We start from the raw sequence: 42,598 nt of genomic DNA on the forward strand, positions 1-42,598 counted from the left end.
CGGCGGCCTCGTCACCGACAAGCCGGACAGCCCGCACCGGCTGATCCCGCAGACCAGGGCCGCCTATCTGATCGCGATCGCCGCCAATGACGACGCCCGCGCGCCGACCGACAAGGACGTGCTGCGCACCGCCTTCGCCGATGCCGGGCGGCCCGCCGAGGTCGAGGTCTATGCCGGCACGATGCACGGCTGGTGCCCGCCTGACAGCCATGTGTACGATGCGGCGCAGGCCGATCGGGCCTGGGGCCGGATGCTGGCGCTGTTCGACCGGGCGCTGGTCTGATGCTCACGCTCTACACCAACCCGATGTCGCGCGGTCGGATCGCGCGCTGGATGCTCGAGGAGGTCGGCGCGCCGTACGATGTGGTGATGCTCGGCTATGCCGACAGCATGAAGGCGCCCGATTATCTCGCGATCAACCCGATGGGCAAGGTGCCCGCCATCGTCCATGACGGCAAGGTGGTGACCGAGGGCGCCGCGATCTGCGTCTATCTGGCCGAGACTTTTCCCGAGGCGGGCCTGGCGCCCACTGCCGACGAGCGCGCGGATTATTATCGTTGGCTGTTTTTCGCCGCGGGTCCGATCGAGGCGGCGGTGACGAACCGGTCGCTCGGGGTCGTGCCGACCGAGCAGCAGCAGCGGATGGCGGGTTACGGCACGTATGACCGAATGGTCGACGTGTTCGAGCAGGCGGTGAGCGCGCGCGATTACATCGCCGGCGCGCGTTTCACCGCGGCCGACGTCTATGTGGGGGCGCAGGCGATCTGGGGGATGCAGTTCGGCAGCTTGCCAAAGCGCGAGGCGCTGGTCGCCTATGCCGATCGGCTGACGGCGCGGCCGGCTTATGCGCGAGCCGCGGCGATGGACGATGCCTTGATGCCGGCGGCGGTCTGATCGCCGTCCGGCCTGGCCGCCAATCCCGCGGGTGCGGGGCGAGCGGCGGGGCGGATCACGCCGCCCATTGCGCCAGCCAGTCCGCCAGCGCCTGGGGCGACAGCGAACGCGCATCGGCGAGCGCGGTTTCGTGGCCGGCATTGACCAGCCGGTTGGTACGCGGATCGACGATCAGCACCGCGGGCACGCCCTTCAGCCGGCCGGTGATGCCGTAGGCGGCGGGCACCTGGCCGTTCTTGTCGAACCGGCCGATATCCACCGTGACCACCTCATAATGTTTCGCCACGAACGCACGCAGCTCGGGCAACTCCATCGTTCCCGCCAGCAGCCGGCAGTCGAGGCACCAATTGCCGCCGAGATCGATCAGCAGACGCTTGTGCCCCCGCAGCGCGCGCGCCTTGGCGGCGGCGACGGCGGCATCGGCGTTCGCGCCCTCGTTATACGGCAACGGGAGCGGCTTGCTCAGCTGCTCGAAATTCTGAGCGGCGACATGCGGAGCGGCCACGGTGCGCGCGTCCGCCGCGGAAACGGCAAGCGCGGCGGCGGCGAGGCCGAGGGTCAGGGCGCGGATCATCGGGATTCTCCTGAAAAGGTCGGGGCCGTCGCGATCATTCACCAGCCCGTGTCGCCGATGGCAAGATCAACCGCCTATCACGGCACGCAGGAATTCTGGGATGGGGCCGTTCCAACCCTCGTCCGGGCCATCGTCGCGGGTGTCGTTGCGGTTCGTGCGGCGCGACGGATCCTTGCGCGGCTGTTCGACGTGTGGCTCCGCCTGGGTGGGGCGATCGCTGCGCGAAGGACGCGCGGCGCGGGCGCGCTCGGCGCGTGGCTCGGGTGCTGGCGCGGCCTCGGCCTGGAATGCCTCGGTCTGCGGTGCCTTGCTCTCGCGACGGGGGCTGCTGCGTTCGCGGCGGGGGGCGCGGACTTCCTCGGCCGGGGCCGCGGCGTCGGCGGTCTTCGGCGTTTCGAGCCGCTGGATCGTCTGGCCGGTCAGCTTCTCGATATTCTGGATGTTCTCGGCATCCTCGGGCGTGACGAAGGTATAGGCGGTGCCGGTGGCGCCCGCGCGGCCGGTGCGGCCGATGCGGTGGACATAATCGTCCGGATGCCACGGCGCGTCATAGTTGAAGACGGTGCTCACGCCCTTGATGTCCAGCCCGCGCGCGGCGACGTCGGAGGCGACGAGCACGTTCACGGCGCCGGTCTTGAACAATTCCAGTTCGGCGAGCCGCTCGCGCTGTTCCATGTCGCCATGGATCTCGCCCGATTTCAGGCCGGCCTGTTTCAGCACCTTATTCAGCTCGCGCACCGTCGTCTTGCGGTTGCAGAAGATGATCGCGTTGGTCACCTCGTCCTGCGCCAGGATGCGGCGCAGCGTCTCGCGCTTGGCGGATTGCGAGGCGACGGGGACGAGATACTGGGTGATGTTGGTGTTGGTGGAGGCGGGGCGCGCCACCTCGATCCGCTTCGGATTGTCGAGGAACTTGTCGGCCAGCTTCTTGATCGGTGCCGGCATCGTCGCCGAAAACAGCAAGGTCTGGCGCTGCTTGGGCAGCTTGGTGCAGATCTCCTCGATATCGGGGATGAACCCCATGTCGAGCATCCGGTCCGCCTCGTCGATCACCAGAAGCGAGCAGCCGTTGAGCAGGATCTTGCCACGCCCGAACAGGTCCATCAGCCGCCCGGGCGTCGCGATCAGCACGTCGACGCCCTTTTCGAGCGCGGCGAGCTGGTCGCCCATCGACACGCCGCCGATCAGCAGCGCCATCGAAAGCTTGTGGTTCTTGCCGTATTTCTCGAAATTCTCGGCCACCTGCGCGGCGAGTTCCCGCGTCGGCTCGAGGATCAGGCTGCGCGGCATCCGTGCGCGGCTGCGGCCATGCGCCAGAATGTCGATCATCGGCAGCACGAAGCTCGCGGTCTTGCCGGTGCCCGTCTGCGCGATGCCGATGATGTCCTTCATCATCAGCACCGGCGGGATCGCGGCCGCCTGGATCGGCGTCGGCTCCGTATAGCCGGAATCGTTCACCGCCTTCAGCAGTTCGTCGGAAAGGCCGAGATCGGCAAAGGTCATGCAAGCATCCGAGGCAATGGGCCGGGAAGGCCACGCGGCAGGAGCACATGCGCATCCGCCAACCGCCGTCGGCTCGCGGATTTGGGGCGAAATGTCAAGGAAAGAGGACGGGGATGCCGCTCAGCGCTTCGCTTTCAGCAGCTTGAAGCTGTCGATTCCGCAGCTTGCGCCCGATCGCACGCGGATGCTGTCACGATCGGCGCACACCTGCCCGTCGATACCGGGCTTGATGTAGAAGCCGGGATAGTAATCGAGTGGCCGGCAATCGCGGTCGAGCTTCGCGCGCATCCGGCGGCCGTCGTCGAGCATGATGTCCACGATCCCCGGCCCCGAGATCATCGCGCCCGCGAAATGGCCGGGTATCAGGCATTTCGGCCCCTTCTTCTCCTTCCAGGCGGCGAGTGGGACGGGGGTGTAGGGCGCCCCCGCATCGACGCGCGGCACCCGGATGATGATCCGTTCGTGGATGGTCATCTGCTGGATGCGGAGGCCGGGCTGGGGCGGCGGCTGCGGCATGCGCGAATCCGCGGCCGTGATGGCGGCGAGCAGCGCAAGCAAAGAGGGAATCGCGGACTGCGGCATGTCGATACCCGCTGGTTAGGCGAAATCATTGAACGTCCGATGAATTGGGCGTAGCGCCCGCGTCATGAACCGGGATCAGGCCGCCATGATCGAGGATCTCGCGCCTCGGCTGTCGCCCCGGTCGATCGTCACCGATCCGGACGCGATCGCACCCTGGCTGGTCGACTGGCGCAAGCGTTTCCGCGGTGCCGCGCCCGCCTTGCTCGCGCCGGAATCGACCGCGGAGGTGGCGGCGATCGTCGCGGCGGCGGCGCATCACGGCGTGGCGCTGGTGCCGCAGGGTGGCAACAGTTCGATGGTGGGCGGCGCGACCCCGCCTCCCGACGGATTGGCGCTGATCCTGTCGCTGCGCCGGATGAACCGCATCCGCCGCCTCGATCCGGCAAGCGGCCTGGCGGTGGCGGAAGCGGGCGTGATCCTGTCGGACCTGAACGATGCCGCGCTGGCGGCGGGGCGCCGTTTCCCGCTCACGCTCGGCGCGCGGGGAACCGCGACGATCGGTGGCCTCGTCTCGACCAATGCGGGCGGAACGCAGGTGCTGCGCTTCGGTACGATGCGCGGGTTGGTGGCCGGCGTGGAGGCGGTGCTGCCCGATGGATCGGTGCACGACGGGCTGGCGGCGCTGCGCAAGGACAATCGCGGCTATGACCTCACGCAGCTGCTGGTGGGGGCGGAGGGGACGCTGGGCATCGTCACCGCCGCCACGCTGCGGATCGTGCCCGCGGTCGCGGCGCGCGCCGTCGGTTGGGCCGGCGTCGCCAGTCCGCATGCCGCACTCGCCTTGCTGCGCCGGCTGGAGGCGCGGACCGACACGCTGGAAAGTTTCGAGTTGTTGCCCGAGGAATCGCTGCGCGCGGCGCTGGCGCATCTGTCGGCGCAGCCGCCGCTCGCGGGGCGCCATCCCTGGCACGTGCTGATCGAGGCGACCGCGGGCGAGGGGCAGGGCGATCCCGCCCAGCTGCTCGAGACGCTGCTGGGCGAGGCGCTGGAGGCCGGCAATGCCGCCGACGCGATCGTTGCGGCGAGCGAGGCGCAGGCGCAGGCCTTCTGGCGGCTGCGCGATTCGCTGTCGGATGCGGAGCGCGCGCAGGGGCCCGCCGTCCAGCACGACATTTCCGTACCGGTGGAGGCGATGCCCGATTTCATGATCGATGCCGCCACCGCGTGCGATGCCCGTTTTCCCGGCACGCATGCCAGCGGCTTCGGTCACCTGGGCGACGGCAACGTGCACTTCCACGTCCGCGCGCCGGCCGGCGTCGATCCCGTCCGCTGGTATGCCGAGGATGCGCCGGGCATCACCCGCTTCGTGCACGATCTCGTCGTGGCGGCGGGCGGATCGATCTCCGCCGAACACGGCATCGGGCAGATGAAGCTGGGGGAACTCGCGCGGCTGTCGTCGCCGGCGCGGATGGCCGCGTTGCGCGCGGTGAAGGCCGCGTTCGATCCGCAGGGCCTCCTCAATCCGGGCAAGCTCGTCGCGCCCGTGCTTGCACGGGCCGCGCCTACGCCATAGAGCGCCCTCCCAATCGGCGGGAGCGAACACCGTCGGCAACCCGATTGGAGATCCCATGGCCAGCGCCGCTCAGCTTCCGCTTTTCTACAACGGCCTGGAGCCGCTTTCGAGCGAAACCCATGCCGACTGGCGCATCCGCGCCCAGCCGACCGCGCCCTTCCTGGTCGGCCAGCACGCGGTGCCGATCACGACCGACGAGTTCCAGCTCGTCCAGCGGCACATGCCGATCGTGTTTTCGGTGGGCGACGATGCCATCCCGCTCGCGCTGATGGGGCTGAACGAGGGCGTCAACGTCTTCGTCGACGACGAGGGCAAGCTGTCCGAGGAAAATCTCTACATCCCCGCCTATATCCGGCGCTATCCCTATATGCTCGCACGCCTGCGCCCCGATGCGCAGGAACTGTCGCTGTGCTTCGATCCGACCACCGACACGATCGGCGCGTTCGAGGACGGCCAGCCGCTGTTCGAGGATGGCCAGCCGAGCCAGGTGACCAAGGATATCCTCGCCTTCAACGAAACCTTCGAACAGGCCGGCGCGCGCACGCAGAACTTCATGAAGGAGCTGCGCGATCTGGACCTGCTGATGGAGGGCGAGGTGACGATCCAGCCCGACGGTGCGGCACAGCCCTTCCTCTATCGCGGGTTCCAGATGGTGAACGAGGAAAAGCTGATGGCGCTGCGCGGCGATCAGCTCCGCAAGATCACCCAGTCGGGGCTGCTGCCCCTCGTCTATGCGCATCTCTTCTCGCTGGCGCTGATGCGCGAGATCTTCGCGCGCCAGACGATGCTCGGCAAGCAGCCGCAGCCGCAACTGTCGTTCTGATGCGGCTTTCCTGAAAAAAGCGACAGGCCCCCATTTTCGGGTTGAACCCCGAAAAAGGGGGCCTATATCTTACTCGTACGGCGACGTGTCCCCCCCCTTTCGCGCCGCCGTATGACGCGCTTTCAGCGTGTCTCCTCCCTGAACCTTGGCCGCCTCGCGCTTCATGCGCGGGGCGGTTTTTTTAAGTCCTACGATCTTTCGCGGTCCGCAAGCGCAGGGGGCTGAAGGGCGCGCTATTCCGCCGCCTGGGCGAGCGGCGCCAGGGCCTCGTCCTCCAGCGCGGCGATGATCCGGGCCAGCAGCGCGACGGTGGCCGGCAGACCGGGGCCGGGCTGGTCGAGTCGCGCGCCCAGATAGGACGACCGGTCGATCTCCAGTTGCACCGCATGGATGCCGTCTGCGGGCCGGCCGTGCATGTCGAGGATATGCGCGCCGGCATAGGGGCTGTTGAGCGCGGCGGGGGTCTCGGCGTTCGCCGCCTCCGCCTCGATCCGGGCGACGAAGCGCGACGCCGCCGACCGGCCGAAGCGATCGCCGATGACGATCCGCGGGGGGCTCGCCCCTCCCAGCGGCGGCATCGAATGCACGTCGAGCAGCACCGCCACGCCGAACCGCGTGTGCGCCGCCGCCAGCGTCCGCGTGAGCGCGGCGTGATAGGGGCGGTGATCCTCCGCGATGCGCGCCGCGATCTCGGCTTCGGTGAACCGCCGGCGCCACAATTCCGCGGTGCCGCTCGCGCGGCGCGGCACCAGGCCCAGGCCGCTGCGCAGCTTGGGCGAGGCGATCGGCAGCGCGGTCGGCCGCGCGCCCTCGTCCACGCGCGGATCGCGTTCGTCCTCGCTGCGGTTGAGATCGATCCAGGCGCGGGGTGCGGTCTGCACCAGCATCGTCCGCAACCCCCGCGCTGCGCTCGCGACCCGATCCACGAAGCGATCCTCCAGCGGCAACAGCGCCGCCAGGGGCACGCGCAACGCCGATCGCAACGCCTGCGGGTAATCGCGCCCGGCATGCGGCACGGACAGGATGACGGGGCTCGCAGGGGGCCAGGGGCCGAAATGCGCGAACGATGCCATCCGGCATCAGGCTAGGCGCACGTGCGGGCCGCTGCAATGTCCCCGGGGCGCGTTCATGCCGCATATCGCCCGACAAGTGCGCCCGATGCGCGTTTTCGAACAGACTTTTAACACCCTGCGCGGTATCGACCGGGCTTCATCCAAGGGGCGATCCATGTACCGAATCCTGCTGGCCGAGGACGACCAGGTCATGCGCGAATATCTGACGCGCGCGCTGGAGCGATCGGGCTATGCCGTCCGCGCGGTGGACCGTGGCACCGCGGCGATCCCGCTGCTCGAAGCCGAGACCTTCGACCTGCTTCTCACCGATATCGTGATGCCCGAGATGGACGGAATCGAACTGGCGCAGCGTGCGGGCGAGATGCGCCCGAACCTGCGCGTCATGTTCATCACCGGGTTCGCCGCGGTGACGCTGAAGGCGGGACGCGCGATGCCCAACGCCCGCGTCCTCTCCAAACCCTTCCACCTGCGCGACCTCGTCATGGAGGTGGACCGGCTGTTTGAGCCCGGTTCGGCGACGAGCCGCAACTGAACCGCTTGCGCTGGCGAGAAACCCCCGCTAGACGCCGCCTCCTTACGGGCGTGTAGCTCAGTGGTAGAGCACTGTGTTGACATCGCAGGGGTCGCAAGTTCAATCCTTGCCACGCCCACCAAAAGCCCCGCCATCTCACTGGGATGGCGGGGCTTTTCCTTATCTGGCGATGCTTTGGGCCGGGCCGCGTGACCGCTACCGACCGCGCCTGCGGGGTCAGCCGGACTGCGGGGCCAGCGTCGGTAATTTCGCGCAGGCGTCTGCGATCGCTTTGCGTACCGCGTTCAGGTAGCCGCGATTGTCCTCCGCGCCCGCCGCTTCGATCATCGGGTTGTAATCGGTGGGCACCACGCCTTGGCCATCCAGCACGGCGAACCAGCTCGCGTCGCGGAACAGGTCGTCGCTCGACAGCATGATCCGTCCCGATCGCCGGAACTGATCGATCCGGTAGGCGAGCGTCTCCGGGATCGGCATCGCGCGGCAATAGCGCCACAGCGGTTCGTCGCGCCCGGTGGTCTGCCGGTAATGCAGGATCAGGAAATCGCGGATGTCGCGCATCTCCTGCGCGAGCACGCGGTCATATTGCTCGGCCAGCAGCGCATCGTCGCCGTTTCGCGGGAAGAGCGCGAGCAGCTTGGCGATGCCGCTCTGGATCAGGTGGATGCTGGTCGATTCGAGCGGCTCGAGGAACCCGCTAGACAGACCGATCGCCACGACATTCTTCACCCAGGCGCGGCGGCGGCGGCCGGGCGTGAAACGGATCAACCGCGGATCGGCGAGCGGCGGCGTGGGCAGCGCCGCCAGCAGCGACGCCCGCGCGGCGTCCTCGTCCTGGAAACGGCTGGCGAAGACATAGCCGTTGCCGGTACGGTGCTGGAGCGGAATGCGCCAGCGCCACCCGGCCTCCGCTGCGGTCGCGCGGGTATAGGGGATCACCGCGGCCTCGGCCGCGCCGGGCGCCGCCCAGGCGCGGTCGCAGGGCAGCCATTGCGACCAGTCGTCATAACCGGCGCCCAGCGTCTCCTCGATCAGCAGCCCGCGAAAACCCGAGCAGTCGATGAACAGGTCGCCGGCGATCCGCGCACCGGCCTCGGTCGTCAGCGCGGTGATGCAACCGGTTTCGGGATGCTGCTCGACCGTGGCGACCTTGCCCTCGATCCGCGTCACCCCGCGCGCCTCGGCGTGGCGGCGCAGGTAACGCGCGTAGAGACCGGCATCGAAATGATAGGCGTAACCCAGGGTCGACAGCAGCGAACGCGGATCGGCGACGGGCTTGGCGAAGCGGGCGGTCCGCGCCGCACGGGCGGTGAGCGACACGTCTTCGGTGGCGATGTCGAGCCCGTCTAGCCGCCCGCGGATCAGCCGGTGAAGGAACATCACGCCGTCGCCCGGCGGCCCGAAGGTGCCGAACGGGTGGAAATAGGCGCTGCCTAGGCCGTTCCAGCCGGCGAATTCGATGCCGAGCTTGTAGGTCGCCTTGGTCTCGCGGAGGAACTCCGCCTCGTCCAGCCCGACGATCTGGTTGAACCAGTGGATCGTCGGGATCGTCGCTTCGCCGACGCCCACGGTGCCGATCGCGTCGGACTCCACGAGCGTCACGCGGCGCCCCGATCCTTCGAGCGCGCGCACCAGCGCCGCGGCCGTCATCCATCCGGCGGTGCCGCCGCCCAGGATGACGACCTCGCGGACGCCGGCCGTGCTCACGTTCCCGGGCAATCCGCCGTGGGATCGGCGGCCGGCGCCCGCAGCGCGAGATAGACGGTGCTCCAGAGCTGCGCCGCGTTCGATTCGTCCGCATCCTGCCCACTCGCGCCGAACGGGGCGATGCGGTAGCGCCCGGCGTCGAACCGCCACGACCAGAGTTCGGAACTCTGAACGCTGCGCGTCGCCGCGATCGCGCGCCAGAGACAGGCCTGCGTGGTGCGCAGTGCGGTGCGCGTTTCCGGGGCGAGATCGTTGCGCGCGAGCTGACGCGCCAGCCCGGCGGCGGCAAGCGCCTGATGCCACGACCAGATCACCGTGCCGTGATAGGCGTCGGGCCCGAACTTCGCCTGGAGCGCCGGGTTCGCGAATACGGGGTTGGCGACGAGCAGCCCGGCGCCGGTGAGCAGCCCGGCGGGAAAGGGGCGCCGGAGCGTGGCGGCAGCGGTGTCGAGCGCGGCCGCATCGGGACGGCCGAACAGGAGCGCGAAACCTTCGTCCGAATGCTCGATCGGGATGGGCCGGCCGGCGGCGTCGAGCGCGATCGCGTTGAAACGGACGGGCTGCCCGTTCAGCGCGCGCAGTGCGTCCGCTGCGGGCACGCCGGCCTTGGCGGCATAGGCCGCAACCGCCTGCCGTGCCTGATCGGCGGGGATGGTCACCGCGAACATCGGGGCGGCCTGTGCGCGCCAGGCGGCGGCACGCGCGGCCAGGCCGGCGAACACCGGTCGGTCGGCGGGCGAGACATAGGGTGCGAGCAGCCCCGCCTCGTACAGCGCGGCCGCGGCATCGAGCGCCGCGGGGGCGAGGATCGCGTTGACGTCATAGGGATATCGGCCGCCGCCCAGTCCGTCGTTGCTGTCGCGCCATTCCCCCGCATCCATGCCGGGCTTGAGCCCGATCAGGTTGGCGGCGACGGGTGCCCCGGCAAACGCGGCGGTGCGCGTCGCGACGAAGCGCAGGTTGCGCACCAGCGCGGTCCCGGCACCGGACTCGCGCAGGAACGCGGCCGCCCGCTGCCGTCCGCGCGGATCGTCGAGCAGCCATGCGCGCGCGACTGGCGCGAGGAGGAAGTCGCCGTCGATCATCCGGTAATCGTACACGGGCTTGGCCGAGGTGGGCTCGCCGCGCTTGCGGTGATCGAGAATGGCGAACTCGCCGATATCCTCTTCATGCGCGACCTGGCCCGTGGGCGACAGCCGCTCGAGAACGGAGCGCAGCCCCGTCTCGACTGCCGCCGGTTGCAGCGCGGGCATCAGCAGCCGGACCGACATCAGCGTGTCGCGACCGAAATAGGTGTCGAACCGCCAGGATCCCGCCAGGAACTTCTCGCGGTAGCTGAGGAAGGCGAGCGCCCGGCGCGCGGCCGGATCGGCGTTGGCGGCGGGGCCGAGCAGATCGGCTTCGGCGAGGGGCGTCAGCGGCGTCTCGCCGGTGAGCGCGGTGATCTCCAGGCCGATACGGCCATCCGCCGCCGCTTCGATCGCACCGCCGACGATACGGCCATGCAGTATCTTGACGACGAGGCGATAGCCCGCCGCGCCATCGAGCCGGTCGCGCGACCAGCGGATCGTGTCCGCGCCCGTCATCGGATCGGTCAGCACCTCGGCGGGCGCGGTGCCGAGCGCCTGGTAATCGCGCAGCACGCGGATGCTGGAGAGCACCGCCTGTTTGGGGACGAGCCGGGCGGCGGCGATGTCGGCGCGGAACGTCACGCCGTTCAGCGGCCGGCCGCGCGCGTCGCGTTCGCTTACGGGCCGGGCGGGCGCGGGCATCGTCCAGGCGGGTGCACCGCGCACCCCGTCAAACCAGAGCCCCACGCCGCTGTTCCCCGCGGGAAAGGCGACGATCACACGCGGATGATCGCCGGACCGCAGCACGACATGCGCCGCGACATCGCCCGACCGGACGAAGCTGTTGAGGTTCAGCCCCTCCTGAAACGCGAACGGCGCGGCGGCCGGCACCGCGGCCGGTGCCACCACGCAGAGCAGGAGAGCCGACAATCCCCCGCAAACGATATGGGCGCGCATCGATTCTCCTCGGCGGACAGGGTCTGGCGACGGACGGTGACCGGGTTCGATCCGGCCACCGTCCGGGTTTTACAGCTTGATGGTCGCGCTGACGACCGCGTTGCGGCCATAGATTGCACGGCCGTAGAAATAGCCGCCGACGATCGACTGCGTCTGCCCCTGGCGCGGATTGCCCTCGGTAAAGCCCTTGGCGTCGGTCAGATTGTCGACGCTGACGTTGATCCCGACGCGCGAGGTCAGGTTGAAGTTCGCCCCCACCGAGAACACGCTATAGGCGGGCAGCGCGATGCCGTTGCCCGAATCGGCGAAGATCTTGCCGATATATTTCCAGCGGCCATAGATCTCGCCCAGCCCGTTCGGCAGGATGAACGATGGCGTCACCGTCAGCAGCTTCTTGGGCGTGCGCTCGGGCGTGTTGCCGTCATAGGTGCCGGCGATCGGCGCGTCGAACACCAGATTGGTGAGCTTCGGGTCCTGATACACGCCGATCACGTTCAGGCTGAAGAACGATACCGGCTTGATATCGGCATCGACCTGTACGCCGTTCGTCCGGCTGTTCGCCACCGCGTTGGTCTGGATCGCGGGGTTGGTGGGGTTGATGAACTGGTACGACAGATCGTTGATCTCGGTGCGGAAGCCGATGACCGAGGCGTTGAGCAGCGCCGAATTGTAGCGCACGCCGCCCTCGTACAGCGTGAGTGCGGTCGGCTTGTGAGTCCCGCCGGTGTCGCCGCCATTGGTCTGGAAGCCATAGGCGCCGCGGACATAGACCGAGAAGTGGCGCGTCAGCGTGTAGTTGATGCCGCCGGTATAGGCGAGCTTGTTGTAGCTGGCTGCCTGGTAGCTGTAGGTGCCGGCGAAGGTGCTGCCCACGTCGCGCACGATGCCGGGCGTGCCCATAGGCACCGCGGCGTTCACCAGCGCGGTGTCGCCGATGTGCACGCCGACATGCTCATGCTCGTAGCGTGCGCCGAAATCGATGTGCAGATTGTCGCCGACGCGAAGCTCGTCGTTGAAATAGCCGGCGATCGAGTTCACCTCGTCGTGGAACAGCCCCTGGCCCCAATTGCCGTAATTGACGACGCCGTTGTTCGTCAGAGAACCCAGCACCTGGTTCTGGCCGTTCAGCGCGACCAGGTCATAGACGTGCGAGTTGTTCGTCACGTCGTTGATGACGGTGGCGGTCGCCGACTGATCGTTGTTGCGGCGGACATTGTAGTACATCGCGCCGACGGTCAGCGAATTGTTGATCGCGCCGCTGGTGACGTCCCATTTGCCGCCGACATTGGCGCCGAAGTCCTTGGTCGAGAGATATTGGTGGTTGAGCACGGTCTGCTGGAGCAGGCCGTTGCCGTTCAGCCCGTTGAGCGTTCCGGTTGCGCTCGCCGGGATCACGGCCCCGGTGCGGATGTCGCGCAGGCCATATTGGGTGGCACCGGGGAAGACCGCCGCCGCCGCTGAGAAATAGGGCACGCCGCCGACCGACACCGACGCCAGCGGCGAGGTGTTGGGGTTGAGATAATTGACCGCCGATGTCAGCCCTGCCGTGCCGGCACCCGATCCGGGGAAGATGCCGTTGAAATCATAGGAGCCGTCGAGATAGCGCAGGTGCGCGAACAGGCTGACCGCCTGCGACACCGGCTTGTCGATGTCGATCCGATAGGTGTTCGCCTTTACCTTGATGCCCAGATTGGAGCTGAAGGTGCGGAGCGCGTTTCCGGTGGCAGGGCTGTCGGGCACGAGAAATTGCGAGAAGTAACGGCCGCCGACGTCGCCCGTCTTCAGGTCCAGTCCGCGGATGCTGTTGATGTCGCCGTTGCCGCCCACCTGGAACGGCATGTCGGCATAATAAGGATTGCTCTGGTCGATGCGCTTGTAGGTCAGTCGGATCGTACCGCCGTCATCGAACTTCTTTTCGAGAATCGCCTTGAAGTTGTAGCCGTTGAACGAGAACGGCGTCCTGCGAACGCCCTTTTGCGACTGGATGTACCCGCCCACGCTGAACGCCAGGCTGTCGGTGATCGGCGCGGAGAAATAGCCGTCGGCGCGCAGGTCGCCATAGGTCGCGCCGGTGAAGCGGGCCGAGGCAACCGCCTTGTCGTAGCTGGGTTTCAGCGAGATGAAGTTGATCGTCGCGCCGGCGCCGTTGGGGGCGAGCACGCCCGACGTGCCGCCCTCGACCGCTTCGAGACGGGCGGTCGTGATGTCCTGCTGGAAGTAGAAGTCCGCGCCGCCGCCGCCGTAGAGGATCGGCATGCCGTCCTCCTCGAGCGTGATGAAGGTCTGCGCGCCGCCGCGCAGGCCGCGGACCGAATAATTGTTCGAGATCGGGCCCGCGGTCGCCTCGACGAAGATGCCCGGCACCAGTTCGAGCGTCTCCGCCGTCGAGCGTGGCGCCTTGCGCAGGATGTCCGCGGCGGTGGCGAGCGTGACGTTGGACGAGCTGTCGAACAGCGTGCGCTTGCCCGAGGTGTTGCCGGTGACGATGATGTCGTTCTGCGGCGACGCGTCGTCGGTGGCCGAGGACGTCGCGGGCTGGGTGGCGTTCACCTCGCCGGCGCCCTGCTGCCCGGCCGGATCGACGGGCGTGGTCTGCGCGAACGCCGCGGAGCCGACGAGTGCGCCGCCCAGCAGCAGCGATGCCTTGAGCGCGGCGGTCATGCGGCGCACCGGCGCTGCAGCCTCGGCCCGTGCCACGCAAAGATCGTGTAATTTCCTCATCGTCGTCCTCCCTTTGGCGTGTCTCTACAGCACGGTTGATCGCGCAATATCGATTTGTGAAACCGATTTCAATACGCCTCGCAGGCGCTGCTTGCCGGTGCGGAGAGCGATCCGTAGAACATGCGTCATGGAACTTCCGCAAACGCCGCCACGGCCAGGGAAAACGCCGGCCGGCGAGGCACTGACGATGGACGATATCGCGCGCCTGGCGAACGTCTCCAAGCCGACCGTTTCGCGCGTGCTGAACGACAGCCCGCTCGTTTCCGCCAAGACGCGCGATCACGTGCTGCAGATCGCGCGTGCCAATGGCTATGCGGTCAACCGCAATGCGCAGCGGCTTCGTCAGGCGCGGGCGCATTCGATCGCAGTGGTGCTCGATTTCGGATCGCATCGGTCGGGCGCGATCGGCGATCCGTTCGTGTTCGAACTGCTGGCGGGCATATCGGAGGCGCTGTCGGTCCGGCGGCAGGACCTGCTGCTGTCTCCGCCGGGTTTGGTGGAGGTGGCCGATTTCGTGGACCTGTACCGCTCGCGCGCGGCCGATGGCTTCATCCTCCTCGGGCAGGGCGCGCGCGGCGCGCTGCTGCGCGATCTCGCGCGGGCGGCGATTCCCTTCGTGGTCTGGGGCGCGGTGGAGCCGAACACCCCCTATTGCGCGGTCGGCAGCGACAATCTGCTGGGCGGCCGCCTCGCCGGAGAGCGGTTTCGTGCGATGGGCAAGCGGCGCTGGCTATTCGTCGGCAACACCGACCATCCGGAAATCGCCCTGCGTGCGGCGGGGCTGCGCGCGGCGGCGGAGGGTGCCGACGGCATCGTCATCGACGAGCTGCGGCTCGATTCGATGGCCTATTCGCTCACCTACGAACGCGCCGTGCATCACATCGCCCATCATCCCCGGCCGGACGCGGTGTTCACCTTTTCGGACACCGCGGCGATGGCGGTCATCAGCGCGTTCCGCGAGGCCGGCCACCTGACCCCCGACGATTACGCGCTGGTGGGCTATAACAATATTCCCCCGTCCGCGCATTTCACCCCGGCGATCACCACGATCGAGCAGCAGACCGACATCGCCGGTGCGATCCTGGTGGAAAAGCTGATGCAGATGGTCGACCGCGCGACGGCCCGATCGGCGGTGCTGCCGACCCGGATGATCGTCCGCGAGACCTGAACGCCTGGGTCGCGCGATCGTCCGCAACTGATCCGATCAGCGGGCCGGCCGGCCGCGCACGAAGAAGTTGGCGGTCAGCCGGCCGTCGCGCGGGTTTGTGCTGAACCGCATGTCCGCCGGGATGATACCCGAATGAAGCAGGCTGCCGCGATAGACGACCAGGCGATTGGGCACCGCCTCCACGAACCCGATCTGTTCGAACCACGCGTTCGAGCCGGCGACATAGCCCTGCGCCGCTTCCGCATCCTGCGCCGCCCTCGCGACGAATTGCGCGACATTGCTCGCCGACACGCGTTCGATCCCGGTGGCGCGCTGTCGGTAGAAGCCCGTACCCGACCCCTCCGTGCCACCGACATAGTGGAGCAATGCCAGATAATCCGGATCGACCGAATCGAAATGCGGGGATCGCTGCATCGGGATCAGGCTGTCCGGCGGCGCCGTCACCAGCGAGAAGCTCGCGTCGAGCAGGTCGAATCCGTTCAGGCCGAAGGCGGCGTTGATCGCTGGCACGACGGTGCGCAGGGTGCGCTGCGCATAAGCGACGGCATCGCGGTCGCCGGGCGTGATCGTGCGGCGCAAGCCCGGATAGGCGACCCCGCGCGCCGGCGGAAACGGCGCGAGCGCGGCGGCGGTCTCCACCACCGCCGGGATCGACTCGTCCACTCCGTCGAGCACGAGCACGCCATGGCCGCCCGTGCCGATGGCGTGCTGCGTCGCCTGGACCATGCTTGCCGCTCTCCCTCGTTCGTGCATGTCTTTACAGAGGCGCGGGCAGCCTGCCTATTCGCCGCCTGCCGCGCGTTGCTGTGCGGCGCGTTCCGTCAGCGTCTTCAGCGTTTCGTCGAACCGGCCTTCGCGTTCGGCCTGGCGCAGGAACTGGACCTCGTCGACCAGGATCTCGCGCGGGGTCGGCTGCTGCGCGAACTGCGCCGCGACCGCGTCGGCAAAGGCCTGCAGCGGCATATAGCCGGGGCGTCGCGCCTGACCCGGCGTCAGGTCCGTCTGAACGCCGGGCGGCGCCACCTCGATCACCTCCACCTTGCCCGCGAGTTGCGTGCGCAAGGACACGGTATAGGAATGCACCGCCGCCTTGCTGGCCGAATAGGTCGGCGCGGCGACCAGCGGGACATGGGCGAGGCCCGAGGTGACGGTGACGATCGCGGCGTCGGGCTGCTGCGTCAGATGACCGATCAGCGCGTCGGTCAGCCGGATCGGCCCCAGGATGTTGATCGCCAGCGTCGCCTCGGCGTCGGCGAGATCGCGCGGCGCGGTCAGGTCTTCGAACTTCATGATGCCGGCATTGTTGAACAGCACGTTGAGCGCCGGGAAATCGGCGACGATCTGCTTCGCGAACGCCGTGACGGCCGCGGCATCCTCGACGTCCAGGGTGACCGGGTGGATGCGATCGCGCCCCGCCGCCGCGCGATCGAGTGCATCCCGGCGGCGCCCGGCGATGATGACGGTGTCGCCCCGATCATGGAAGCGGTGGGCGAGGGCTTCGCCGATGCCGCTGCCGCCGCCCGTCATCAGGATGGTGTTGCCGCTGGTCTTCATGGGATGTGCTCCAGGCTGGAAGAGGATCGTCCGCGTCAATGATCGCGGCGCCGGATCGTTCATCGGCGTGGACGTTCACGCCGTGGCGCGTCGACCCGGCAGGCGGAACCGTCGGCGCGGGGCGCGAACCGGCGCGGGGGCGAGCGCGGGCTGGAACAGGCGCACGATCAGGTCGCCGGGCGCCGGCGCGTCGTCGTGCTCGGGGCTGAACAGCGAAAAGGCGCCGGTGGCGCTGACCAGCGCGACGGGCCAACTCGGCTCCCGCGATGCCTTGATCGGCACGCCCTCCGCAACCGGCTCGACGACGAAGGCCGCGCCTTCCTGCATCAGGTCCGACAGTCGCTGGTGGCCCAGATCGGCGTCGACCGCGATCTTGCCGCGCCATTCGCGCGAGGCGGCGTTGCGGCCGGAGCTTTCGTCCGGTGCGGTCTGATAGACGCGCTCGCGGCCGAACTCGCTGGCGAAACGGGTGCAGACCAGTCCGTTATACGCGTCGTCGGGCGTGGCCGCGAGCAGATGCTCGTAGTCGCGCAGATCGACCACCTCCTCGCCCAGCACCGACAGCACCTCGACCCGCATCGTCTGCAGCCCCGCCAGCCGCGCGGCCTTGAGCGCGAGGGCGGAGCGGTCGAGCATCAGCACGGGAACGCCCGCGCCGCGCAACGCCTCGCCGAGCGCCACCGTGAAGGCGGAGGCGCCGACGATCAGCAGCCCGCTGCGCCCGCCCGAGGCGAGGCCCAGGCGGCGTGCCAGCGGCGCGAGCGTGAGGCCGTGCAGCACCACCGTCGATGCGATCACCGCGAAGACGAGCGGCAGCACCAGCCGGGCATCGGGATAACCGGCATTGGCCAGTCTTTCCCCCGCGACGCCCGCGATCGCGGCGGCGACCACGCCGCGCGGCCCGATCCAGCCGACCAGCAGCCGTTCGGCCCAGGTCACCTTCGCCCCGATCGTCGCAAGACCGATCGCCAGCGGCCGCGCGACGAACAGGATCGCCAGCGTCGTCGCCGCGATCGGCCAGCTCAGCATCGTCACGGTCTGCCGGTCGATATTGGCGGTCAGCAGGATGAACAGGCCGGAGACGAGGAAGACGGTGAGCGATTCCTTGAAGCGGCGCAGTTCCTGCAGGCCGGTGACGTCGATATTGGCCAGCACCACGCCGAACAGCGTCGCGCCGACCAGGCCCGTCTCGGGCTGCACCGCTTCGCCGGCCGCGTACACGCCGAGCGCGCCGGCCAGCAGGATCGGCGTTTTCAGATATTCCGGCGCCAGGTCGCGGCGGAACAGCGTGCGGATGCCGAACGGCACGATCAGCCCCAGGGTCGCCGCCACGCCACCGCCCACCAGCGTGCGCCACGTCAGCCGCAGCAGCGCGTCCCCCGTGCTCATCGTCGTCGACAGCGTCAGGAAGCTCAGCACCAGCAGCGTGACGGTGGCGCCGATCGGATCGTTCACGATCGCCTCCCATTTCAGGAAGGACGCCGGCCTAGGTTCGAGCTTGGCCTGCCGCAGCAGCGGCATGATGACGGTCGGTCCGGTGACGACGAGGATGGCACCCACCAGGATCGCCACGGGCCAGCTCAGCCCCGCGACGAAATGCGTCGCGAGCGTCCCGAACACCCAGTTGAGCGGCAAAGCGACCGCGACCAGGCGGAGGACGCCCGAGCCGGCCGAGCGAAGCTCGCGCAGGTTGAGGTTCAGCCCGCCTTCGAAGACAATGATCGCCACCGCCATGCCGATCGCCGGGCGCATGACCTCGCCCAATGCCACGGATGGCTTCACCACGCCCGCGATCGGACCCGCGATCGCGCCGATCACCAAGAGCGGGATGATCGCCGGCAGCCTCAGCCGCCAGCCGAGCCACTGGCCGAACACGCCGGCGACCGCCACGCCGACGATCAGGAGCAGGATCGTGTCTTCCATGCGGGGCGGCCTTCAGATTCGCGTGCGGCAACAAGGCCATGGCCGATGGCTGTAGCGGTTCACCCGGTCGGCGCCAGCCGCGCGATCCTGTTTCCACGGTTATCGCGTGGCGTATCCGATCCTTCGCGCGGCAGATGCGCGCGCACGGCATCGTTGAAATGTTCGGCCGCCACGCCGATCAGCGTTCCCGCGAGCACGTCACCGACATAATGCGTGCCCCGCGGCACCTGGGCGGCGGCGACGGCCATGGCCGCGGTCCGTGCGGCCATGGCATGCTGCGGATAGCTTCGCGCAAAGGCTTGCGCGACGGCGATCGCGCCCGCGCTGTGGCCGGAGGGGAACGCCGTTTCCTCATGATCGTCGCTGTCGCCTGTCCGGACGGCGGGATCGTCGCCGCTGTCGGGCCGGGTGCGGTCGATCACGGCCTTGACGCCGCTCTTGCCCCAGGTGGCCATGGTGTGTGCGGCCAGCATCTTCACGCCGGTCCTGAAAAGACGGCCGTCGCGCCGGATGGCGCCGGCCGTCATGGTGGCGGCGCAGATCAGCCGCATCTGCGGTTGGTCGCCGATGTCACTGACCGCACCGATCACGCGCATCGGCCACGTGTCCCGCTGACGGTTCAAGCGATCGGAAATTTCGCCGTCCGCCTGCGCGAGTCGGGAGAGCAACTGTGTTGGTGTCATCTGGCAGGAACCGCCGAGGCGGCGCGTTGGGTCCCTGCATGATCGCGCGATGTCAGGCCGATGGCCGACCAGCATATGCCGGCTCCGATCGGCGCGACGCTCCTGTCGACAGTGGCTAATCGATCGGGGCGATGCCCGCCTCCGCGAGAATTTCCGGTGCACGGGTGCCGAGTTCGAATTGGCAACGCCGTCCCTGGCCCGGCATCGTCTTCATGCGTTCCAGTCCTGCGACCGGGAGGGTCGAGCACGGCACCGCGGGCAGATAGATCGCTCGACCGCACCAGGCGCATTCATTCGAGCCCAGCGCGCTGGGCTCCGTCGCCCATGGAAGATGCACGTCCTCTCCGACCCCGGCGTCCAACAGATGCATCAAGCGTCCCTCCCTTTATGAAAGGGCAACAGCGAGACGGCCATTTCCGTTCCGCCGAATGCGACTGGACCGTCCGTCATGTGGCCGCCCTGCAAGGCGACCTGGCGCTTTCAGGCGACCGGCGAACGGGCGTGTACGTGCCCCATCCGACAACGCGATCACAAAGAAGCGGGGCGGCATCGCTGCCGCCCCGGTCGATCAATAGCCGCGATCATTGTGCTTGGCGCGGTAGATGTGCCGGCTCGCGCGGTTCTCGCGCTGCTGGATACGGGCCCGATCGTAGCGCGTGAGGCGCCCACCGTCGCGATAGCGCATATGCGCTTCCTGCCGGTCGATCGAACGCTGCTGATGTTCGACGCGCGCGGCCTCGCGCGGGGTCAGCGTTCCGTTGCGGATGCCGCGATCGATGCGATGCTGCTGGTCATAGTGACGTTGATCGACCGACTGGGCCTGTGCGGCGCCCGTCATCAGACCAAGTCCCAGCATCGCGGCGGCAACTCGAGTGGCAATCTTCATGTCGTCTCTCCTTAGAAGGAACGTGATAGGGCCGCGAGGCTGAACGCGCCGGGAACGCGGCTTGCAGCATCGGTTCACGCGGTGAAGCGTGATCCTGCGTTCGCCGATCGCCTTGCAGCCATTCCCCATACGAGATTGACCGCAGCCGCAATGCTTTGCATCCTGCGCGAAGGGAGATCGGTTTATGATCGCAATGGCGTTCGTTCTTTCGATGGCGGCGGCTCCGCCATCCGCCGAGGCCGCGACCAAGGCCGCGATCGCGCGCGTGCGGCGGGTCGATCCGGCGATCCACGCCGTGATCGCGCTCGATCCGACCGCCATCGCCCAAGCGCGTGCGCTCGATCGGAGCCGGGCGGCGCGGGGTGCGCTGTTCGGGATGCCCATCCTCATCAAGGACAATATCGAAACGACGGGGCCGCTTCCCACCACCGCCGGCAGCATGGCGCTGCTCGGCAACGTCACCGGCCGCGACGCGCCGCTGGTGGCGCGCCTTCGCGCCTCGGGCGCGGTGATCCTGGGGAAGACCAATCTGTCGGAATGGGCGAACATGCGCTCGTCGGCATCCATCTCGGGTTGGAGCGCGGTCGGGGGCCAGACGCGCAATCCCCATGCGCTCGATCGCGATCCCTGCGGATCGTCGTCGGGCAGCGGCGCGGCGGTGGCGGCGGGGCTCACCGACGCCGCGATCGGCACCGAAACGGATGGATCGATCACCTGTCCGGCCTCGGTGAACGGCATCGTCGGCCTGAAGCCCACGGTCGGCCTCGTCAGCCGCACGCATGTCGTGCCGATCAGCCACAGCCAGGATACTCCGGGCCCGATGACGAAGGACGTGCGCACCGCCGCGCTGGTGCTGCAGGCGATCGCCGGCACCGACCCGGCCGACGGGGCGACCGCCGAGGCCGATGCGCATCGCGGCGACTATGCCGCCGCGCTCAGGCCCGATGCGTTGAAGGGGGTGCGGATCGGCGTGATGCGGTTCGTGGGACCATGGTCCCCGGCGGTCGAGGCGGTGTTCGCACGCGCGCTCGATGTCCTGCGTGCCCAGGGCGCGACGCTGGTCGACGTCGCCGCACCCAAGGATCGCGAACGGATCGGACCCGCCGAACTCGCGGTGCTGCTGACCGAACTGAAGGTCGATCTCAACGCCTATCTCGCGACCACGCCCGCGACCGTCCCGTCGCGCACCCTGGCCGATCTGATCGCGTTCAACCGCGCCAACCCGCGCGAACTGGCGTTGTTCGGGCAGGACAGTTTCGAAAAGGCGCAGGCGACCAAGGGGCTGAGCGACCCCGCCTACCGCGCGGCACGCGCGCTGTCGCTGCGGCTCGCGGGGCGCGACGGAATCGACGCGCTGCTCGCTGCCAACGGCGTGACCGCGCTCGTGGCGCCGACGATGCCGCCCGCCTGGAAGATCGACGTGGTGAATGGCGATCAAGTCGCCGGCAGCGGCCCCGCCGATCTCGCCGCGGTGGCGGGCTATCCGCACCTGACGGTGCCGATGGGTGCGGTGCGCGGGTTGCCGATCGGCCTGTCGTTCGTCGGCCCGGCGTGGAGCGAGGCGCGGCTGCTCGGCTATGGCTATGCCTATGAACAGGCGTCGGGCGCGCGTCTCGCGCCGACCTTCGCCCCGTCGGTAGAGGGCGACGCGGCGACGGCGCCGTTGCTGGCACCGCTCCACCCCGCCACGCCAACCCCTGTCTCCGTTCGGTGAGCGTCGTCTAAGCCACGATCGGGAGCTACGGGACCGAATGCCGTTCGTGGTTCCATGCGGCCGCCGCGCGATAACAGTATGCACATGGCAGCGAACGCCCTAGACGATCCCCTCCCCGGGGGGCCGCTGACGCGCGGCTGAGAGGTGGGCAGCAGCCCATGACCCGCTGAACCTGATCCGGGTGATACCGGCGTAGGGAGGGTTGGCGGTCTCTTCCGTTGTCCCTCCATGTGGAGTGGACGTGAGACGATGACGGTTATGGCTTGGCGTGATAACGGCGCGACGGTCCTCCGGGGCGGCGCGCTCGCGCTGATGCTGGGTGCGCCGATGGCGTTGCCCATGGTGGCATCGGCGCAGCAGGCCGCTGCCGCCGATCCCGTGCCGGTGGACATCCGGGTGATCGGGCGCCGCGATCCGGAGGACCTGCTGCCCGACCAGACCGAGCCCAAGGCGGTCAGCGCGATCTCCACGGCGTTCATCGCCAAACAGGCGCCGACGCTCAACGCCTTCCAACTGGTAAACCTGCTGCCGGGAGCGAACGTGTCGTCGAGCGATCCCTATGGTCTCTCGACCAGTTCGAGCCTTACCCTGCGCGGATTGGGCCAGGACGAGATCGGCGTGCTGCTGGAAGGCGCGCCGCAGAACGACATCGGCTATTATTACGCCTATCCCGCGCAGTTCGCCGATGCCGAGAACGTGAAGCGGATCGCGCTCGCGCAAGGCGCGGTCGACATCGATGCCCCGACCATCGGTGGCGCAGGCGGGCTGTTGTCGCTGTCGCTCGACGATCCGCAGGCACGGGCCGGCGGTCTGCTCGACGTCTCGGCCGGATCGTACGCCGCCGCACGGATATTCGCCCGGATCGATACCGGGACGATCGGGCGAACCGGCCTGCGCGGCTTCGTCTCCTATTCGTACACGCGCGCGGATAATTGGCGTGGCGCGGGGTACGACGTCCGCCAGCATGTCGATGCCAAGCTGCTGGACGAATGGGGCGACGGCAACCGCGCCAGCCTGGCATTGTCGTTCAACGCGGCCAATTCCTCGACCTATCCCAGCCCCACGCTCGCGGACTGGCAGGCGTCTGGCCGCGGCTTCAACTACGACGCGCGCTACACCGCGGGCGATACGAATTACTGGCGGCTCTACCGTGCGCCGTTCCGCAATTTCTACGCCTCCGCGCCGGTGCACCTGACGCTCGGCGACGCCATCGCGCTCGACAGCACGACCTACCTGCAGCTCGGCTATGGCAATTCGCCTTATGGGACGCAGTTGAGCACGACCGGCAATTTCCTCGGCAACGAGGCGCTGGCCCAGCCGATCGCCTTGCCCGGCGCGGTGGACGGGGTGGCGACCGTGCTGGGCAACTATACCGGCGATCAGCTTCGTACCGGCAACGTCAGCAAGCTGACGCTGACCGCGGGCGCGCACCGCATCACCGCTGGGCTGTGGTTCGATTACGGCACCGACCGGGTGATCCAGTCCTACACGCCGATCAACGCCGACGGAAACCCGATCGACCCATGGGGTCACGAGGCGAACGCGATCCGCACCGCCGACGGCCGTCTGCTCGCCTATGAGAACGAGCGCACGGTGACCGTGACCAAGGCGTTCTTCCTGGCCGATCATGTGACGCTCACGCCGCGGCTGTCGGTGGATGTCGGGTTCAAGGGCGTCGACGTCCTGCGGGACGGTCGCAACGATCTGCCCGGCCCGCAGACGAGGGTTCGTCTCGACAGCTTCGCGGCGCTGCCGCGGGCGGCGGTCCATTACGATCTCGACGATCGTCAGCAGATCTTCGCCAACCTCACGACCAATTTCCGCACGCCGAACGAGTTCACGCTGTTCGACAGCTATGAGGGTGGCGCGCTGAGCGGTGCGGGCACGACCGTGGTGAAGAACGAATACGCGATCTCGCAGGAACTCGGCTATCGCTATATCGGGCCGAGCCTGTCCGCGTCGGTGACCGGGTTTCATTATGATTTCCGCAACCGGCAATTGGCCACGATCGTCGATGTCGGTGGCGCTCAGGTCAGTTCGACGCTGAACGCCGGATCGCAGCGATCCTACGGCGTCGATGCCGAGATCGACTATCGCCCGGCGCGGAGCGTCAGCGTTTATCTGTCGGGCGAGTATCTTCATGCGCGGCTGGGCGACGATCTGCCGGTCGGCGGGGACCTTTTACCCACGCGCGGCAAGCATGCGGTGTCCAGCCCGACGTTCCAGTTCGGCAGCGGCGGCACCTATGACGACGGACGCCTCTTCGGCAGCTTCGCGCTGAAATATGTCGGCCGCCAATATGCGACGTTTATGAACGACGAGAGCATCAAGGGCTATGCCACGCTCGACCTGTCCGTCGGCCTGCACCTAGCCGACTGGATCGACGGGAAGCGTACCGACCTGCGCATCAATGCGATCAACGTGACCGATCCGCGCGTGCTGTCGGGCGTCCAGGCGGTCACCACCAACGCGCATGATGCCACCGGCCGGGGCGGCACGGTGATCGCTGGTTCGGCACCCGCTTATTATATCGGAAGCGGGGCGGCCGTGATGGCGACGTTGTCGCGCGGATTCTGAGCGTGACCGGCCACCGGGTTCACGGCATGGGCACCGAGATGACTGCCCCGACCTGGCCGGCTATCACCGCCGACGAGGCGGCGGCGACGCTCGCGCACTTCCCGGCGGCGGGGGGGCTGACCGGGGTCCATTGGCATTCTCCCCGGCCCTTTTCCGCTGCGGCGTTGGTCCACGCCACGCACGGCGCGTTCGTGCTGAAGCGCCATCATCGCGGCGTGCGCTCGCCGCAGGGGCTGGCGGAGGAACATGCGTTCGTCGCGCACCTGGGACGCGGCATCTCGGTGCCCGGTCTGATGACGGCTACGGATGGGACGACGGCCATCGCGCTGGGCGAGTGGACCTACGAGTTGCACCGCCAGGCGCCGGGCGCCGACCTGTACCGCGACCGGCTGTCATGGACGCCGTTCCTGTCGCACGCGCATGCTGGCGCAGCCGGCATGGCGCTTGCGCGGCTGCATCGGGCTTCGCAAGGGTTCGATGCGCCGGCACGCCGCAGCCAGCCCCTCGTCGCCAGTTTCACCATCCTGCCCGCCGCCGACCCGATGGCGGCGGCGGAGGCCTATGTCGCATCGCGGCCGGCGCTGGCTGCATTTCTGTCGAAGCGGCCGTGGCGGCGGCAACTGGCGGCGCTGATCGCGCCATCGGGAGACAGGCTGGCGTCGCGTCTGGCGGCCGAACGATCGCTGTGGACGCACAACGACTTCCATCCCTCCAACCTGTTGTGGAGGGCGGACGGAGCGGTCGAGACGGTGTTCGACTTCGGTCTGGCGGACCGGACCTGCGCCATCCACGATCTGGCGATCGCGATCGAACGCACCGCCATCGCCTGGCTCAGGCTGGGGCAGGGCGACGACGACGACATCGCCGATCCCGGCGCGGCGCTCGCGCTGCTGGCCGGCTATGCGACGATCGTGCCGCTGAGCCGCCGCGAACGTGAGACGCTCATCGGCTTGCTGCCTCTGGTGCATCTCGAATTTGCGCTGTCCGAGATCGACTATTTCGCCGGTGTCGCGTCGGATGGGGCTTCCGCCGCGCTCGCGTGGGACGGATATCTGCTCGGTCACGCCGCATGGTTCCGGTCGCCGCCAGGGCGAGACTTCCTGCTGCGGATCGGGCAGGGCGCCTGATGTCGGCGCTGGAAATCGCCGCCGTCGCCACCAGCTTCCTGGCGATCTGGCTCACCGCGCGGCGTCGGATGCTGTGCTGGCCGATCAACCTCGTTGCTTGCGCGTTGTACTTCGAGCTGTTCCTCGACGTGCGCCTGTATGCCGATATGATGCTGCAGGTGATGTTCGGTGCCGGCATCCTCTATGGCTGGATCAACTGGGCGCGCGGAGAGCAGCAAGCGGGAACGGTCGTCGTCGTTCCGCTGCGCGCCGCGCCGGTCGGGGCTGGGCTGGTGGCCGGTGCGCTCGGGGCGGTCGCGATCGGATGGTTCACCAGCAACCACACCGACGCGGCCCTGCCATGGCTGGACGCGACGCTCAGCAGCTTCAGTCTCGTCGCGCAATGGTGGACCGCGCGGCGCCATCGCGAGAGCTGGCTGCTGTGGATCGCGGTGGATGCGATCTATGTCGGGCTGTTCGCGTTCAAGGGGCTGATGCTGACCGCGGGGCTCTACGCCGCGCTCATCGTGCTTGCGGTCCTGGGCTTTGCGGGCTGGCGCCGGAGACGCGCGGACGTTTGCGACGAAGCCTGACGCCTATGGGGTCGTTGCGTCCCACCCGATCGTCGGTGTGCGCGTATCGGCTCCTCCAAGGTCAGCGGAGGAGCCGATCGCCGTCCATCACGCCGTCGCGCCGCCGTCGATGTTGAGCGTGGTGCCCGTGATATAGCTCGCATCGGGCCCGGCCAGGAACGAGACCGCGCCCGCGATCTCCTCGACCTTGCCGTAGCGGCCAAGGGGGATGAACCCGATCATCTGCTGCGCGAACGCGCCGTCGGCGGGATTCAGGTCGGTGTCGATCGGTCCCGGTTGCACGGTGTTGACCAGGATATTGCGCGATGCGAGATCCTTCGCCCAACCGCGTGCCAGCGCCGCCACCGCTGCCTTGGTGGCGCTGTAGACCGCGGTCGCCGGGAAGGCGAGCTCGCCCGATATGCTGCCGATCAGGATGATCCGCGCGCCGTCTCCCAGGTGCGGCAACGCCGCACGCGTGCCCACGTGCAGGCCCTTCACGTTCACGCCGAACTGGTGATCGAAGGTCTCGTCGCTATCCTCGGCGACGGCGGAAAATTCGGCCACGCCGGCATTGTGGACCAGGATGTCGATCGCGCCCAGCGCCGCTGCGGCCTGTTCGACGCCCGCGCGCTGCGACGCAGGATCGGCGGCATCGGCCTGGAACGCGAAGCCGGTGCCTCCGGCGCTCTCGATCGCCGCCACGGTCGCATCGGCCGCGGCCTTGTTGCCCGCATAGGTGATCGCGACGGCCGCGCCATCGGCCGCCAGCCGCTTGGCGATCGCCGCGCCGATGCCGCGCGAGCCTCCGGTGACGAGTGCCTTCTTGCCCTGAAGTGACATGTGAAATCTCCGCAATGTCGCCCGCGATCACGCCATCGTGCGCTGCCGGCAGGCAGGGAGATAGGGCATGATCCAAACGGTTCAACATTCCCGAACTATTAAACTTGTCGGATCTTCCTATATCCAGGGCATGCCCCGATTTTCCCATCCCAGGCTGGAGGACGTGCCGCTCGATCTGGCGCTCCACGCGCTGGCCGATCCCAATCGGCTGAGCATGGTCGCACGCCTGGCGGTGACGGAGCGGCTGAGTTGCACGGATGCGGCACCGTGCGAGTCGATCCCGAAAAGCACGCTGTCGAACCATCTGAAATTGCTGCGCGCTGCGGGGCTGATCGAGACGAACCAGGCCGGGCGCGAGATGATCAACACCCTCCGCCGCGCCGATTTCGATCGCCGCTTTCCAGGCTTGCTCGACGCGGTGCTGGCCAATCAGCCGAGGTGAGGCGTCTTTCGGGTCATTTCATGGGGATTGGCTTCCCCATCACCATGACATAGGCGACGTGAGTCACCGCGTTCGGATCGACCAGCGGGTCGCCATCGACCGCGATCAGGTCGGCGCTCTTGCCGGGGGTGAGCGTTCCGGTTTCGGTCGATAGCCCCATCAGGTCGGCGCCGCCCTTCGTCGCGGCGATCAGCGCATCGCGCGGGGTCATGCCGCCCTTCGCAACCATGAGCCCGATCTCCTGCGCATTCTGGCCATGGGGAAACACGCCTGCGTCGGTGCCGAGCGCGATCTTGATGCCGCCCTTGTAGGCGCGGTTCAGGCCGACGCCCCAGGCCTCGAACGCCTGCCGGGCCTTCTTCTCGCTCGAAGGCTGCAACAGACCCTTGCCGATCATGCCCACCGCCCCGCGAAAGGCCAGCAATGTTGCGACATAATAGGTGCCGTGCGCCTTCATGTCCGCAATGCCCTGCGCATCGACGAAGGTGCCGTGCTCGACGGAATCGACCCCGGCCCGCACCGCCGCATCGATCCCCTTCGCGCCGTGAGCATGGGCGGCGACCTTCAGGTGAAGCGCGTGGGCGGTGTCGATGATGGCCTTCATCTCGGCATCGGAGAAATGCTGTTCGAGGCCGATGTCCCCGGGATCGAGCACGCCGCCCGTCGCCATGAACTTGATGAGGTCGACGCCTTCGGCCGCGAGCCGCCGAACCGCCTTGCTGCATTCCTCGGTCCCCGTGCAGACGGTGAACATCTCCGGCGTGGCGGCGATCGCATCGCGCAGTTCCGGCGAGAGCCCGACCGCGGGATCGGCATGCCCGCCGATCATCGAGAGCGGCTGGCCCGATACTTCGATCCGCGGCCCGGGCACGCTGCCATCGCGCACCGCATCGCGAACCGCGATGGCGGAGGTTCCGCTCGATCCGACATCGCGCACCGTCGTGAAGCCCGCGCGTGCGGTGATGAGCGCGTTCTTGACGCCGGTGATCGCCGCATAGCTCTGGGAATATTTGGGCCGGAGCGTCTCGTACCAGGGGAGGTTCGCGTCGCTGGTCAGATGGACGTGGACGTCGATCAATCCGGGCATCACCGTCTTGGTGCGCATGTCGACGACGGTCGCGCCGGCGGGCGCGGTCGCACCATCTTCGATTCCCGTGATACGCCCGTCGGTGACGATGACGGTCGAGGGGCCGCGCTCGGGTGCAGCGGCATCCACGATCAGCCGGCCCGCTTGGATCGCGAAGGTATCCGCATGCGCCGCGGACGCGACGAGCGCCATGGCGGTAGCAGCGGCGGTCGTGATTTTCAGCATGCGTATCTCTCCTCTGCTGCCATCGTATATGCGGCAGTGGACGGGTTTCGATCCGGCGTTGCAAGCCCCTAAATATCGGAAGAAGCTAGGGTCGATCGGGCGGATCGGTTGCCCCAAGGCAACCGCCGACCACGCCTCTCACCACATTGCCTCTTCCTTCTCCATCCATGATAGCGCTAACTTCGTTGATGCCCGAGACGCGGATGAGCGGCGCCGGGATGGGAGAGAGATGATGTGGACAAACGGATCGAACGGACGCGCCGGGCTATGGCTGCTGGCCGGATTGGCATGTGCGTTCGCCGTGCCGGTGCAGGCGCAGGATGACCGCATGGCGTCCATTCCGATGCCCATGCAGGCGCGCGCGATCGAACTCGGCACGGGCAAGCTGCCCGGCGCAACGGCGCCCGAGGCTTGGTATACCCAATATGGCAGCCGGTTCGCGCGCAACGTCGTCGTGGCGACGCTGACGCCCTATCTGCCCGACCCGGCCAAGGCGACGGGCGCGGCGGTGATCGTGGCGCCCGGCGGCGGGTTCCGGACGCTGTCGATGGAGAATGAGGGGGCCGACGTCGCGCAAGCGCTTGCGGCGCAGGGCGTCGCCGCCTTCGTGCTCAAATATCGGCTGAACCAGACGCCGGCGGACATGTCCGGCTTCGAACGGTCGATGCGCGAGATGTTCTCCGGCGCGGCGCGGCCGCCGCAGCCGAACCGGCCGAGCCTGGGCGCGGACCTCGGGCCCCAGCTCGCCGACGCCCGCGCGGCCTTCGCGCTGGTGCGCCGCCGTGCCACGGAATGGCATGTCGATCCGACGAAGATCGGCATGATCGGCTTTTCGGCGGGCGCAATGCTGACGCTGACCACCGAACTCTCGGGCGGCGACGCGAAGCCGGCCTTTCTCGGCGTGATCTACGGCCCGCTCGCCCCCGTGACCGTCCCGTCCGACGCGCCGCCGATGTTCGTCGCGCTAGCGGCCGACGATCCCTTTTTCGGCGGTGGCGGATACGGCCTGATCGATAGCTGGCGCGCGGCGAAGAAGCCGGTCGAGTTCCACCTGTTCGAACAGGGCGGTCATGGCTTCGGCATGTATCACAAGACGACAACCAGCACCGGCTGGTTCGACGAGTTCACGCGCTGGCTGACCATGCACGGCTGGGCCAGGTCGGAGCAGTGAGGCACGGCGTGGGCGGCGGATCGCCGATTGGTCCTGCGCACCTCGGATCCGTCAGGCTCCCGACCGAGCGCCCGTTTCCGGTAGGCGCTGTCCGGTCACGGCTCGCCTCGTTTACGGGCGATCGTGACCGGCTCGGCGTGCCGACCAGGAGCGATGCTGCGTGATCGATACGCTGATGTAATCCTGAAGGGCTTTGACCTGCCGGGCGCTTCGCCCTTATCGTCGCGCGATGGCGAGAAAGAAGCGCTATCTGACCGCGACCATGGCCGATGGCTATGTGAAGACGATCGGCCCCACCGCCGCGCCGTTCACGCATTTCTGGCGGATCGTGGCGGATCTCCACAACGGTAAGACGGAGGTTTTCTGGGGCCATTCCCCGTCCGCAAAAGACGCGGCCGGCAAGAAGACCGCAGCCGCCGAGGCGGCGCGGCAACGCGGCTGGGCCGGCTTCCAGTTCGAAGTCGTCGCGCTTCGCGAAAGCCAGGACGGCTAACGATCGCGAAGAACGCAACGGGACGATGCTTTCGCAAGATCACCACCCCGCGCTTCCCGCCCGCGTCCTTGTGTCAGTTGCCGTCGTCGTAATCGCCATCGTCGCGGTCGTCGTCGCCGTAATTGTTGATGGTCACGTCCTGCGGCGCGCCCATGAACCCCTGACCGCCGCCGAACATCCCGCCGCCGCGATGGCCGAACAGGTCCGACATGCCGGAGAACAGCATCTCGCCGCCGGCGACGCCGGCCGCGGTCGTGCCGGCGGTTCGGAGGAAGCTGCCGAGGCCGCCGCCCCCCGAGAAGATGCCGGGACGATCGTCGGGCGGCGGCGGCGCATAGGGCTGCGCGGTCCGCGTGCCCCATGGGCCCGCTCCACCCTGGGGCAGGAACGACGCGGATGCGGGCGCGGCCTGCTGCTGCTGCTGCTGCTGCTGCTGCTCGAGTTCGGCGATGCGCTGTTGCGCCGCGTGCAGCGACTGATCGGCGACGATCGCATGCTGCACCAGAAGATAGGCCGCATCGGGGTTGGCGGCGAGCGCCTGCCGGATCAGGCCATCGGCCTCGGCATCCTTCGGTCCCGCCCGCGTCGATGCGAGATCCTCGAGAAAACGGCTCAGCAATGCGCGTTCGTCGGTATTCATGGCCCAAACTCCATCTGACGACGCTCAGATCGTGCGCCTGTCGCGTCCGTCAAGGCCGCCATCGCGCGGGGGTGTGCTCAGCGGTCCGCCACGCGGCCGCCGATGCCGCGTTCGCGCGCCCAGATTACCGCGGCGCTGCGCCGGTTGACGCCGATCTTGGCGTAGAGACGCGAGACATGGTTGCGCACGGTGTTGCCGGTGAGCTTCAGCGCGCCGGCGATGGCATCGTTGTCGAGCCCCTCGCAGATGAACTCCAGGACCTCGCGCTCGCGCTTGCTGAGGTCGGGCGCGGAAGGGGAGGCAGGGGCGCCGGTGCCGCGCAGCGTCGCCAGCTTGTCCATGATCGAGCGGCCGAACCAGCTCGCGTCCTTCATCACCGCCTCGATCGCGTCGACCAGCTCCAGTTCGCTGTGCCGCCGCGCGGTCACGTCCTGGTACAGCCACAGCACGCAGCGCCCGCCGCGCACGTCGATCGCCTCCGCCGACACCAGACAGTCGATCGGATCGCCCTGTTTCGGCAGCACGCGGACGTCGCAGGTGCGCACGCCGCCGTTCTGCGCGATCTCCGCCTCCATCGATCGGCGCTGCGCCGCGTCGTTCCAGAGCTGAAACTCGTCCACCATCCGGCCGATCAGTTCGTGCCCGGTATGGCCGGTCATCCGGACGAACGCCTCGTTGATCTCCACGATGCGGTTCTCGGTCGCGGACGTCACCGCCATCGCCACGGGCGCGAGCCGGAACATGGTGGTGGAGCGATGCTCGCTCGCGCGCAGCGCATGCTCGGCCTTGCGGCGCGGATCGAGGTCGGCGAAGGTGAACAACATACAGGCCTGCTCGGCCACCTCGATCGGCTGGCCGGCGAGGATGACGAACCGGGTGGTGCCGTCGGGCAGAGGCAGCTCGGCCTCGATCTGCGGGATGGTCGATCCCTCGGCGAGCCGCGCGGCGACGAAGGCGTGGCGTTCGGTCTTGGCGAGGATGTCGAGATCGCGCAGGTGCTTGCCCTCGATCGCGTCGCGCGCGCAGCCGCACAGTTCGGCGAACCCCGCATTGACGCGGATATAGCGCTGGTCCGCGAGGCGAAGGATCAGCGCCGGGGCGGGGTTGGCCTGAAACATCGCCTCGAACCGTGCCTCGGCGTCGTAACGCTCCGACACGTCTTGGATGACGAGCGCGAGGCAGTCCGGCTCGCCGCCATCCTCGTCCATCACCACGTCGTGGACCTCGTGGGTCCAGCGCGGCTCGTTGGTGCCGACCGGCGCGACCTCGACCACCAGATCGGGGAAGCTGTCGCCCGCGAGCATGCGCATGATCGGATATTCGCGCTTCGCCAGCCGGCGATGGTTGCGATAGCGCAGCGAGAAACGCTGGCAATAATCGTCGGCGGTGGCGCCGAGATCCTCCGTTTTCCTGACGCCGTGCATGCGCAGCGCGGCGGCGTTCGCGCTGATGAGCACGCCCGAGGGATCCACCAGGATGACGCCTGCGGTCAGATCCTGCATGAGCTGTTCGAGGTGGCGCAGCGAGGGCGTGTGGATGGCGTTGGTCCTGTCGTCGGTCATGGGGTAGGAAGCCGCCGGCGGGCCCGGCGGTTCCGGCGCGATGTCGCTGAAACTACCAAGTGCATGCGCCTTTTCATACCAACGCGCGCGGTCACGCGAAGGCCGCGCAATGAACGTCCGATTGCGATGGGGGTTGAGCCATCCGAACTACGCTGAGCGAAACGGCATCCCGCCGTATCGCAGCGCGAAGTCGGAGGGCATATGGGTCTCATCATTCTTCTCGTCGTCGGCGGCCTCATCGGCTGGGTCGCCAGCATGATCATGCGCGACAATAACGGCATCATCATCAACGTGATCGTCGGCATTGTCGGTGCCATGCTCGCCGGGTTCGTCGTCACCCCGCTGATCGGCGGCGCGCCCATCACCAGTGGCGTCATCAACATCGGGACGATCGGCGTGTCGCTGCTCGGCGCGATCGTGCTGCTCGCCATCATCAACCTCTTTCGCCGCGGCACGGTCCGCTGAGCGGGCGCCGACCCGATCGGTGAATTTCGCCAAGCGCCGTTCCGGTCTCTCGTACGTTGAGGGCGAGCGCACTGGAACGGCAGGCGCCAACGAACACGCAAGGAGAGAAACATGCACAAAAAGATCATCGTCGCCGCCTTCGCGGCCAGCATGGCGACGGCCGCGTTCGCGCAGGCCGATGCGGGATCGCACAACCCGGCGGTGAAGAACCCGACCGTGCACACCACGGCGATGGCCGCCAGGGGCCGCAATTCGTTCACGGAAAGCCAGGCGCGCGGGCGCATCGCCAAGGACGGCTATACCGGCATCAGCAAGCTCGCCAAGAACCAGAACGGTGTCTGGCAGGGCACCGCGATGAAGGGCGGCGCCAAGGTGAACGTCGCGCTCGACTATAAGGGCAACGTCACCGTCCATTGATCCCGGCATTCAGGAGAACGACCATGTCCAAGACCATCACACGCCTGTTCGACGACTATACCGACGCGAGCGCCGCGGTGCGCGATCTCGAAGCGCTTGGCATCGACCATGACGACATCAGCATCGTCGCCAACAACACGCATGGCCAGCATGCCGTCGGCGACCATGAGGGCGTCAACGACCATGGCGATGTCAGCCGCGGTACGTCGACGGGCGCGCTGCTGGGCGGCGCGGGCGGCCTGCTGGCCGGTCTGGGCCTGCTCGCCATTCCCGGCCTCGGTCCGATCGTCGCCGCCGGCTGGCTCGCCGCGACCGCGGCGGGTGCCGGCATCGGCGCAGCGGGCGGTGCGGCCACCGGCAGCCTTGTGGGCGCGCTGAAGAACTCGGGCCATTCCGAGGAGGAGGCGAACGTCTATTCCGAGGGCGTGCGCCGCGGCGGCACGCTGGTCAGCGCCAAGGTGGACGAGGCCGACGTCGCGCGCGCCGAGGCCGTGCTCGACCGCAACCGCTCGGTCGATATCGCCTCGCGCGGTGCGGCCTATCGCCAGTCGGGCTGGACCAGCTTCGATGCCGACGCGCCCGCCTATACGAGCGACGAGATCGACCGCGATCGGGCAGGCTATGCCGCCACGACGGGGACGACACGCTACTGACATGACGCGCCGGGAGGGTTGATGCCCTCCCGGCCGTTCATTCACGCATCGATCGTCGCCATGGTGGCATCCGGATAGCGCGCCCCCGACGCCGCGCCCGGCGGCAGGATGGCATCGATCCGGGCAAGATCGGCGTCGCTCAGCGTCACGGCAAGCGCGCCCACATTGTCCTCGAGATAGCGGCGACGCTTGGTGCCTGGGATCGGGACGATGTCCTCGCCCTGCGCGATCACCCAGGCGAGCGCCAGTTGTGCCGGCGTGCAGCCCTTCTCCGCCGCCATCTCGCCGATCTCGCCGACGAGATCGAGATTGCGCTGGAACGCCTCTCCCTGAAAGCGCGGGTGATTGCGGCGCGTGTCGTCGGCGGCCAGATCATCGGGCGTCCGCAACTGCCCGGTGAGAAAGCCCCGGCCGAGCGGGCTATAGGGCACGAACCCGATCCCCAATGCGCGCACCGTCGGCAGGATCGCGGCTTCCGGATCGCGGCTCCACAGCGAATATTCGGTCTGCAGCGCGGTGATCGGGTGGACGGCGTGCGCGCGGCGGATCGTCTCGGGTGCGGCCTCCGACAGGCCGAGATAGCGCACCTTGCCCGCGCTCACCAGTTCGGCCATCGCGCCGACCGTCTCCTCGATCGGCACGCCCGGATCGACGCGGTGCTGGTAATAGAGGTCGATCACGTCGAGACCGGTGCGGCGCAGGCTGGCGTCGCACGCCTCGCGGACATAGTCGGGCCGCCCGTTGATCCCGCGCGCGCCACCGTCCGCCCCGCGCACGATGCCGAACTTGGTCGCGACCGTCACCCATTCACGGCGCTCGCGCACCACACGGCCGACGAGTTCCTCGTTGGCACCCAGCCCGTACATGTCGGCGGTGTCGAGAAAGGTGACGCCGAGATCGAGCGCGCGGTGGATCGTGGCGACCGCCTCCGCCTCGTCGCGGCCGCCGTAGAAATCGGACATGCCCATGCAGCCGAGGCCGAGCTGTGACACTTCGAGGCCCTGCGAACCAAGCTTGCGCATCTTCATCGTCGATCGTCCTGTTACGCCCGCGTGGGCCTGTCGCTGCATCAATGATCGGCGGCGGCGCGGGTTGCCGATCGAACCTTGCCGTCAGGTGACTGCCGTCAAAGCTATTGCGAATGATATTCATTACCGTTAGGTGGCAGCCGACAGAAAAAGGGTCGGCGATGATGAAGTTTGGGGCGGCCGCGGTCGCGATGATGGCGGGGCAGGCGGCATGGGCGTCGCCCGTGCACGCGGATCGGCCGGATGTGGCGGCCATGCCGGCCGATCCGGCGGACCAGCAGGAATCGGGCGACGGCTCGATCGTGGTGATCGGCACCCGGCCGGTGTCGCAGGCCTCGGCGGGCACCAAGACCGACACCCCGATCGTCGACACCCCGCAATCGATCAGCGTCATCTCGGCGCGCGAGATCAGCGATCTGGGGCTTCAGAACCTCAACCAGGCGCTGCGCTTCGTGGCTGGGGTCACGCCCGAGCAGCGCGGCGCCTCTGCCGAGGTGTACGACCAGTTCAAGCTGCGCGGCTTCGATGCGCCGGTGTTCCTCGACGGGCTCTATTATGTCGGCCAGAGCGACGCGACCGGCTATGCCGCTGCGCAAGCCGACGTGTCGCGGCTGGACCGGGTCGAGGTGGTGAAGGGGTCGTCCTCGGCGCTCTACGGCAAGTCGGGGCCGGGCGGGCTCGTCAATCTGGAAAGCAAATTGCCGATCGACCGGGCATCCTATGGCGCGGTGTCGGCCACCTACGGCGATTTCGATCTCTACCGCGTCGACGGCGATATCGGGGGGCGGGTGTCGGATTCGGTGCTGTGGCGCGCCTATGGCAGCGTGAACGGCGCGCATTCGCAGCAGGATTACGGCGTGCGGCGGCGCCAGACGGTGTCCGGGGCGGTGACCCTGGGCGCGAACACGCCGACCACGCTGACGCTGCTCGCCGCCTATTCGCACGATCCGCGCAACGGCAATTACGGCGTCTTCCCGACCTATGGCACCTTCCTGCCCGATCCTGCGGGACGCATTCCGCAGACTTTCTATGGCGGCGAGCCGGGTGACTTCTTCTCGCGCGAGCAGGCGGGCGTGACCTATATCCTGCGCCATGATTTCGGCGGTGGCTGGGCCTTCCGCGCGTCCGGCCGCTACCAATATGTCCGCAGCCGGCTGGGGCTCGTCTATACGAGCGGCGTTCCGCTCACCGACACCAGTTTCGCGCGTGCATCCTATTCGACGAACGAGCATGACAATGATTGGGTGTACGACAATCAACTCACCGGCAAGGTGACGACGGGGCCGTTCGAGCATACATTGTTGTTCGGCACGGACCGGCAGGTGCTGCATTACCGCGAGATATCCGCGTTCGGCAGCGGCACGCCGATCGATCCCTTCGCCCCGGTCTATGGAACGATGCCCACGCCCGCCACGCCCGCGGCGGTGCCCGACAATTACGGCGTGACCGACGTGACGACGCGGCAGCGCCAGCAGAGCGTCTATGCGCAGGACCAGATCGCATGGCAGGGGCTTCGCCTCACGCTGTCGGGCCGGCAGGATTGGGCGCAGCAGGCGGCGACCGGCAGCGATACGCAGCATGATCGCAAGTTCACCTATCGCGTGGGTGCGCTCTACAAGACCGATCTGGGCATCGCGCCCTATGTTTCCTATTCCACGTCGTTCCAGCCGCAGGCGGCGGTGCTGACGAGCGGCGCGCTCGCCAGCCCCTCGCTCGGCACGCAGATCGAGGGCGGTATCAAATACCAGGCGCGCGATCCGCGGATCCTCGTCACCGCCGCCTATTTCGACATCGATCAGACGAACGTGCTGACCTATGATCCCGTCAGCTTCCGGGCGATGGAAGCCGGCAAGGTGCATTCCTACGGCTTCGAGGTCGAAGCCAAGGCGCCGTTGCCTTACGGCTTCGACGCGGCGGTCGCGTTCAGCCGCCAGACCGTGAAGGTGACCGAGGATACGTCCGATCCGCGCAACGTCGGACGCGGCCTGCTGGGCGTCGGCCGCGGCAACCTGTCGGCCAATCTCGCCTGGACGGGCAAGTCGGGGCCGCTCGACGGGCTGACGGTCGGCGGCGCGGTGCGCCATGTCGACAGCGTCTATGCCGGTATCTATTTCGACGGGGTAGCGCGGAGCACGCCTGGCTATACGCTGATCGATGCGCTCGCCCGCTATGATCTGGGCAAGCTGAGCGACCGGATGACCGGCGTGGAATTGTCGTTCAACGCCACCAACCTCTTCAACAAGCGCTATTTCACCAGTTGCTATGCGACCTATGGCTGGTGCTGGTACGGCAACCGCCGGACGGTGCAGGGCACGATCGGCTTCCATTGGTGACCGGGTCGCTGCCCGTCACCCGCCGCTACCGCCTGGCCGTGGCGTCGCGGGTGGCGGCGGCGGTGGCGGGGGGATATGGCGTAGCCGCGCTGTACGGGATCGCGCTGGCCGCCGCGCTGCCGCTCGATCCCGCCGATGCGGCGATGGCGGCGACGCTGCTGGCGCTGCTCGCCATGCCGGTCGCGGCCATGGCGTGTTTCTGGGTGCGATCGGCGGCCTATGCCTGGGGCATGATGGCGATCGCGGGCGCGCTCTTCGCCGGCGTCGCGCTGGCGGCGGGCTGGCGACCGTGAAGCCGGGTTTCCGCCAGGCGATGACGTGGCTCCACAATTGGTCGGGCCTGGTGGTCGGCTGGCTGTTGCTGGCGATCGCGGCGGCCGGCACGCTGAGCGTCTTCCGACAGGAGCTCGATGCTTGGTGCCATCCCGAGCTTGCCCGCGGCCCGGTCGATCAGGTCGCCGCGGCGGAGGCCGCGATCCGCTGGCTCGGCGGACATGCCGCCAAGTCTCCCTCCTGGTATCTCGATCTCGCCGATGCGCGCTCGCCCGGCACGCTGGCGTTCTGGAGCGGCGGGCCGGCGAGTGGTTTCGTTCAGCGCACGCTGTCCCCGGTGACCGGCGGCCCGGACGGCGTGCGAGACAGCCTGGGCGGCGAGTTCTTCTACCGGCTGCATTTCGAGCTGCAATTGCCCTATCCCTGGGGGCGGTGGCTCGCGGCGGCGGCGGCGATGGCGTTGCTGACGACGCTGGTGACCGGGATCGTCGCGCACCGGCGGATCTTCAAGGATTTCTTCACGCTGCGAACGCACAAGAGGCAGCGCGGCTGGCTCGATGGCCATGTCGTGCTGGGTGTCTTCGCGCTGCCTTTTCACCTGATGATCGCCTTCACCGGCGCGGTGACGCTCGCCACATTGTGGATGCCGTTCCCGGGCTTGGCCGCCTATCGCGGCGATGCGGCGGCGTTCGCGCAAAGCCTGTCTCCCGCGATCGATCGCCCGGCGACCGGGCACCCTGCGCCGCTCGTCCCCCTCGCGCCGCTGTTGCGCGATGCGCAGCGGCGATTCGGCGAGGCCGGCATCGCCACGCTGTCGATCGCCGATCCGGGCGACGCGGCGCAGGCGGTGACGGTATCGGCCGGGGAGGGGCGCGCCATCGCCGTCCAGCAGCACGACCTCGTCTATGACGGCACCACGGGCCGGTTGCTGCGCGAGCATGTCGAGCGGCGGCCGGCGGTGCGCGTCTATGACGTGCTCTACGGCCTACACATGGGGCGGTTCGCCGGGCTGGCTGCGCGCTGGTTCTATTTCCTGTCGGGGGCGATGCTTACCGCCACGATCGCGAGCGGGGCGATCCTCTGGACCGTCAAGCAGCGCCGCCACCATGGTTTCGGCTATCATCTGGTCGAGCGTCTCAACATCGGGTTCATCGCCGGCCTGCCGATCGGGTTTGCCGGCTTCCTGCTCGCCAACCGGCTGATCCCAACTGGGCTCGCGAACCGGGCCGCGATCGAAGTGCGCTGCGCCTTCGGCCTTTGGGGCGTGGCGCTGGCCTATGCGGCGCGGCGGCGGCCGGCGCGCGCATGGCCCGAATTGCTGGCCGCCGCCGCGCTGACCTGTGCGGCGGTCGTGGTGGCGGACGTGCCGATGTTCGTTCCCGACGGCGTGGCCATCGGGGTGGACGGCGTGCTGCTGCTCCTGGCGGTGGCGTTCGGCGCGACGGCGCTGCGGCTGGCGACGCGCGGACGGGCCGGCGGATGACGTTCGCGCTCATGCTCACCGGTTTCGCCATGCTGGCGGCCGGAACATGGCGTCAGTCGGCGCTGGTCTTCGGGCGCGTCCCGCCGCGCGTGCGCCGGGTGGCGCTGCTCGCCGGCGGCCATGCGGCGATCGCATCGTCGCTGGTGCGCGTGCTGGCATCGGACGATCCGTCCCGCGCGGTGGTCGAATGGGTCGGCGAGCTGACCGCCGCCGGATTACTGGTCGTGTTCGGCTGCTGGCTGTGGCAGCGCAGGGCGGACCGGGCGGCGCCCAGGAACGCCGCCCGCCGCGCTCACGTCCAGCTGGCGGCGAAGGCGGGCGAGGCGATGAAGCTCGACGGCTGCGGCGACACGGGCGGCGGTTCGCACAGACCCTCCTCGATATAGCGCATCGCCGATTTGAGGCCGTTGCGCGTGAAGGGTTTCGGGATCACGCCGTGTGCGCCACAAAAATCATCGGGGATCTTCAGCGGGTTGGCGGTCACGAACACGATGACGGTGCTGGCCCACCGATCCTGGATCACCCGGCAGGCATCCAGGCCGCTGCTGCCCTCGGCGAGCTGGATATCGACGAACGCGATCGTCGGCGCCCGCGCGGGCTGCAGCGCCTCAAGTTCGCGGACGGAGGCCGATTCCGCGACGACCTGATGCCCCGCATCCTCGACCATGGCCTCGATATCCATGGCCAGCAACGCTTCATCCTCGACGATGAGCACGTCGAACGGAGCGCGCAGCCGCTTCACGACGGATCGGCCGGGAAGCGGATCGAAACGCACATGCCGGGGGCGGCGTCGGTCCATTCCACCGTTCCGCCGATCTGTTTCGCCAGGCGCCGGATCAGCACCCGGCCGAGGCCGTCGCCGTTCACGGAGGCGGCGTCGAACCCGGGGCCGTCGTCGCGGATCGCGATCGTCGCCATTCCGTCGGCCAGCTCGGTCCGGGCGACGAGGCGGCCGCTACGCCCATCGGCGAAGGCGTGCTTGACCGCATTGGTGACCACTTCGTTGATGATGAGCCCCAATGCCGAAGCCCAGGACGACGGCACGTCCACCCGGTCGCAATGGCTGTCGACCACGACGTCCGTCCGTCCGCTCGATCCGATCACGTCCGTCACCAGATTGGCGGTGAACGCGCCGATGTCGAACCGGGTGATATCCGACGATTGATACAGCCGGCGATGGACGGTGGAGAGCGCGTCGACGCGTTCCAGCATCGCGTCCAGCTTGGCGGTGATGACGGGATCGTCGATGGTGCGTGCCTGCAGCCGCAGCAGCGAGCCGATCATCGTCAGGTTGTTCTTCACGCGGTGATCGACCTCGTGGAGCAGCAGCGTCTTGGCCTCCAGCGCCGCCTCCAGATCGGCGGTTCGCGATGCGACCTCGCGATCCACCGCGGCCTTCTGCTCGCGCATCCGCTGATGCGCTTCGATCCGATCGGTCACGTCGAGCTGCGAGGCGAAGAAGAACTGGATTTCGCCACCGTCGTTGCGCACCGGGCTGAGATACAGCGCGTTCCAGAAACGCGTGCCGTCCTTGCGATAGTTCAGCAGGTCTATGCCGATATCCTGGCCGGCTTCGATCGCCGCGCGGACCTTGGCGACGTCGTCGCGGTTGGTGTCGGGACCCTGGAGGAAGCGGCAGTTGCGGCCGATGATCTCGCCGCGTTCATAGCCAGTCAGGGTCTGGAAGGCCTCGTTGCAGAAGATGATCGGATTGTCGGGTCGGGACGGATCGGTGATGACCATCGGCATGCGCGTCGCGCGCACTGCCGCGGCGAACGGATCGGCCCTGCCATGCTCGTAATCGACCGCGTCGGTCAGATGCCAATCGTCACGCTGCTTCATCGGCCAGTCCCCTTGCCGGCCGGTCTATCCGCCCCACTCTATTCTGCAAACTCCGATCAATTGGCGACGTTCCATCCGGTCTGAACCGATGGTCTGTCATACACTTACGCAAGCGGGCCTCGATCATGACCGCGCCGAGCGCCGGCGCGACTGGAGCAGTTTCCAGCCGAGCAGCGCCGTGACGCCGATGCCGAGGACGACCCATGTAAGATTGCCGAGCAGATCGGCGATGGCTTGCACCTTGTCGCTGAACGCGCGGCCGAGCGATACGTAGAGCAGCACCCAGATCAGTTCGCCCGCCACATCGAGCACGGCGAAGCGCAGCCAGGGATAGACGGTCATTCCACTCGTGATGTTGATCCAGGGGCCGAGCGGCCCGACCAGCCAGCGGCTGAAGAAGATGCCCGGGCCACCCCATTTGCGCGAGAACGCCTCCGCCTTGGCGATCCGCTCGGCCCCCGCAACGCGCGCGGCGAGCGGCCGGCCGCCCCAATAGCCGATCGCATAGCCGATCTGGTCGCCCGCGACCGCGCCCAGCGTGCCGACCACCACCACCGGCACGAACTGCAGATCGCCCTGCGCGACGAACGAGCCGACCGCGACGAGCAGCAGCGAATCCGGAAACGGGGCGCCCGCCGAAGTGACGAGCAGGATCAGGAACAGCGCCGGCAGACCATAGCTGGTCAGCAGCGCGAGCAGTTCGCCGCTCACGGGCGCGGTGCCGGCGGCGGCGGTGCGGGCCGTGGATAGGGCGGCCGGGCATGGACGATGGCGCGCGTCAGGATCGCGGCGACGGCGGCGACGCTCTGCCCGCGCGCTGCGGCGATCGTGGCCAGGTTGCGGCGTTCGGGCGGCCCCGGATTCATGCCGAGCGCCAGGAACAGGATATGCGGGGGGACGTGATAGGAATGCGCGACATAGCCGATCGTCATCCACCCCTCGATCGGCTCGTCCTGATGCGCGTTCCAGTAGATCGCGTCGCGCACGGTGCGCGCCAGATGGAAACCGGTGAAACCGAGCGCGCCGATGAAGGCGATCAGCAGCAGCGCGCGCAGAATCCGGTCGGTGCGCGGGGTCATTGCGGACACCCGCTGTCAGTCGTCGAACGCGTCGATACCACCCATCTGCTCCTTGCCGATAATCGCGTTAACTCATGATAAGGCCGAGCCGGTCCGGTTTCCCGGAAATCTTTTCGACCCTGTCGCGGCCTTGATCCGCCCGACCGCGCAGCGGTCTCGAACATCTTCGCGTCTTAGCTCAAATACGGCCGCGCTGCTGGGGGCATCAGGTTCGCGCAAAGACGCAAAGACGCGAAGAGAAGGACTTCACGCGGAAGCGCGGAGATATTGCGGCCCACGGCTCCGCGTTCGCATCGTCCGTCGGGTATGAAGGGCCGCTGGCGCGGCCTAGTGTCGCCTCCGTGCCTTCGCGTGAACCGCATCCGCCGAACGACGCGCCCGGCGGGTGCCGGACGCGTCCGAACGGAGCGCCGCGATCAGCCCTGGGGGGCGG

General features: G+C 68.1%; 42 protein-coding genes, 1 tRNA gene and 1 riboswitch (1 of these 44 cut by a window edge). Of the genes, 21 read left to right on the forward strand and 22 right to left on the reverse strand.

The window, feature by feature from the left end:
- Positions 1-283 carry the end of a dienelactone hydrolase family protein gene (locus tag OXQ95_RS11335; RefSeq protein WP_267381632.1) on the forward strand. 587 nt of this gene lie to the left of the window's left edge, so only the last 283 of its 870 coding nucleotides appear in the window; its start codon lies off the left edge, out of view; it ends in the stop codon at positions 281-283.
- Positions 283-894 carry a glutathione S-transferase family protein gene (locus OXQ95_RS11340; RefSeq protein WP_267381633.1) on the forward strand — a complete coding sequence of 204 codons (612 nt, stop codon included), beginning with the start codon at positions 283-285 and terminating at the stop codon, positions 892-894. Before OXQ95_RS11335 ends, OXQ95_RS11340 begins: the two co-directional genes overlap by 1 nt.
- 55 nt (positions 895-949) lie before the next feature.
- Here the strand turns inward: OXQ95_RS11340 and OXQ95_RS11345 are convergent, their stop codons facing one another.
- The 3 genes from OXQ95_RS11345 to OXQ95_RS11355 form a co-directional block, all read right to left on the reverse strand.
- Positions 950-1,468 carry a thioredoxin family protein gene (locus OXQ95_RS11345; RefSeq protein ID WP_267381634.1) on the reverse strand — a complete coding sequence of 173 codons (519 nt, stop codon included), beginning with the start codon at positions 1,466-1,468 and terminating at the stop codon, positions 950-952.
- Between the two features lie 66 nt (positions 1,469-1,534).
- The gene (locus tag OXQ95_RS11350) at positions 1,535-2,971 is read right to left on the reverse strand and encodes a DEAD/DEAH box helicase (RefSeq protein ID WP_267381635.1); all 1,437 of its coding nucleotides are present in this window, start codon (positions 2,969-2,971) and stop codon (positions 1,535-1,537) included.
- Positions 2,972-3,091: 120 nt separating this feature from the next.
- Positions 3,092-3,553: a hypothetical protein gene (locus OXQ95_RS11355; protein ID WP_267381636.1), complete on the reverse strand. Its 462-nt coding sequence runs from the start codon at positions 3,551-3,553 to the stop codon at positions 3,092-3,094.
- A gap of 64 nt (positions 3,554-3,617) precedes the next feature.
- Between OXQ95_RS11355 and OXQ95_RS11360 the strand changes: the two genes are divergently transcribed.
- On the forward strand, positions 3,618-5,066 hold the full coding sequence (locus OXQ95_RS11360) for an FAD-binding oxidoreductase (RefSeq protein WP_267381637.1): 1,449 nt from the start codon (positions 3,618-3,620) through the stop codon (positions 5,064-5,066).
- Positions 5,067-5,121: 55 nt separating this feature from the next.
- Positions 5,122-5,889: a SapC family protein gene (locus OXQ95_RS11365; protein WP_242098039.1), complete on the forward strand. Its 768-nt coding sequence runs from the start codon at positions 5,122-5,124 to the stop codon at positions 5,887-5,889.
- A 233-nt stretch (positions 5,890-6,122) separates the two neighbouring features.
- Here OXQ95_RS11365 and OXQ95_RS11370 read toward each other — a convergent pair whose 3' ends face one another.
- A complete protein-coding gene (locus OXQ95_RS11370; RefSeq protein WP_267381638.1) occupies positions 6,123-6,962 on the reverse strand; it encodes an N-formylglutamate amidohydrolase in 840 nt (279 codons plus the stop codon).
- A gap of 154 nt (positions 6,963-7,116) precedes the next feature.
- Between OXQ95_RS11370 and OXQ95_RS11375 the strand changes: the two genes are divergently transcribed.
- Positions 7,117-7,494: a response regulator gene (locus OXQ95_RS11375; protein WP_242098037.1), complete on the forward strand. Its 378-nt coding sequence runs from the start codon at positions 7,117-7,119 to the stop codon at positions 7,492-7,494.
- Between the two features lie 46 nt (positions 7,495-7,540).
- Positions 7,541-7,615, forward strand: a tRNA-Val gene (locus OXQ95_RS11380).
- 95 nt (positions 7,616-7,710) lie between these two features.
- On the opposite strand, the gene OXQ95_RS11385 is transcribed toward OXQ95_RS11380, so the two are convergent.
- The 3 genes from OXQ95_RS11385 to OXQ95_RS11395 form a co-directional block, all read right to left on the reverse strand.
- On the reverse strand, positions 7,711-9,198 hold the full coding sequence (locus tag OXQ95_RS11385; RefSeq protein WP_267381639.1) for a tryptophan halogenase family protein: 1,488 nt from the start codon (positions 9,196-9,198) through the stop codon (positions 7,711-7,713).
- Positions 9,195-11,225: a hypothetical protein gene (locus tag OXQ95_RS11390; RefSeq protein WP_267381640.1), complete on the reverse strand. Its 2,031-nt coding sequence runs from the start codon at positions 11,223-11,225 to the stop codon at positions 9,195-9,197. The genes OXQ95_RS11385 and OXQ95_RS11390 overlap by 4 nt, the downstream gene beginning before the upstream one ends.
- Positions 11,226-11,294: 69 nt before the next feature.
- Positions 11,295-13,922 carry a TonB-dependent receptor gene (locus tag OXQ95_RS11395; RefSeq protein ID WP_267381641.1) on the reverse strand — a complete coding sequence of 876 codons (2,628 nt, stop codon included), beginning with the start codon at positions 13,920-13,922 and terminating at the stop codon, positions 11,295-11,297.
- A gap of 211 nt (positions 13,923-14,133) precedes the next feature.
- On the opposite strand from OXQ95_RS11395, the gene OXQ95_RS11400 reads away from it, so the two are divergent.
- Positions 14,134-15,114 (forward strand): LacI family DNA-binding transcriptional regulator, encoded by a 981-nt coding sequence (locus OXQ95_RS11400; protein ID WP_242098033.1) that lies wholly within the window; start codon positions 14,134-14,136, stop codon positions 15,112-15,114.
- Positions 15,115-15,150: 36 nt separating this feature from the next.
- On the opposite strand, the gene OXQ95_RS11405 is transcribed toward OXQ95_RS11400, so the two are convergent.
- From OXQ95_RS11405 to OXQ95_RS11430, 6 genes are all read right to left on the reverse strand, one after another.
- Positions 15,151-15,840, reverse strand: a complete 690-nt coding sequence (locus OXQ95_RS11405; RefSeq protein WP_267381642.1) for a DUF6445 family protein — start codon at positions 15,838-15,840, stop codon at positions 15,151-15,153.
- 54 nt (positions 15,841-15,894) lie between these two features.
- Positions 15,895-16,668: an SDR family oxidoreductase gene (locus tag OXQ95_RS11410; protein ID WP_267381643.1), complete on the reverse strand. Its 774-nt coding sequence runs from the start codon at positions 16,666-16,668 to the stop codon at positions 15,895-15,897.
- A gap of 75 nt (positions 16,669-16,743) precedes the next feature.
- A complete protein-coding gene (locus OXQ95_RS11415; protein ID WP_242098030.1) occupies positions 16,744-18,591 on the reverse strand; it encodes a sodium:proton antiporter in 1,848 nt (615 codons plus the stop codon).
- A 59-nt stretch (positions 18,592-18,650) separates the two neighbouring features.
- Positions 18,651-19,349, reverse strand: coding sequence for a phosphatase PAP2 family protein (locus OXQ95_RS11420; protein ID WP_267381644.1), 699 nt, complete (start codon positions 19,347-19,349; stop codon positions 18,651-18,653).
- A gap of 40 nt (positions 19,350-19,389) precedes the next feature.
- The gene (locus tag OXQ95_RS11425; protein ID WP_242098028.1) at positions 19,390-19,647 is read right to left on the reverse strand and encodes a hypothetical protein; all 258 of its coding nucleotides are present in this window, start codon (positions 19,645-19,647) and stop codon (positions 19,390-19,392) included.
- A gap of 195 nt (positions 19,648-19,842) precedes the next feature.
- Positions 19,843-20,160, reverse strand: coding sequence for a hypothetical protein (locus OXQ95_RS11430; RefSeq protein ID WP_242098027.1), 318 nt, complete (start codon positions 20,158-20,160; stop codon positions 19,843-19,845).
- Positions 20,161-20,344: 184 nt separating this feature from the next.
- Here OXQ95_RS11430 and OXQ95_RS11435 point away from each other — a divergent pair, with 184 nt between their 5' ends.
- From OXQ95_RS11435 to pnuC, 4 genes are all read left to right on the forward strand, one after another.
- On the forward strand, positions 20,345-21,874 hold the full coding sequence (locus OXQ95_RS11435) for an amidase (RefSeq protein WP_267381645.1): 1,530 nt from the start codon (positions 20,345-20,347) through the stop codon (positions 21,872-21,874).
- A 106-nt stretch (positions 21,875-21,980) separates the two neighbouring features.
- Positions 21,981-22,090, forward strand: a riboswitch (TPP riboswitch).
- 123 nt (positions 22,091-22,213) lie between these two features.
- Positions 22,214-24,451 carry a TonB-dependent receptor gene (locus OXQ95_RS11440; protein ID WP_267381661.1) on the forward strand — a complete coding sequence of 746 codons (2,238 nt, stop codon included), beginning with the start codon at positions 22,214-22,216 and terminating at the stop codon, positions 24,449-24,451.
- Between the two features lie 26 nt (positions 24,452-24,477).
- The gene (locus OXQ95_RS11445) at positions 24,478-25,578 is read left to right on the forward strand and encodes a phosphotransferase (protein WP_267381662.1); all 1,101 of its coding nucleotides are present in this window, start codon (positions 24,478-24,480) and stop codon (positions 25,576-25,578) included.
- Positions 25,578-26,150: a nicotinamide riboside transporter PnuC gene (pnuC, locus tag OXQ95_RS11450; RefSeq protein ID WP_267381646.1), complete on the forward strand. Its 573-nt coding sequence runs from the start codon at positions 25,578-25,580 to the stop codon at positions 26,148-26,150. The genes OXQ95_RS11445 and pnuC overlap by 1 nt, the downstream gene beginning before the upstream one ends.
- An 87-nt stretch (positions 26,151-26,237) precedes the next feature.
- Here the strand turns inward: pnuC and OXQ95_RS11455 are convergent, their stop codons facing one another.
- A complete protein-coding gene (locus OXQ95_RS11455; RefSeq protein WP_242098024.1) occupies positions 26,238-26,972 on the reverse strand; it encodes an SDR family oxidoreductase in 735 nt (244 codons plus the stop codon).
- A gap of 130 nt (positions 26,973-27,102) precedes the next feature.
- Here OXQ95_RS11455 and OXQ95_RS11460 point away from each other — a divergent pair, with 130 nt between their 5' ends.
- Positions 27,103-27,414: a helix-turn-helix domain-containing protein gene (locus tag OXQ95_RS11460; protein ID WP_242098023.1), complete on the forward strand. Its 312-nt coding sequence runs from the start codon at positions 27,103-27,105 to the stop codon at positions 27,412-27,414.
- Between the two features lie 13 nt (positions 27,415-27,427).
- On the opposite strand, the gene OXQ95_RS11465 is transcribed toward OXQ95_RS11460, so the two are convergent.
- The gene (locus OXQ95_RS11465) at positions 27,428-28,726 is read right to left on the reverse strand and encodes an amidohydrolase family protein (protein ID WP_242098022.1); all 1,299 of its coding nucleotides are present in this window, start codon (positions 28,724-28,726) and stop codon (positions 27,428-27,430) included.
- Between the two features lie 229 nt (positions 28,727-28,955).
- Here OXQ95_RS11465 and OXQ95_RS11470 point away from each other — a divergent pair, with 229 nt between their 5' ends.
- Both OXQ95_RS11470 and OXQ95_RS11475 read left to right on the forward strand, forming a co-directional pair.
- The gene (locus OXQ95_RS11470) at positions 28,956-29,897 is read left to right on the forward strand and encodes an alpha/beta hydrolase (RefSeq protein ID WP_267381647.1); all 942 of its coding nucleotides are present in this window, start codon (positions 28,956-28,958) and stop codon (positions 29,895-29,897) included.
- A gap of 229 nt (positions 29,898-30,126) precedes the next feature.
- A complete protein-coding gene (locus OXQ95_RS11475) occupies positions 30,127-30,390 on the forward strand; it encodes a hypothetical protein (protein ID WP_242098020.1) in 264 nt (87 codons plus the stop codon).
- Between the two features lie 73 nt (positions 30,391-30,463).
- On the opposite strand, the gene OXQ95_RS11480 is transcribed toward OXQ95_RS11475, so the two are convergent.
- Together OXQ95_RS11480 and OXQ95_RS11485 are read right to left on the reverse strand one after the other, a co-directional pair.
- Positions 30,464-31,030, reverse strand: coding sequence for a DUF2076 domain-containing protein (locus tag OXQ95_RS11480; RefSeq protein WP_267381648.1), 567 nt, complete (start codon positions 31,028-31,030; stop codon positions 30,464-30,466).
- A gap of 77 nt (positions 31,031-31,107) precedes the next feature.
- Complete coding sequence (locus OXQ95_RS11485) at positions 31,108-32,592, reverse strand: PAS domain S-box protein (protein ID WP_267381649.1); 1,485 nt, start codon at positions 32,590-32,592, stop codon at positions 31,108-31,110.
- A gap of 201 nt (positions 32,593-32,793) precedes the next feature.
- Here OXQ95_RS11485 and OXQ95_RS11490 point away from each other — a divergent pair, with 201 nt between their 5' ends.
- The 3 genes from OXQ95_RS11490 to OXQ95_RS11500 all read left to right on the forward strand — a co-directional run bounded on the left by OXQ95_RS11490 (position 32,794) and on the right by OXQ95_RS11500 (position 34,127).
- Entirely contained in the window at positions 32,794-33,057 is a 264-nt protein-coding gene (locus tag OXQ95_RS11490) for a GlsB/YeaQ/YmgE family stress response membrane protein (RefSeq protein WP_242098017.1), read from the forward strand.
- Positions 33,058-33,168: 111 nt separating this feature from the next.
- Positions 33,169-33,474 (forward strand): hypothetical protein, encoded by a 306-nt coding sequence (locus OXQ95_RS11495; RefSeq protein WP_267381650.1) that lies wholly within the window; start codon positions 33,169-33,171, stop codon positions 33,472-33,474.
- Between the two features lie 23 nt (positions 33,475-33,497).
- Complete coding sequence (locus OXQ95_RS11500; protein ID WP_242098015.1) at positions 33,498-34,127, forward strand: general stress protein; 630 nt, start codon at positions 33,498-33,500, stop codon at positions 34,125-34,127.
- Between the two features lie 41 nt (positions 34,128-34,168).
- On the opposite strand, the gene OXQ95_RS11505 is transcribed toward OXQ95_RS11500, so the two are convergent.
- A complete protein-coding gene (locus OXQ95_RS11505; RefSeq protein ID WP_267381651.1) occupies positions 34,169-35,155 on the reverse strand; it encodes an aldo/keto reductase in 987 nt (328 codons plus the stop codon).
- 161 nt (positions 35,156-35,316) lie between these two features.
- Between OXQ95_RS11505 and OXQ95_RS11510 the strand changes: the two genes are divergently transcribed.
- From OXQ95_RS11510 to OXQ95_RS11525, 4 genes are read left to right on the forward strand one after another with little or no spacing between them, the layout of a single operon-like run.
- Positions 35,317-37,488 (forward strand): TonB-dependent siderophore receptor, encoded by a 2,172-nt coding sequence (locus OXQ95_RS11510; protein WP_267381652.1) that lies wholly within the window; start codon positions 35,317-35,319, stop codon positions 37,486-37,488.
- The gene (locus OXQ95_RS11515) at positions 37,485-37,781 is read left to right on the forward strand and encodes an iron transporter (RefSeq protein ID WP_267381653.1); all 297 of its coding nucleotides are present in this window, start codon (positions 37,485-37,487) and stop codon (positions 37,779-37,781) included. Before OXQ95_RS11510 ends, OXQ95_RS11515 begins: the two co-directional genes overlap by 4 nt.
- Positions 37,778-39,244: a PepSY-associated TM helix domain-containing protein gene (locus OXQ95_RS11520; RefSeq protein ID WP_267381654.1), complete on the forward strand. Its 1,467-nt coding sequence runs from the start codon at positions 37,778-37,780 to the stop codon at positions 39,242-39,244. The genes OXQ95_RS11515 and OXQ95_RS11520 overlap by 4 nt, the downstream gene beginning before the upstream one ends.
- The gene (locus OXQ95_RS11525; protein WP_267381655.1) at positions 39,241-39,630 is read left to right on the forward strand and encodes a DUF3325 domain-containing protein; all 390 of its coding nucleotides are present in this window, start codon (positions 39,241-39,243) and stop codon (positions 39,628-39,630) included. Before OXQ95_RS11520 ends, OXQ95_RS11525 begins: the two co-directional genes overlap by 4 nt.
- Here the strand turns inward: OXQ95_RS11525 and OXQ95_RS11530 are convergent.
- The 4 genes from OXQ95_RS11530 to OXQ95_RS11545 form a co-directional block, all read right to left on the reverse strand.
- Positions 39,537-39,986: a response regulator gene (locus tag OXQ95_RS11530; RefSeq protein WP_242098009.1), complete on the reverse strand. Its 450-nt coding sequence runs from the start codon at positions 39,984-39,986 to the stop codon at positions 39,537-39,539. The two genes, OXQ95_RS11525 and OXQ95_RS11530, sit on opposite strands and share 94 nt — an antisense overlap.
- Positions 39,983-41,086 (reverse strand): PAS domain-containing protein, encoded by a 1,104-nt coding sequence (locus tag OXQ95_RS11535; RefSeq protein ID WP_267381656.1) that lies wholly within the window; start codon positions 41,084-41,086, stop codon positions 39,983-39,985. Before OXQ95_RS11535 ends, OXQ95_RS11530 begins: the two co-directional genes overlap by 4 nt.
- Before the next feature lie 123 nt (positions 41,087-41,209).
- A complete protein-coding gene (locus OXQ95_RS11540) occupies positions 41,210-41,797 on the reverse strand; it encodes a DedA family protein (protein ID WP_242098007.1) in 588 nt (195 codons plus the stop codon).
- Positions 41,794-42,165 (reverse strand): hypothetical protein, encoded by a 372-nt coding sequence (locus tag OXQ95_RS11545; RefSeq protein WP_267381657.1) that lies wholly within the window; start codon positions 42,163-42,165, stop codon positions 41,794-41,796. The genes OXQ95_RS11540 and OXQ95_RS11545 overlap by 4 nt, the downstream gene beginning before the upstream one ends.
- Positions 42,166-42,598: the final 433 nt, after the last annotated feature.

The organism is Sphingomonas sp. GC_Shp_6 (assembly GCF_026540835.1).
GTDB lineage: Bacteria > Pseudomonadota > Alphaproteobacteria > Sphingomonadales > Sphingomonadaceae > Sphingomonas.

Excerpts from the sequence above, each read along its gene's own strand:
- OXQ95_RS11500 (WP_242098015.1), top strand. The coding sequence starts at position 33,498 with ATGTCCAAGACCATCACACGCCTGTTCGACGACTATACCGACGCGAGC.
- OXQ95_RS11525 (WP_267381655.1), top strand. The coding sequence starts at position 39,241 with ATGACGTTCGCGCTCATGCTCACCGGTTTCGCCATGCTGGCGGCCGGA.
- OXQ95_RS11400 (WP_242098033.1), top strand. The coding sequence starts at position 14,134 with ATGGACGATATCGCGCGCCTGGCGAACGTCTCCAAGCCGACCGTTTCG.
- OXQ95_RS11480 (WP_267381648.1), bottom strand. The coding sequence starts at position 31,030 with ATGAATACCGACGAACGCGCATTGCTGAGCCGTTTTCTCGAGGATCTC.
- OXQ95_RS11545 (WP_267381657.1), bottom strand. The coding sequence starts at position 42,165 with ATGACCCCGCGCACCGACCGGATTCTGCGCGCGCTGCTGCTGATCGCC.
- OXQ95_RS11475 (WP_242098020.1), top strand. The coding sequence starts at position 30,127 with ATGGCGAGAAAGAAGCGCTATCTGACCGCGACCATGGCCGATGGCTAT.
- OXQ95_RS11495 (WP_267381650.1), top strand. The coding sequence starts at position 33,169 with ATGCACAAAAAGATCATCGTCGCCGCCTTCGCGGCCAGCATGGCGACG.
- OXQ95_RS11430 (WP_242098027.1), bottom strand. The coding sequence starts at position 20,160 with ATGAAGATTGCCACTCGAGTTGCCGCCGCGATGCTGGGACTTGGTCTG.
- OXQ95_RS11470 (WP_267381647.1), top strand. The coding sequence starts at position 28,956 with ATGATGTGGACAAACGGATCGAACGGACGCGCCGGGCTATGGCTGCTG.
- OXQ95_RS11360 (WP_267381637.1), top strand. The coding sequence starts at position 3,618 with ATGAACCGGGATCAGGCCGCCATGATCGAGGATCTCGCGCCTCGGCTG.
- OXQ95_RS11440 (WP_267381661.1), top strand. The coding sequence starts at position 22,214 with ATGGTGGCATCGGCGCAGCAGGCCGCTGCCGCCGATCCCGTGCCGGTG.
- OXQ95_RS11465 (WP_242098022.1), bottom strand. The coding sequence starts at position 28,726 with ATGCTGAAAATCACGACCGCCGCTGCTACCGCCATGGCGCTCGTCGCG.
- OXQ95_RS11350 (WP_267381635.1), bottom strand. The coding sequence starts at position 2,971 with ATGACCTTTGCCGATCTCGGCCTTTCCGACGAACTGCTGAAGGCGGTG.
- OXQ95_RS11455 (WP_242098024.1), bottom strand. The coding sequence starts at position 26,972 with ATGTCACTTCAGGGCAAGAAGGCACTCGTCACCGGAGGCTCGCGCGGC.
- OXQ95_RS11365 (WP_242098039.1), top strand. The coding sequence starts at position 5,122 with ATGGCCAGCGCCGCTCAGCTTCCGCTTTTCTACAACGGCCTGGAGCCG.
- OXQ95_RS11460 (WP_242098023.1), top strand. The coding sequence starts at position 27,103 with ATGCCCCGATTTTCCCATCCCAGGCTGGAGGACGTGCCGCTCGATCTG.
- OXQ95_RS11435 (WP_267381645.1), top strand. The coding sequence starts at position 20,345 with ATGATCGCAATGGCGTTCGTTCTTTCGATGGCGGCGGCTCCGCCATCC.
- OXQ95_RS11505 (WP_267381651.1), bottom strand. The coding sequence starts at position 35,155 with ATGAAGATGCGCAAGCTTGGTTCGCAGGGCCTCGAAGTGTCACAGCTC.
- pnuC (WP_267381646.1), top strand. The coding sequence starts at position 25,578 with ATGTCGGCGCTGGAAATCGCCGCCGTCGCCACCAGCTTCCTGGCGATC.
- OXQ95_RS11420 (WP_267381644.1), bottom strand. The coding sequence starts at position 19,349 with ATGCTGGTCGGCCATCGGCCTGACATCGCGCGATCATGCAGGGACCCA.
- OXQ95_RS11415 (WP_242098030.1), bottom strand. The coding sequence starts at position 18,591 with ATGGAAGACACGATCCTGCTCCTGATCGTCGGCGTGGCGGTCGCCGGC.
- OXQ95_RS11355 (WP_267381636.1), bottom strand. The coding sequence starts at position 3,553 with ATGCCGCAGTCCGCGATTCCCTCTTTGCTTGCGCTGCTCGCCGCCATC.
- OXQ95_RS11345 (WP_267381634.1), bottom strand. The coding sequence starts at position 1,468 with ATGATCCGCGCCCTGACCCTCGGCCTCGCCGCCGCCGCGCTTGCCGTT.
- OXQ95_RS11375 (WP_242098037.1), top strand. The coding sequence starts at position 7,117 with ATGTACCGAATCCTGCTGGCCGAGGACGACCAGGTCATGCGCGAATAT.
- OXQ95_RS11490 (WP_242098017.1), top strand. The coding sequence starts at position 32,794 with ATGGGTCTCATCATTCTTCTCGTCGTCGGCGGCCTCATCGGCTGGGTC.
- OXQ95_RS11445 (WP_267381662.1), top strand. The coding sequence starts at position 24,478 with ATGGGCACCGAGATGACTGCCCCGACCTGGCCGGCTATCACCGCCGAC.
- OXQ95_RS11405 (WP_267381642.1), bottom strand. The coding sequence starts at position 15,840 with ATGGTCCAGGCGACGCAGCACGCCATCGGCACGGGCGGCCATGGCGTG.
- OXQ95_RS11390 (WP_267381640.1), bottom strand. The coding sequence starts at position 11,225 with ATGCGCGCCCATATCGTTTGCGGGGGATTGTCGGCTCTCCTGCTCTGC.
- OXQ95_RS11535 (WP_267381656.1), bottom strand. The coding sequence starts at position 41,086 with ATGAAGCAGCGTGACGATTGGCATCTGACCGACGCGGTCGATTACGAG.
- OXQ95_RS11410 (WP_267381643.1), bottom strand. The coding sequence starts at position 16,668 with ATGAAGACCAGCGGCAACACCATCCTGATGACGGGCGGCGGCAGCGGC.
- OXQ95_RS11340 (WP_267381633.1), top strand. The coding sequence starts at position 283 with ATGCTCACGCTCTACACCAACCCGATGTCGCGCGGTCGGATCGCGCGC.
- OXQ95_RS11370 (WP_267381638.1), bottom strand. The coding sequence starts at position 6,962 with ATGGCATCGTTCGCGCATTTCGGCCCCTGGCCCCCTGCGAGCCCCGTC.
- OXQ95_RS11485 (WP_267381649.1), bottom strand. The coding sequence starts at position 32,592 with ATGACCGACGACAGGACCAACGCCATCCACACGCCCTCGCTGCGCCAC.
- OXQ95_RS11510 (WP_267381652.1), top strand. The coding sequence starts at position 35,317 with ATGATGAAGTTTGGGGCGGCCGCGGTCGCGATGATGGCGGGGCAGGCG.